The organism is Sporosarcina sp. P16b (assembly GCF_002743065.1).
GTDB lineage: Bacteria > Bacillota > Bacilli > Bacillales_A > Planococcaceae > Sporosarcina.
In genome coordinates this window covers 1-57,233 of the sequence record NZ_PDYO01000012.1, presented here as the reverse complement: position 1 = coordinate 57,233, position 57,233 = coordinate 1, and the positions used below count along the sequence as shown (strand labels likewise).

64 protein-coding genes and 2 riboswitches (1 of these 66 running past the window's edge) are annotated in these 57,233 nt (G+C 42.6%); of the genes, 46 read left to right on the top strand and 18 right to left on the bottom strand.

Annotated elements, in window-relative coordinates; all coding sequences use genetic code 11:
* The 14 genes from CSV77_RS12730 to sufB form a co-directional block, all read left to right on the top strand.
* On the top strand, positions 1–627 hold the end of the coding sequence (locus tag CSV77_RS12730; protein ID WP_369802769.1) for an acyl-CoA dehydrogenase family protein. 1,173 nt of this gene lie to the left of the window's left edge; only the last 627 of its 1,800 coding nucleotides appear in the window; its start codon lies off the left edge, out of view; the stop codon is at positions 625–627.
* Between the two features lie 608 nt (positions 628–1,235).
* Positions 1,236–1,595 carry an arsenate reductase family protein gene (locus CSV77_RS12725; protein WP_099673700.1) on the top strand — a complete coding sequence of 120 codons (360 nt, stop codon included), beginning with the start codon at positions 1,236–1,238 and terminating at the stop codon, positions 1,593–1,595.
* Between the two features lie 76 nt (positions 1,596–1,671).
* Positions 1,672–2,052 carry a glycine cleavage system protein GcvH gene (gene gcvH, locus CSV77_RS12720; protein ID WP_085131467.1) on the top strand — a complete coding sequence of 127 codons (381 nt, stop codon included), beginning with the start codon at positions 1,672–1,674 and terminating at the stop codon, positions 2,050–2,052.
* Positions 2,053–2,114: 62 nt separating this feature from the next.
* Positions 2,115–2,480 carry a toprim domain-containing protein gene (locus CSV77_RS12715; protein ID WP_099673699.1) on the top strand — a complete coding sequence of 122 codons (366 nt, stop codon included), beginning with the start codon at positions 2,115–2,117 and terminating at the stop codon, positions 2,478–2,480.
* Complete coding sequence (locus tag CSV77_RS12710) at positions 2,461–2,760, top strand: thioredoxin family protein (RefSeq protein WP_099673698.1); 300 nt, start codon at positions 2,461–2,463, stop codon at positions 2,758–2,760. The genes CSV77_RS12715 and CSV77_RS12710 overlap by 20 nt, the downstream gene beginning before the upstream one ends.
* A gap of 49 nt (positions 2,761–2,809) precedes the next feature.
* A riboswitch (SAM riboswitch) is annotated at positions 2,810–2,915 on the top strand.
* 272 nt (positions 2,916–3,187) lie between these two features.
* Complete coding sequence (locus CSV77_RS12705; RefSeq protein WP_099673697.1) at positions 3,188–4,213, top strand: methionine ABC transporter ATP-binding protein; 1,026 nt, start codon at positions 3,188–3,190, stop codon at positions 4,211–4,213.
* Positions 4,206–4,874 (top strand): methionine ABC transporter permease, encoded by a 669-nt coding sequence (locus CSV77_RS12700; protein WP_099630783.1) that lies wholly within the window; start codon positions 4,206–4,208, stop codon positions 4,872–4,874. The genes CSV77_RS12705 and CSV77_RS12700 overlap by 8 nt, the downstream gene beginning before the upstream one ends.
* Before the next feature lie 65 nt (positions 4,875–4,939).
* Positions 4,940–5,797: a MetQ/NlpA family ABC transporter substrate-binding protein gene (locus CSV77_RS12695; RefSeq protein ID WP_099630784.1), complete on the top strand. Its 858-nt coding sequence runs from the start codon at positions 4,940–4,942 to the stop codon at positions 5,795–5,797.
* Between the two features lie 456 nt (positions 5,798–6,253).
* Positions 6,254–7,435: a dicarboxylate/amino acid:cation symporter gene (locus tag CSV77_RS12690; RefSeq protein ID WP_099673696.1), complete on the top strand. Its 1,182-nt coding sequence runs from the start codon at positions 6,254–6,256 to the stop codon at positions 7,433–7,435.
* Between the two features lie 267 nt (positions 7,436–7,702).
* A complete protein-coding gene (gene sufC, locus CSV77_RS12685) occupies positions 7,703–8,482 on the top strand; it encodes a Fe-S cluster assembly ATPase SufC (RefSeq protein ID WP_099630786.1) in 780 nt (259 codons plus the stop codon).
* 18 nt (positions 8,483–8,500) lie between these two features.
* Complete coding sequence (gene sufD, locus CSV77_RS12680) at positions 8,501–9,808, top strand: Fe-S cluster assembly protein SufD (protein ID WP_099673695.1); 1,308 nt, start codon at positions 8,501–8,503, stop codon at positions 9,806–9,808.
* Positions 9,808–11,037: a cysteine desulfurase gene (locus CSV77_RS12675; RefSeq protein ID WP_099630788.1), complete on the top strand. Its 1,230-nt coding sequence runs from the start codon at positions 9,808–9,810 to the stop codon at positions 11,035–11,037. Before sufD ends, CSV77_RS12675 begins: the two co-directional genes overlap by 1 nt.
* Positions 11,027–11,464, top strand: a complete 438-nt coding sequence (gene sufU / locus CSV77_RS12670) for a Fe-S cluster assembly sulfur transfer protein SufU (RefSeq protein WP_099630789.1) — start codon at positions 11,027–11,029, stop codon at positions 11,462–11,464. The genes CSV77_RS12675 and sufU overlap by 11 nt, the downstream gene beginning before the upstream one ends.
* Positions 11,465–11,506: 42 nt before the next feature.
* Entirely contained in the window at positions 11,507–12,904 is a 1,398-nt protein-coding gene (sufB, locus tag CSV77_RS12665; RefSeq protein ID WP_099630790.1) for a Fe-S cluster assembly protein SufB, read from the top strand.
* Positions 12,905–13,006: 102 nt separating this feature from the next.
* Here the strand turns inward: sufB and CSV77_RS12660 are convergent, their stop codons facing one another.
* Positions 13,007–13,423, bottom strand: coding sequence for a PaaI family thioesterase (locus CSV77_RS12660; protein ID WP_199171363.1), 417 nt, complete (start codon positions 13,421–13,423; stop codon positions 13,007–13,009).
* Between the two features lie 183 nt (positions 13,424–13,606).
* Here CSV77_RS12660 and CSV77_RS12655 point away from each other — a divergent pair, with 183 nt between their 5' ends.
* A complete protein-coding gene (locus tag CSV77_RS12655; protein ID WP_099673694.1) occupies positions 13,607–14,071 on the top strand; it encodes a MarR family winged helix-turn-helix transcriptional regulator in 465 nt (154 codons plus the stop codon).
* A 178-nt stretch (positions 14,072–14,249) separates the two neighbouring features.
* Positions 14,250–15,227, top strand: coding sequence for an NAD(P)H-dependent flavin oxidoreductase (locus CSV77_RS12650; RefSeq protein WP_099673693.1), 978 nt, complete (start codon positions 14,250–14,252; stop codon positions 15,225–15,227).
* 68 nt (positions 15,228–15,295) lie between these two features.
* Here the strand turns inward: CSV77_RS12650 and CSV77_RS12645 are convergent, their stop codons facing one another.
* Positions 15,296–15,643, bottom strand: coding sequence for a hypothetical protein (locus tag CSV77_RS12645; RefSeq protein WP_144034677.1), 348 nt, complete (start codon positions 15,641–15,643; stop codon positions 15,296–15,298).
* Between the two features lie 154 nt (positions 15,644–15,797).
* Between CSV77_RS12645 and CSV77_RS12640 the strand changes: the two genes are divergently transcribed.
* The 13 genes from CSV77_RS12640 to CSV77_RS12585 all read left to right on the top strand — a co-directional run bounded on the left by CSV77_RS12640 (position 15,798) and on the right by CSV77_RS12585 (position 27,341).
* Positions 15,798–16,034 carry a glutaredoxin family protein gene (locus CSV77_RS12640; protein ID WP_099630793.1) on the top strand — a complete coding sequence of 79 codons (237 nt, stop codon included), beginning with the start codon at positions 15,798–15,800 and terminating at the stop codon, positions 16,032–16,034.
* Between the two features lie 164 nt (positions 16,035–16,198).
* The gene (locus CSV77_RS12635) at positions 16,199–16,552 is read left to right on the top strand and encodes a rhodanese-like domain-containing protein (RefSeq protein WP_099673691.1); all 354 of its coding nucleotides are present in this window, start codon (positions 16,199–16,201) and stop codon (positions 16,550–16,552) included.
* A 173-nt stretch (positions 16,553–16,725) separates the two neighbouring features.
* Entirely contained in the window at positions 16,726–17,586 is an 861-nt protein-coding gene (locus CSV77_RS12630; protein ID WP_099630795.1) for a DUF72 domain-containing protein, read from the top strand.
* Positions 17,586–18,410: a sulfite exporter TauE/SafE family protein gene (locus CSV77_RS12625; RefSeq protein ID WP_099673690.1), complete on the top strand. Its 825-nt coding sequence runs from the start codon at positions 17,586–17,588 to the stop codon at positions 18,408–18,410. Before CSV77_RS12630 ends, CSV77_RS12625 begins: the two co-directional genes overlap by 1 nt.
* A 5-nt stretch (positions 18,411–18,415) precedes the next feature.
* The gene (locus CSV77_RS12620; RefSeq protein WP_233212245.1) at positions 18,416–19,795 is read left to right on the top strand and encodes a bifunctional metallophosphatase/5'-nucleotidase; all 1,380 of its coding nucleotides are present in this window, start codon (positions 18,416–18,418) and stop codon (positions 19,793–19,795) included.
* Positions 19,796–19,842: 47 nt separating this feature from the next.
* Complete coding sequence (gene yunB, locus CSV77_RS12615; protein WP_099637048.1) at positions 19,843–20,610, top strand: sporulation protein YunB; 768 nt, start codon at positions 19,843–19,845, stop codon at positions 20,608–20,610.
* 55 nt (positions 20,611–20,665) lie between these two features.
* A riboswitch (Lysine riboswitch) is annotated at positions 20,666–20,841 on the top strand.
* Positions 20,842–21,032: 191 nt separating this feature from the next.
* Entirely contained in the window at positions 21,033–22,601 is a 1,569-nt protein-coding gene (locus CSV77_RS12610; protein ID WP_099673688.1) for a Na+/H+ antiporter NhaC family protein, read from the top strand.
* Positions 22,602–22,761: 160 nt separating this feature from the next.
* Entirely contained in the window at positions 22,762–24,282 is a 1,521-nt protein-coding gene (locus CSV77_RS12605; RefSeq protein WP_099673687.1) for a sodium-dependent transporter, read from the top strand.
* The gene (locus CSV77_RS16795) at positions 24,283–24,417 is read left to right on the top strand and encodes a methionine/alanine import family NSS transporter small subunit (protein ID WP_232319208.1); all 135 of its coding nucleotides are present in this window, start codon (positions 24,283–24,285) and stop codon (positions 24,415–24,417) included.
* A gap of 278 nt (positions 24,418–24,695) precedes the next feature.
* Positions 24,696–25,661 (top strand): lipoyl synthase, encoded by a 966-nt coding sequence (gene lipA, locus CSV77_RS12600; RefSeq protein WP_199203751.1) that lies wholly within the window; start codon positions 24,696–24,698, stop codon positions 25,659–25,661.
* 18 nt (positions 25,662–25,679) lie between these two features.
* Complete coding sequence (locus tag CSV77_RS12595; protein ID WP_233212244.1) at positions 25,680–26,030, top strand: YutD family protein; 351 nt, start codon at positions 25,680–25,682, stop codon at positions 26,028–26,030.
* Positions 26,031–26,130: 100 nt separating this feature from the next.
* Positions 26,131–26,577, top strand: a complete 447-nt coding sequence (locus tag CSV77_RS12590; protein WP_099673685.1) for a DUF86 domain-containing protein — start codon at positions 26,131–26,133, stop codon at positions 26,575–26,577.
* Positions 26,574–27,341 carry a TIGR01457 family HAD-type hydrolase gene (locus CSV77_RS12585; protein WP_233189605.1) on the top strand — a complete coding sequence of 256 codons (768 nt, stop codon included), beginning with the start codon at positions 26,574–26,576 and terminating at the stop codon, positions 27,339–27,341. Before CSV77_RS12590 ends, CSV77_RS12585 begins: the two co-directional genes overlap by 4 nt.
* A 163-nt stretch (positions 27,342–27,504) precedes the next feature.
* Here CSV77_RS12585 and CSV77_RS12580 read toward each other — a convergent pair whose 3' ends face one another.
* Positions 27,505–27,741, bottom strand: coding sequence for a YuzB family protein (locus tag CSV77_RS12580; protein ID WP_085131442.1), 237 nt, complete (start codon positions 27,739–27,741; stop codon positions 27,505–27,507).
* A 138-nt stretch (positions 27,742–27,879) separates the two neighbouring features.
* Here CSV77_RS12580 and CSV77_RS12575 point away from each other — a divergent pair, with 138 nt between their 5' ends.
* Positions 27,880–28,947 carry an NAD(P)/FAD-dependent oxidoreductase gene (locus CSV77_RS12575; RefSeq protein ID WP_099673684.1) on the top strand — a complete coding sequence of 356 codons (1,068 nt, stop codon included), beginning with the start codon at positions 27,880–27,882 and terminating at the stop codon, positions 28,945–28,947.
* Positions 28,948–29,111: 164 nt separating this feature from the next.
* Here the strand turns inward: CSV77_RS12575 and CSV77_RS12570 are convergent, their stop codons facing one another.
* Entirely contained in the window at positions 29,112–29,438 is a 327-nt protein-coding gene (locus tag CSV77_RS12570) for a YuzD family protein (protein ID WP_099637055.1), read from the bottom strand.
* Between the two features lie 83 nt (positions 29,439–29,521).
* On the opposite strand from CSV77_RS12570, the gene CSV77_RS12565 reads away from it, so the two are divergent.
* Positions 29,522–29,761, top strand: coding sequence for a NifU family protein (locus CSV77_RS12565; RefSeq protein ID WP_085131439.1), 240 nt, complete (start codon positions 29,522–29,524; stop codon positions 29,759–29,761).
* A gap of 61 nt (positions 29,762–29,822) precedes the next feature.
* Here CSV77_RS12565 and CSV77_RS12560 read toward each other — a convergent pair whose 3' ends face one another.
* Positions 29,823–30,527 (bottom strand): DUF2225 domain-containing protein, encoded by a 705-nt coding sequence (locus CSV77_RS12560; protein ID WP_199203750.1) that lies wholly within the window; start codon positions 30,525–30,527, stop codon positions 29,823–29,825.
* Between the two features lie 119 nt (positions 30,528–30,646).
* Here CSV77_RS12560 and CSV77_RS12555 point away from each other — a divergent pair, with 119 nt between their 5' ends.
* The 3 genes from CSV77_RS12555 to CSV77_RS12545 all read left to right on the top strand — a co-directional run bounded on the left by CSV77_RS12555 (position 30,647) and on the right by CSV77_RS12545 (position 33,009).
* Complete coding sequence (locus tag CSV77_RS12555) at positions 30,647–31,012, top strand: HesB/IscA family protein (protein ID WP_099630806.1); 366 nt, start codon at positions 30,647–30,649, stop codon at positions 31,010–31,012.
* 236 nt (positions 31,013–31,248) lie between these two features.
* Positions 31,249–32,463: an NAD(P)/FAD-dependent oxidoreductase gene (locus tag CSV77_RS12550; RefSeq protein ID WP_099673683.1), complete on the top strand. Its 1,215-nt coding sequence runs from the start codon at positions 31,249–31,251 to the stop codon at positions 32,461–32,463.
* A gap of 219 nt (positions 32,464–32,682) precedes the next feature.
* The gene (locus tag CSV77_RS12545; RefSeq protein WP_099630808.1) at positions 32,683–33,009 is read left to right on the top strand and encodes a YuiB family protein; all 327 of its coding nucleotides are present in this window, start codon (positions 32,683–32,685) and stop codon (positions 33,007–33,009) included.
* Between the two features lie 361 nt (positions 33,010–33,370).
* Here CSV77_RS12545 and CSV77_RS12540 read toward each other — a convergent pair whose 3' ends face one another.
* Complete coding sequence (locus CSV77_RS12540) at positions 33,371–33,847, bottom strand: divergent PAP2 family protein (RefSeq protein WP_099630809.1); 477 nt, start codon at positions 33,845–33,847, stop codon at positions 33,371–33,373.
* 158 nt (positions 33,848–34,005) lie between these two features.
* Between CSV77_RS12540 and CSV77_RS12535 the strand changes: the two genes are divergently transcribed.
* Together CSV77_RS12535 and CSV77_RS12530 are read left to right on the top strand one after the other, a co-directional pair.
* On the top strand, positions 34,006–35,520 hold the full coding sequence (locus CSV77_RS12535) for a leucyl aminopeptidase (protein WP_099673682.1): 1,515 nt from the start codon (positions 34,006–34,008) through the stop codon (positions 35,518–35,520).
* A 70-nt stretch (positions 35,521–35,590) separates the two neighbouring features.
* A complete protein-coding gene (locus tag CSV77_RS12530; RefSeq protein ID WP_099673681.1) occupies positions 35,591–35,836 on the top strand; it encodes a hypothetical protein in 246 nt (81 codons plus the stop codon).
* Between the two features lie 17 nt (positions 35,837–35,853).
* Here the strand turns inward: CSV77_RS12530 and mnhG are convergent, their stop codons facing one another.
* From mnhG to CSV77_RS12495, 7 genes are read right to left on the bottom strand one after another with little or no spacing between them, the layout of a single operon-like run.
* Positions 35,854–36,237, bottom strand: a complete 384-nt coding sequence (gene mnhG, locus CSV77_RS12525) for a monovalent cation/H(+) antiporter subunit G (protein ID WP_099637058.1) — start codon at positions 36,235–36,237, stop codon at positions 35,854–35,856.
* Positions 36,221–36,502, bottom strand: coding sequence for a Na(+)/H(+) antiporter subunit F1 (locus tag CSV77_RS12520; protein ID WP_099630813.1), 282 nt, complete (start codon positions 36,500–36,502; stop codon positions 36,221–36,223). Before CSV77_RS12520 ends, mnhG begins: the two co-directional genes overlap by 17 nt.
* Positions 36,499–36,981 carry a Na+/H+ antiporter subunit E gene (locus CSV77_RS12515; RefSeq protein WP_099673680.1) on the bottom strand — a complete coding sequence of 161 codons (483 nt, stop codon included), beginning with the start codon at positions 36,979–36,981 and terminating at the stop codon, positions 36,499–36,501. Before CSV77_RS12515 ends, CSV77_RS12520 begins: the two co-directional genes overlap by 4 nt.
* Before the next feature lie 6 nt (positions 36,982–36,987).
* Positions 36,988–38,472: a Na+/H+ antiporter subunit D gene (locus CSV77_RS12510; RefSeq protein ID WP_099673679.1), complete on the bottom strand. Its 1,485-nt coding sequence runs from the start codon at positions 38,470–38,472 to the stop codon at positions 36,988–36,990.
* Positions 38,465–38,806: a Na(+)/H(+) antiporter subunit C gene (locus CSV77_RS12505; RefSeq protein WP_085131429.1), complete on the bottom strand. Its 342-nt coding sequence runs from the start codon at positions 38,804–38,806 to the stop codon at positions 38,465–38,467. The genes CSV77_RS12510 and CSV77_RS12505 overlap by 8 nt, the downstream gene beginning before the upstream one ends.
* Positions 38,806–39,228: a Na(+)/H(+) antiporter subunit B gene (locus CSV77_RS12500; RefSeq protein WP_085131428.1), complete on the bottom strand. Its 423-nt coding sequence runs from the start codon at positions 39,226–39,228 to the stop codon at positions 38,806–38,808. The genes CSV77_RS12505 and CSV77_RS12500 overlap by 1 nt, the downstream gene beginning before the upstream one ends.
* On the bottom strand, positions 39,215–41,644 hold the full coding sequence (locus CSV77_RS12495; protein WP_199203752.1) for a Na+/H+ antiporter subunit A: 2,430 nt from the start codon (positions 41,642–41,644) through the stop codon (positions 39,215–39,217). Before CSV77_RS12495 ends, CSV77_RS12500 begins: the two co-directional genes overlap by 14 nt.
* Before the next feature lie 160 nt (positions 41,645–41,804).
* On the opposite strand from CSV77_RS12495, the gene CSV77_RS12490 reads away from it, so the two are divergent.
* Positions 41,805–42,377, top strand: coding sequence for a DUF5366 family protein (locus CSV77_RS12490; RefSeq protein WP_099673677.1), 573 nt, complete (start codon positions 41,805–41,807; stop codon positions 42,375–42,377).
* A gap of 44 nt (positions 42,378–42,421) precedes the next feature.
* Here CSV77_RS12490 and CSV77_RS12485 read toward each other — a convergent pair whose 3' ends face one another.
* Both CSV77_RS12485 and CSV77_RS12480 read right to left on the bottom strand, forming a co-directional pair.
* A complete protein-coding gene (locus tag CSV77_RS12485) occupies positions 42,422–44,275 on the bottom strand; it encodes a transglycosylase domain-containing protein (RefSeq protein WP_099673676.1) in 1,854 nt (617 codons plus the stop codon).
* A 118-nt stretch (positions 44,276–44,393) separates the two neighbouring features.
* Entirely contained in the window at positions 44,394–45,635 is a 1,242-nt protein-coding gene (locus tag CSV77_RS12480; RefSeq protein WP_099630818.1) for an MFS transporter, read from the bottom strand.
* A 418-nt stretch (positions 45,636–46,053) separates the two neighbouring features.
* Between CSV77_RS12480 and CSV77_RS12475 the strand changes: the two genes are divergently transcribed.
* From CSV77_RS12475 to yugI, 4 genes are all read left to right on the top strand, one after another.
* Positions 46,054–46,641: a peptidylprolyl isomerase gene (locus CSV77_RS12475; RefSeq protein WP_099673675.1), complete on the top strand. Its 588-nt coding sequence runs from the start codon at positions 46,054–46,056 to the stop codon at positions 46,639–46,641.
* Between the two features lie 29 nt (positions 46,642–46,670).
* Positions 46,671–46,892: a hypothetical protein gene (locus CSV77_RS12470; RefSeq protein ID WP_099632630.1), complete on the top strand. Its 222-nt coding sequence runs from the start codon at positions 46,671–46,673 to the stop codon at positions 46,890–46,892.
* Between the two features lie 115 nt (positions 46,893–47,007).
* Positions 47,008–47,274, top strand: a complete 267-nt coding sequence (locus tag CSV77_RS12465; protein WP_099632631.1) for a DUF1871 family protein — start codon at positions 47,008–47,010, stop codon at positions 47,272–47,274.
* 118 nt (positions 47,275–47,392) lie between these two features.
* Positions 47,393–47,767 (top strand): S1 domain-containing post-transcriptional regulator GSP13, encoded by a 375-nt coding sequence (yugI, locus tag CSV77_RS12460; RefSeq protein ID WP_029054404.1) that lies wholly within the window; start codon positions 47,393–47,395, stop codon positions 47,765–47,767.
* Between the two features lie 79 nt (positions 47,768–47,846).
* Here the strand turns inward: yugI and CSV77_RS12455 are convergent, their stop codons facing one another.
* On the bottom strand, positions 47,847–49,148 hold the full coding sequence (locus CSV77_RS12455; RefSeq protein ID WP_233192645.1) for a sigma 54-interacting transcriptional regulator: 1,302 nt from the start codon (positions 49,146–49,148) through the stop codon (positions 47,847–47,849).
* A gap of 179 nt (positions 49,149–49,327) precedes the next feature.
* On the opposite strand from CSV77_RS12455, the gene pruA reads away from it, so the two are divergent.
* The 3 genes from pruA (at position 49,328) to CSV77_RS12440 (ending at position 53,480) form a co-directional block, all read left to right on the top strand.
* Positions 49,328–50,872 carry an L-glutamate gamma-semialdehyde dehydrogenase gene (pruA, locus tag CSV77_RS12450; protein WP_099673674.1) on the top strand — a complete coding sequence of 515 codons (1,545 nt, stop codon included), beginning with the start codon at positions 49,328–49,330 and terminating at the stop codon, positions 50,870–50,872.
* Between the two features lie 33 nt (positions 50,873–50,905).
* Positions 50,906–52,099, top strand: coding sequence for an ornithine--oxo-acid transaminase (locus CSV77_RS12445; RefSeq protein ID WP_099673673.1), 1,194 nt, complete (start codon positions 50,906–50,908; stop codon positions 52,097–52,099).
* Positions 52,100–52,235: 136 nt separating this feature from the next.
* Positions 52,236–53,480: a Glu/Leu/Phe/Val family dehydrogenase gene (locus CSV77_RS12440; protein WP_099632634.1), complete on the top strand. Its 1,245-nt coding sequence runs from the start codon at positions 52,236–52,238 to the stop codon at positions 53,478–53,480.
* A 41-nt stretch (positions 53,481–53,521) separates the two neighbouring features.
* On the opposite strand, the gene CSV77_RS12435 is transcribed toward CSV77_RS12440, so the two are convergent.
* On the bottom strand, positions 53,522–53,779 hold the full coding sequence (locus CSV77_RS12435) for a DUF378 domain-containing protein (protein ID WP_099632635.1): 258 nt from the start codon (positions 53,777–53,779) through the stop codon (positions 53,522–53,524).
* A gap of 104 nt (positions 53,780–53,883) precedes the next feature.
* On the opposite strand from CSV77_RS12435, the gene CSV77_RS12430 reads away from it, so the two are divergent.
* Complete coding sequence (locus tag CSV77_RS12430; protein ID WP_099673672.1) at positions 53,884–55,047, top strand: iron-containing alcohol dehydrogenase; 1,164 nt, start codon at positions 53,884–53,886, stop codon at positions 55,045–55,047.
* 102 nt (positions 55,048–55,149) lie between these two features.
* On the opposite strand, the gene CSV77_RS12425 is transcribed toward CSV77_RS12430, so the two are convergent.
* Complete coding sequence (locus tag CSV77_RS12425) at positions 55,150–55,872, bottom strand: MgtC/SapB family protein (protein ID WP_099632637.1); 723 nt, start codon at positions 55,870–55,872, stop codon at positions 55,150–55,152.
* A gap of 125 nt (positions 55,873–55,997) precedes the next feature.
* Here CSV77_RS12425 and CSV77_RS12420 point away from each other — a divergent pair, with 125 nt between their 5' ends.
* Complete coding sequence (locus CSV77_RS12420; protein ID WP_099673671.1) at positions 55,998–56,900, top strand: DMT family transporter; 903 nt, start codon at positions 55,998–56,000, stop codon at positions 56,898–56,900.
* Positions 56,901–57,233 lie beyond the last annotated feature (333 nt).

The following is a 57,233-nucleotide window of genomic DNA, read 5'->3' as shown; positions in this document are numbered from 1 at the left end:
GCAGAGTATGAAGTAGAGCGCATCTACCGTGACTCCCGTATTAACCGTATCTTCGAAGGAACGAATGAAATCAACCGTATGATCGTTCCAGGCACGTTCTTGAAGAAAGCAATGAAAGGCGAATTGCCATTGCTTCAACAAGCACAAGCATTGCAAGAAGAGTTGTTAATGCTGATGCCGGAAGAAGTGGGCGACGAAGCGTTGGCTCAAGAGAAAATGCTTGTGAAGAATGCGAAGAAGATCGGTATCTTGGTTGCGGGACTTGCAGCACAGCGTTACGGTGCGAAGCTCGATCAGGAGCAAGAGATTCTTGTGAACATCGCAGATATTGCGAATGATTTATTCGGTATGGAGTCTGCAGTGCTTCGTACGGAGAAGGCCATCAACAAGAATGGTGAAGAGAAAGAGAAGCAAAAGCTTCTATATACACAGATTTTCTGTCAGGAAGCGTTCGGACGTATCGAAGCGGCAGCAAAAGAGACATTGCTGGCAGCGGTCGACGGCGACAACCAGCGTATGATGATTTCGGCTTTGCGCAAGTTGACTCGTAATAATCCGTATAATTTGATTGCGAAGAAGCGTGAGGCTTCAGTGAAGCTGATCGAAGCAGAGAAGTATGTCGTTTGAGTATAGTTTAGACAGAACGCCTCCTATGTGGGGCGTTTTTTGGTTTGGTTGGTATTTGTTTAAGTTCAAGTTCAGTGAGTGAAGAGTGATGTCATGGGATTTCCACTGCAGCTGGGGGACGCTTTCCCGAGGGCCCGCGGTGAGCCAACTGTTCGCTTCGCTCTCTTAGTTGTCTCACCTGATCGGGCTGATCCTCCGGGAGTCGCCCCCAGCTTCCGTTACAATCCTTACGTTGAAAGTGGACAGACTTAGATCACTTACTGTCGTTTGTATGTGAAGTATTATTATGTCTTTACTTATTTAAATTCAAATGTTGAAATTAAAGTTCAAAATTGTTTACAACCCTAACTTCGATGCGCAATAAAGAGTATCACCCGCACACATTGCAAGGGATTGGAGCGGCAGGCGGCGACTCGGGGAGGATCAGTGGGACAGGTGAAACACCCAGCGAGCGAAGCGAAGGGGTGTGGTTCACCGCCCACCCTCCCGAACGCGTCCGCCTAGAGCGCAAATCCCCACCCCTATCCTCATGCAAGCTTCTCCCTGCACTTAGCTAGTACCCAACCCCCTTTATTTGCTATACTGAAAAAAAGGAAGGATTGATTATTATGACTATGACATACTACGGCTATCCAAAATGTACCACGTGCCGCAAAGCGAAGAAATGGCTTACGGACGAGGGGATTACATTCGAAGAAAAGAACATCGCCGAACAACCTCCAAGCGAAGACGAACTGCGCAACATGATCGCGAATTCCGGACTTGAAATGAAAAAGTTCTTCAACACGAGCGGCATGAAATATCGTGAGCTCAATTTGAAAGACAAACTGCCAACTATGACGGATGATGAAAAGATCGCGCTCCTCGCTTCAGACGGAATGCTTATCAAACGCCCAATCGTTTCCGACGACCAAAAAGTGACCGTTGGATTTAATGAAACCACGTTCACGGAAACATGGAAGAAGTGATCTAGGTTCTTGTCTTTACAGGGGAACTATGGCAAACTAAAGGAAGTTAAACTATTATATTTTTGGAGGTAACGACATGAGCACACCAAAAGATTTGCGTTATTCAGAAGAGCATGAGTGGGTAAAAGAAGAAGACGGTAAATACCGTATCGGCATCACACATTTCGCACAGTCTGAACTAGGGGATATCGTATTCGTTGAACTGCCACAGGTTGGCGATCAATTGAAATCAGACGAGCCTTTCGGAAGCGTTGAATCAGTGAAGACGGTTTCTGAATTGTACGCTCCATTAACTGGTAAAGTTGTAGAAGTGAACGAAAACCTTGAAGATAGCCCTGAATTGGTTAACGAATCTCCATATGAAGACGCATGGATGGTAGTAGTTGAAATCGATAACAAAGCTGAACTGGATGAGTTAATGACAGCTGAGCAGTACGAAGAAATGACAGCTGAATAATATTCCAATAGAAAAAGCGCTGGAACTTCTCAGCGCTTTTTTACACGCTAGGAGGAAACTGGATGGACCCGAAAGTTCTCATTGTAGAAGGCGGTTCGGATCGTAAGCGGCTAGTACCGATCCTTGCAGAGCCTGTAGAGATTCTTTGTACGAATGGCACAATCAGTGCGTATCATATTGAAGAACTGCTTGAACCGTACGAGCAGCAAGATCTGTTCGTCTTTATGGATGCGGACGTCTCCGGTGAGTCCATTCGTAAGCTGTTCAAACAACTGTATCCAGAAGCGAGACATTTATACACGGATCGTCTCTACCGTCAAGTGGAAACGACTCCCGTTAAGCTATTGGCAAGCATTTTAGCTGCTGCTAATTTTAAAGTACATTCCAAGTATTTGGCAGGTGGACCACATGAATCATTGGACAATTGAAGACTGGCAACGCACACAGGCGACAGAGCAAGTAGCCGCTTTTTATTTATATACACCAATGTGTGGAACGTGTGCAGTCGCTTCAAAAATGCTTACGGTGATCGAGACAATGCGCCCGAAACTACCGATTGGAAAGGCGGACTTAAACTATGTCCAAGAAATCGCAATAGAATATGAGGTGGAAAGCGTTCCTTGTTTACTCATTCAGCGCAAAGGACAACCTTTAGAAAAGATTTATGCCTTTCACTCCGTCCCGTATCTGCTAGAGAAGCTCAGTTGACAATCGAAATCAAAGTATGGTATAAGTAGTTAATCAATTGAATATGTAACTCTTATAAAGAGCGGCGGAGGGAAGTGCCCTATGAAGCCCGGCAACCGTCACATATGTGAAATGGTGCCAAATCACTCAATGCGTAATGCTTTGGTAGATGAGAGAAGTGGTAACGTACATAACTACATACGTTCGGCCTTTCTGCTTATCTGCAGGAAGGCTTTTTTTATTAACAAAAGCGGAAACGACCCGAGAGCCTGGCGCTTGTAGCTGGATGATACAAAAGCGGAAAGCGCCGTGTAGGCTCGACAGGCGTTGGAGGACTTACCACAAAGGCGCTCTTTGCCTTTTTGGTACGTCTGAAACGACCCGGGGGCCTAGTGCTTGTAGTTTTCTAAAAAACAGATTAAAAAGACTTAATAAGGTGGTGCGGAAAATGATTCAACTAACAAACGTTCATAAAAAGTTCCAATTGAACCGTTCAGAAATTGTCGCGGTAGATGACGTGACATTAGCCATCAAAGAGGGAGAAATTTTCGGCGTCATCGGGTACAGTGGGGCAGGAAAAAGTACATTAATTCGACTATTGAACGGTCTTGAAACGCCTACGTCCGGCAGTATCATGATTCACGGACAAGAAATGACTTCATTACAAGGTGCTGGCCTTCGGAATGCGCGTCAGAAAATCAGCATGATCTTCCAGCACTTTAACTTACTGTGGTCTAGAACAGTAGAAGAGAATATCATGTTTCCTCTCGAAATTGCTGGCGTAAAGAAATCGGCACGAAAGCAAAAAGTGAAGGAATTGATCGATCTCGTTGGATTGACAGGTCGAGAACAGGCGTATCCATCGCAATTATCAGGTGGTCAGAAGCAACGTGTCGGCATTGCGCGCGCGCTTGCAAATGATCCTGAAGTCCTGCTCTGTGATGAAGCGACATCCGCACTAGATCCAGAGACGACGAATGCGATTCTTGATTTACTAACAGATATTAATGAGCGTCTTGGACTAACGATTGTGTTGATTACGCATGAAATGCACGTCATCCGGAAGATCTGTCATCGTGTAGCGGTCATGGAGGCGGGGAAAGTCGTGGAAATGGGCAATGTACTGGATGTCTTCCAATCCCCACAAGCGGATATTACAAAGCGTTTCATTTCACAAGTAACCGATACCGGCGATACGGACGCAGCGATGGCACATTTACAGCAAGAGTCGCCTCATGGCAAGTTGATCAAGCTAGCTTTCATTGGCGAACGTACTGAGCAGCCGGTGCTTGCTGAATTAATCCGCAAATTCCCAATTGATGTCAACATCGTGCAAGGAAATATTTCGACAACACGTGACGGCGCATACGGCACACTCGTCTTGCAACTAGTAGGGGACGTGGCGGTTATAGAGGAAGCAATTGCTTTCCTAGATGCCAATGAAGTGAAGACGGAGGTGCTGATTCATGATTGAGCAATGGTTCCCGAACGTGAATTGGGATAAAATGTGGGAAGCAACAGGTGAGACGCTTTATATGTCGGCTTACTCCACGTTCTTTACATTTGTCTTGGGTATCGCACTTGGTTTGTTGTTGTTTTTAACAAGTCCAGGGCAGTTATGGGCGAATAAAATCACCAATGTCTTTACAGGCGCCTTCGTGAATATTTTCCGATCGATTCCGTTTATCATTTTGATTATTTTATTGATTCCATTTACAAAATTATTATTCGACAGTATGCGTGGACCGAATGCCGCGTTACCCGCATTAATTATCGGTGCCGCTCCATTTTATGGCCGAATGGTGTTGATTGCATTGCAGGAAATCGATAAAGGGGTTATCGAAGCAGCGCGTTCCATGGGGGCTAAAACGTCCACAATCATTTTCAAAGTTTTGTTGCCAGAATCCATGCCAGCACTAGTCTCCGGAATTACGGTAACTTCGATTGCGCTCGTCGGATATACCGCGATGGCGGGAGTGATCGGCGCAGGCGGTCTAGGTACGCTTGCGTATTTGGAAGGGTTCCAGCGTAGTCGCGAAGATGTCACGTTAATGGCAACGATTCTAGTATTGATTATCGTATTTATCATTCAATTTATTGGTGATTTCATTACAAAACGTTTGGACAAGCGATAATAGGATTTTCAGGGAAACCTGTTAACCATAGAAATATTCTATAATAGAAAGGGAGAAATGTGGATATGAAGAAATTTTTATTCGGTCTATTCGCAGCAGTACTAGTGCTTGCATTGGCTGCTTGCGGATCGAAAGACGAAGGTAGCAAAGATAATGCAGCGCCAGATGTAGATGAAGCAGGGAAAGGCGAGAAAACGTCTTTGGTAGTCGGTGCATCTAACACACCACACGCAATCATTTTGGAAGAAGCTAAGCCATTATTAGCTGAAAAAGGCTATGATTTAACAATCGAGACTTACACAGATTATGTACTGCCAAACAAAGATTTGGACGAAGGTACACTGGATGCGAACTATTTCCAACACATCCCTTATCTTGAGAGCCAAATTGCCGATTTCGGTTATGACTTCGTCAATGCAGGCGCCATTCACATCGAGCCGATCGGTGTATATTCTAAGAAATATAAGTCGTTGGAAGAACTTCCCGACGGAGCGACAATCTTAATCAGTAACTCCGTTGCGGATCACGGTCGAGTACTTTCTATGCTTGAAGAAAAAGGATTGATCAAGCTAGCGGATGACGTGGAAAAAGTAAAAGCTGAAGTAGGCGATATCGTAGAAAATCCAAAGAACTTGGAGTTTGATGCGAACTACGAAGCAGCGTTAATGCCTCAGTTGTATAATAACGATGAAGGCGACGCATTATTAATCAACTCCAACTTCGCTATCGATGCGGGGTTGAATCCAATGGAAGATGCGATCGCATTGGAAGACAAAGAGTCTCCATATGTTAACGTAATTGCTGTGAAGAGCGGCAACGAAGACAGCGATGCTATCAAAGCATTGGTAGAAGTATTGACTTCAGAGCAAATTCAAGATTTCATTTTGAATGAGTGGTCTGGATCAGTTGTTCCTGTAAAATAATACAATGAATGCCGGTAGCTATCGTAGCTGCCGGTTTTTTTAATTGTATGCTTGGTGGGTGTGTTGGTGTGGTGGTTGCATGTTGGCGGAAATTCGCTCAATGTGTTGGTCTATCCGCTCTATCTGGCGCGTGACCCGCTCAATGCGCTGGTCTATCTGCTCTATCCGGCCTGAGACTCGCTCAATGTTCTGGTCTATCCGCTCTATCCCGCCCAGGCCCCGCTCAATAGTCAGTCTAATCTATCTGCCCAACCCCACGCGCTACCCGCTCAATGAGCTCTCGTGTTCACACAATCCACCCTATCCAACTTCCAAACTACACCACCAAATCCACTTCCTAACAACCCACAAGAAAAACATCACATAAATCTAAATAAAATCTTCTTTATTCAATCGACTTGTGATAAAGTTGATTTTGTTTGAGTAATACATATGTGTATTTGAGGAGGACGTATTGTGAAGTTTAAATTAGGGCTCATTTGGCGAATTCTCATCGCCATTGGGCTGGCGATCGGACTGGGTTTAGTATTGCCGTTGATCCATGAAGGATTTGCGCATTGGTTCGTTCGTTTAGCAGCTACTTTTAATATGTTATTCGGTGGATTCTTGAACTTTATCGTTCCGCTGATTATCATTGCGTTTATCGCACCAAGTATTGCAAAGCTTGGCGCAGGTTCCGGAAAATTACTTGGTATGTCTGCTGCATTTGCGTATGGATCTACGGTAATTGCGGGATTGCTTGCGTATGTTGTAGCAATAAATATTTTGCCGAACTTTATTCGGCCAGCGACGAAGACGGACGTTGCAGAAGGCGCACGTGAAGCGGGAGTAGCGTTCTTCGAGATGGAAATGGATCCGGTGATGGGGATCATGACTGCTTTGCTATTGGCATTCGTGCTTGGTATTGGAATGGCGGCGATTAAAGGGAAGACGATGATGTCATTCTTCGATGAATTTAATTTGATTATCGATAAAGTCATATCTGTCGTCATCATTCCATTATTACCTTTCCATATTTTCGGGATTTTCCTGAATATGACGTATACAGGTGAAGTGGCAAATGTACTTTCAGTCTTTGTATTTGTTTTCGTTATGATTATTATTCTTCATTTGACCATGCTGACATTCCAGTACACAGTGGCGGGTACGTTAAACAAACGGAATCCTTTCGTGTTAATGAAAACGATGCTACCAGCGTATTTGACAGCGATCGGAACGCAGTCTTCTGCTGCAACGATTCCGGTTACGCTGCGTCAAGCGAAAAAAACAGGTGCTTCCGAGCGTGTAACGGACTTCGCGGTTCCGTTGTTCGCAACTATCCACTTGTCAGGTAGTACGATTACGATTGTTTCATGTTCGATCGGTGTTATGCTGATGAACGGTTTTGATGTAAGTTTTGGTTCGTATTTACAATTTATCTTTATGTTAGGTGTTACGATGATCGCCGCTCCAGGAGTACCGGGTGGCGCAGTTGTCGCGGCAACTGGACTTCTAACGACTATGCTTGGATTCAGTGATGGCATGGTAGCATTGATGATTGCGCTCTATTTAGCGCAAGATAGTTTCGGAACAGCAACGAACGTTACAGGTGACGGCGCGCTTGCGATGATCGTCGACCGTTTCACTAAAAAAGTATAGAGTAGTAGAAAAGTCGGTTACTTGACCGGCTTTTTTTCTTTCTAATTCTTATGTACTAAGAACTGGGTGATTCTCATTCACTAGTTGTCAAATGAAAAATACATATCGTGAAAAATATAGCCATCCGCGTAGTTGTAATGAAATTAGCCAATATGTGTAATGTTTCTTAAAGATTTGCAACCCAATCGAATATGGGTTAAGATTAGAATGATACTAAATAGAGAATGGATCATAACCATTCAACGCGATCATACTGGAGGTATTGGAATGGCAATTTTGGAAATTAAAGATCTTCATGTCCGAATTGAGGACAAAGAAATCTTAAAAGGTGTTACCTTAACAATAAATACAAATGAGATCCATGCAATCATGGGTCCAAATGGTACGGGGAAATCCACGCTTGCATCAGCAATCATGGGTCACCCGAAATATGAAGTTACTTCCGGATCCATTATGCTTGATGGTGAAGACGTATTAGCAATGGAAGTAGATGAGCGTGCGAGAGCCGGTCTATTCCTAGCTATGCAATATCCAAGTGAAATTACTGGCGTAACGAATGCAGATTTCCTCCGTTCTGGAGTGAACGCACGTCGTGAAGAAGGCGATGAGATTTCTTTGATGAAATTTATTCGTGAAATGGATAGCAAGATGGAAGTTCTTGAAATGGAAGAAGATATGGCCACTCGTTATTTGAATGAAGGTTTCTCAGGCGGAGAGAAAAAGCGTAATGAAATTCTCCAACTTATGATGTTGAAGCCAAAGTTCGCAGTACTTGACGAGATTGACTCAGGTCTGGATATCGACGCATTGAAAATTGTTTCTAACGGAATCAACCAAATGCGCGGCGAAGGTTTCGGTTGCTTAATTATCACTCACTACCAACGTTTGTTGGATTACATCGAGCCAGATAAAGTGCATATCATTATGCAAGGTAAAATCGTTAAAACGGGTGGTTCAGAACTAGCTAAGAAACTTGAAGTTGAAGGATACGACTGGATTAAAGAAGAACTAGGTATCGAAGACGAAACTGTTGGACAAGAAGCATAAGAAAGGGGACGACTCAAAATGACGGTTGAAACAACATTGGCATTGACCGAACAAGACGTCCGCTCTTATTCCGCAAAAGTGGAGGAAGCTGCTTGGATGGCAGATTTTCGTTCGAACGCTCTAGCGAAAGCTGAAGTGCTCGAAATGCCAAAACCAGATAAAACTAAAATTACCAATTGGAATTTCACGGAATTCCCTTCACATACAGTTGAGAGCTCGATCTTCGCAGGATTGGAAGAATTACCAACTGAAGCGAAAGCATTGATCGATGACAAACAACAACAAAATATTTACGTGCAACACAATAACACACCTGCATATCTTTCACTGTCTGAAGATTTAAAATCACAAGGCGTTATTATGACGGATATCTTTACGGCTTCACGCGAACACAGTGAGTTGTTACAGAAATACTTGATGACTGACGGTGTCAAAGTGGATGAGCATAAGTTAACGGCTCTTCACGCGGCATTGATCAACGGTGGAGTATTTGTCTACGTACCTAAAAACGTAGTAATCGAAGATCCACTGCAAGTACTCTTCATTCACGATAACGAAAAAGCCTCACTGTTCAACCACGTAGTCATCGTTGCAGAAGAAAACAGTCAAGTAACCTATGTAGAAAGCTATCTTTCTACTATGGAGCATGCGGCAACACAAGCGAACATTGTAGCGGAAGTATTTGCTATGGCCAATGCGAAAATTGTCTACGGATCAGTCGACGTATTAGCGGAAGGGATGACAACGTATGTCAACCGTCGCGGTGTTACTGGGCCACGTGCACGCATTGAGTGGGCACTTGGATTAATGAACGACGGCAATACGATTTCTGAAAACATCACGCATCTAGTCGGTGACGGCTCATCTAGTGATATGAAATCCGTTGTAGTTGGACGCGGTAGCCAGAAACAAAACTTCACATCTGAAATCGTACACTGGGGACTTGATACAGATGCTTTCATCTTGAAGCACGGTGTAATGAAAGAAAACTCATCCGCTATCTTTAACGGAATTGGACGTATCGCTAAAGGCGCAACTCGCTCGAACGCAGTGCAAGAGTCCCGTATTCTTATGTTAGGTGAAAGAGGACGTGGAGACGCGAACCCGATTTTGCTTATCGATGAAAATGATGTAACAGCAGGTCACGCCGCTTCAGTAGGACGCGTGGACCCACTGCAAATGTTCTATCTAATGAGCCGTGGTATTACACAAGAAGAAGCAGAACGCCTCATCATTCATGGTTTCTTAGCTCCAGTTGTTAGCAAATTGCCGATCGCGGGAGTTAGAAAACAATTGACGGAGGTTATTGAAAGGAAAGTGCGCTAATGCTCAGCAAAGACATCCGCAATCATTTCCCTATATTAGACCAAGAAATCAATGGACATCCACTTGTTTACTTGGATAGCGCTGCGACTTCACAAAAGCCTGTGCAAGTAATTGAGGCACTGGATCGCTATTATCGCTTCGATAACTCCAATGTTCACCGTGGAGTGCATACACTTGGAAATCGCGCGACAGATGGTTATGAAGGCGCTCGTGAGAAAGTCCGTAAATTCATTAATGCTAAATCCACGCAAGAAGTCATCTTTATGCGCGGTACAACAACAGCGATTAACACAGTTGCGCAAAGCTATGGCCGTGCCAATGTCTCGGAAGGTGACGAAATCGTCATTACACATATGGAGCACCACTCCAATATCATTCCGTGGCAGCAGCTCGCCAAAGAAACTGGCGCAGTGTTAAAATATATTGATTTAGAAGAAGACGGTACGTTATCACTTGATAAAGTACGGGAAACCATTACAGATAAAACGAAAATTGTTTCCATCATGTATGTTTCCAACGTTCTCGGCACGATGAATCCGATTGAAGAAATCACGAAAATTGCCCATCAACACGGTGCGGTGATGTGTGTGGATGCTGCGCAAGCAGCTCCACATGTTAAAATTGATGTACAGAAACTAGATTGCGACTTCCTTGCATTTTCCGGACACAAAATGTGTGGACCTACCGGCATCGGTGTCCTCTACGGTAAAAAGGATTTACTCAATAATATGGAACCCATCGAATTCGGCGGCGAGATGATTGATTTTGTCGGACTATACGAATCTACGTGGAAAGAATTACCTTGGAAGTTTGAAGGTGGTACGCCTATTATTGCAGGAGCTATTGGACTCGGTGCAGCTATCGACTTCTTGGAAGAAATCGGTTTGGACGCTATCGAACAGCATGAACACGAATTAGCTGGTTATGCTATGGATAAAATGTCTGAAATCGACGGCTTGACCATTTATGGACCAAGAGATCCCGATCAGCGTGCAGGATTGGTCACATTCAACTTGGATGACGTCCATCCTCATGATGTCGCAACTGTACTCGATATGAATGGTATAGCTGTTCGTGCAGGTCATCACTGTGCACAACCATTGATGAAATGGTTGGATGTTTCTTCAACAGCACGTGCCAGCTTCTATCTTTATAACACCACTGATGACGTAGATCGCCTCGTGGAAGGACTTCGCACAACAAAGGAGTATTTTAACGATGTCTACTAATAAACTAGATCAACTTTATCGATCTGTAATCATGGAGCATTATAAACATCCGAAAAACAAAGGCGTTCTAGAGAACGGTAATGTCACAATTGACATGAATAATCCGACTTGTGGCGACGTCATCCGTTTAACAATGAACGTGGAAGATGACATCGTCAAAGACGTCAAGTTTGAAGGGGAAGGATGTTCCATTTCAATGGCATCCGCATCTATGATGACACAGATGATCAAAGGTAAAACGACTGAAGAAGCAGTTAAGTTAGCACATACTTTTTCAGATATGATGTTAGGCAAAGAGTTGGACGAGTCGATTGATCTTGACGACCTAGAAGCATTATCGGGTGTCGCGCAGTTCCCTGCCCGCATTAAATGTGCAACATTGAGCTGGAAGGCGATGGAAGAGGGAGTCTCTGGCGAGTCGCAATGACCTTGGCCATAGTACGAGCAATTATGGAACGGAGGAATAATAATGGCAAAACAAATGCCGGAAATCGGCGATTACAAATACGGTTTCCATGACAAAGACGTTTCTGTGTTCCGTTCAGAGCGTGGATTGACACGTGAGATAGTGGAAGAAATTTCGGCAATGAAAGAAGAACCACAGTGGATGTTGGATTACCGTTTGAAATCTCTTGAGATTTTTTACAATAAGCCAATGCCACAATGGGGCGGAGACTTGAATTCATTGAAGTTTGATGAAATCACGTACTACGTAAAACCATCTGAAGGTGCAGAAACTTCTTGGGATGAAGTACCTGAAGAAATCAAGCGTACGTTTGATAAACTAGGTATTCCTGAAGCAGAACAAAAATACTTGGCAGGTGTCTCTGCACAGTATGAATCTGAAGTTGTTTACCACAATATGAAAGAAGAACTAACAGATCTAGGAATTGTCTTTAAAGACACGGATTCTGCACTTCGTGAAAACGAAGAGTTGTTCAAACAATATTGGGGTACGGTTATACCAAACTCAGATAATAAATTCTCAGCGTTAAACTCTGCTGTATGGTCTGGTGGATCATTTATCTATGTACCACCTGGCGTAAAAGTAGAAACACCGCTACAAGCTTATTTCCGTATTAACTCGGAAAACATGGGTCAGTTCGAGCGTACGATGATCATCGTAGACGAAGGCGCAAGCGTTCACTACGTAGAAGGTTGTACAGCACCTGTTTACACAACAAACTCACTACACAGTGCGGTTGTTGAAATCATCATCAAAAAAGATGCATATTGCCGTTATACAACAATCCAAAACTGGGCGAACAACGTCTACAACTTGGTAACGAAGCGTGCAGTATGTGAAGAGAATGCGACAATGGAATGGATTGATGGCAACATTGGTTCTAAATTGACGATGAAATACCCAGCAGTCATCCTAAAGGGTGAAGGCTCACGCGGTTTGACACTATCTATCGCATTAGCAGGTAAAGGACAGCACCAGGATGCCGGCGCGAAAATGATGCACTTGGCACCTAACACGTCTTCTACTATTGTTTCGAAATCTATCTCTCAACACGGCGGAAAAGTAACGTATCGCGGAGTTGTCCACTTCGGACGCAATGCGGACGGAGCTCGTGCCAACATTGAGTGTGATACGTTGATCATGGATAAACTATCTACTTCAGATACGATTCCATACAATGAAATCTTGAATAACAATATTTCATTGGAACACGAAGCAAAAGTTTCAAAAGTTTCCGAAGAGCAGCTCTTCTATTTGATGAGCCGTGGTATTCCTGAATTGGAAGCAACAGAAATGATCGTTATGGGCTTCATCGAGCCATTTACAAAAGAACTACCGATGGAATATGCGGTAGAGATGAACCGTTTGATCAAGTTCGAGATGGAAGGTAGTATTGGGTAAGCGTTGAAATATCAGCGTTTATGCGATATTCCTGACAGTTGAATAAAGCAACGTGCCGATTTCATGCCGATTCAATTCGGATGGTCGGCACGTTTTGTTTATTTAGCGAACCTTTTTTTCCACAACCGCAATCGTGCATCTCGAAACACTTATTAATTTACCTATCTCATCCGTGATTTGGATATCCCAGACCATCGATGTGCGCCCTTTATGGAATGGAACGGCAGTAGCAGTGACCACACCATCTTTTTTACCCCGTATATGATTCGCATTGATTTCTAGTCCTACTGGATAATGCGTCTCGGGATTTAGGTTTAAAGCGGCTGCAATGCTGGCCGCAGTTTCAGCGAGTGCTACTGAAGCGCCTCCATGTAACAACCCCATAGGTTGAACAGTTTTCGGTCCAACTGGCATTTCACAGACGACTTTGTCAGGATCGAGTTGTGTAAAGGTAATTCCTAAAGCACCTATCAATGTCTGTTCCAGATCAATACTATCCAATAAATTAAGTTCTTTCATCCTTTTCTTTACCTCCATTTCACTGATATGCTTCTATTACATGTATATACATGTAATAGAAGCATACTACTAAGTGTAGCGGGAAATCCAGCTTTAAAATTTATCCCGGTACATGTACAATAGAATGAATTATCGAAGCGGCTGTAACAGTACGATCATCATTTTAAGGAAAGAGTGGACATCATGAGAAAAAAATTGGATCAAGAGCAAGCAAATTATATTATTGACGTGTGTGCCAGTGCGAATCTCCGTACGGTATCCGGATCACTTACACAACTGTACAATCATCTCTTGAAACCTACTGGATTAAAAATCACCCAATATTATATGCTCGGCAATATTTATACGTCGCCGGATATTTCGATTAGTAAATTAGGTGAGATGATGTTGCTCGATCAAACGACCGTTACGCGTAATTTGAACATTCTAAACGATTCCGGATATGTACAGATCAAGAGAGCAAAACAGGACTCGCGAACCAAAGTGGTCACGATCACAGAATTAGGGTACGACAAATTAAATGAGGCTACACCGATCTGGGCACAAGTACAGGAACAAATTGAAGGATCTATCGGCAAAGCAGAATACATGGACTTACTGAAGAAGTTGAAGGCATTACAGAAAGCGATTAATGAATTCAAAAGTTAAATAACATAAAAATGAATATCCATTCATAAATTGATTGACAACTCGAAAAAATCTAGTAAAATACATGTATATACATGTATCGAAAATGTAAAGTTTTTGAAACGTCTTAGTGTATGTTCGTTACAGGAATACATTTATACGCTTTGAAAGCGCTTACGCTAAAAGGAGAGTGTTTCTAATGAGTTTAGTAGAATGGAAAAAGAGTATGAGTCTTCCAGTGATCGCAGCCCCGATGTTCATTATTAGTAATCCTAAGACTGTGATTGAGCAATGTAAAGCAGGAGTAATCGGTTCTATGCCTTCTCTAAATGCAAGGCCCGTTGCACAATTCGAAGAGTGGTTGATCGAGATTACAGAAGAATTAGCCGACTATAATGCGAAAAATCCCAATAAACCAGCCGCGCCATTTGCGATCAACCAAATTGTCCACCGATCCAATGAAAGATTGCAAGAAGATATGGAGCTGTGTGTAAAGTATAAAGTTCCGATCATTATTACATCGCTAGGCGCCAGAGAAGATGTCTATGAGGCTGCACACAGTTACGGCGGAATTGTATTGCATGATGTGATCAATAATATGTTCGCGAAGAAAGCAATTGAAAAAGGTGCAGATGGTTTAATTGCGGTAGCTGCAGGAGCGGGAGGGCACGCGGGTCCGAAAAGCCCGTTCGCGCTCGTTCAAGAAATTCGGGAATGGTTTGATGGACCACTGGCACTTGGCGGATCTATCGCAACCGGCAGAAGCGTATTGGCAGCCGAAGCCATGGGGGCGGACTTTGCCTACATCGGATCGCCATTCATCGCTACTGAAGAAGCGAGAGCCGTTGAAGAGTATAAACAAGCCATCATAGACGCCACTTCCGATGATATCGTGTACAGTAATTATTTCACAGGGGTACACGGAAATTATTTAGCTACGTCCATCCGGGCTTCAGGTTTAGATCCTGATAACTTACCAGAAAGTGATCCAAGTAAAATGAATTTCGGCGGAGAAGCAGGTCAAAAAGCTTGGAAAGATATTTGGGGCTGTGGTCAAGGAATTGGCATCATCGATAAAGTTCAACCTACGAAAGAATACGTCGCACAATTAGCACAGCAGTACCATGAGGCAAAGGATAAGTTGGTAGGAGATAGAGTGAATACAGCGAGCACATAATAAAGAAAAAGAATCACGTTAAAAACAAGTATGTCCATCCAGACACGCTTGTTTTTTTATTTGCCTGCTTAGTGTTTGTGAGTGGAGTTTGTTTCAATACGGTTGATTTTTAAATCATTCATTGCGGTCTTTTGATAGGTGAATTCTACATCAGTTTGGAGTTGTTCGAGTAAGGAGAGGGTTTTAGTTTGTATTTCAGTTAAAGAAACATAGTTCATGTAAATTGTATCCTGTTTAGTTTCAATAGAAGACAACCGTTTATTTGTCAGTTGCCGTTCTATTTTCACTTCTGACATGTCTGTATTGAGAACTTCGACATGTAATTTTAGTGCACTAACATCTGACTTAATCAAAGAGATGTCAGTTTTAATGCCTTTCATTTCACTTAAAATTTGTTGTAAAAGTACGTCGCTCATGTTCATCCATCTTTTCTTATTTATTTGGTTACCTCTATATAATAGAATGCTTTGCACTAAAGAAAATTCCTTCATACATACAAATCAATTCATTGATTATATACCGTGCGGGGTATATAATAGATACAAATACAAATGAAAAGGAGTTTTTCACATGTCTGAAAAAGCAACCGTATATGTATCATCTACTTGTCCTTATTGTACGATGATGACGAATTATCTGGATGAAATCCATGTGCCTTATGAGACGATCAATGTCTCTACAAATCCTGCAGAAGGGGAGCGTCTGATGGAACTAACCGGACAGATGGGCGTTCCACAAACACAGTTGAATGGAAAATGGATTATCGGCTTTGATCCAGCAAGTATTCACGCTGCACTAGACGCATGAATACATGTAAACGGTTTTTATTCAATCGAAACTGTACAATTCAATCGGCCGAAGAAATGGAAAAGAACGTATTTCCGCGCTTTTGTCTTGGCCATATAGCATTTGCGGTGATGGGAGTCATTCTCGTCATCATCGAATGGACTCACTAATAGGAGGCATTAATTATGGAATGGATCATCATAGCACTCTTCGTCGGCTTCGTAGTTTGGCGTATGAAGCCTGCAAAAGGCGTGCGTTCAATCTCGACTGCACAATTAAAAGATAGAGTGAACGATCAAAACGTCCAATGTATCGATGTGCGGACACCAGCTGAATATTCAGGACGCCATATAAAGAAATTTAAAAATATTCCTTTGAATTTGCTTTCAAAACAGATGGGAACATTGAAGAAAGATCAAGAAGTCATCGTCATCTGTCAAAGCGGCATGCGTAGTGCCAATGCAGCAAGCCAACTGAAAAAAGCAGGATTCGTGAATGTAACGAATGTACGCGGGGGAATGAGCGCGTGGCAAGATTAATACTAAAGAAGTGTCTCGGAGATCCTATCTCGGGACGCTTTTTTGCGTGAAAGTAAAATCGGTTGACTAGGCGAATTATAGAAAATCATACTACCAAATCAGGAAGTATGATTTTTCCGAAAATACATGAGATATGATACACTAAGCTAAAGATCATAAGAGGAGGGCTTTCCATGATACATGTTGGTCTGACAGGGTGGGGAGACCATCCAAGTCTATACAATGAGAATACAGTCGCGAATAAAAAACTACTAGATTATAGTAAACACTTTCCAATCGTTGAGCTAGATTCGACGTTTTATGCTATACAATCGAAGAAAGTTATGGATAAATGGACAGAGGAAACGCCCGCTAATTTTCAATTTGTCGTGAAGGCGTATCAGGGTATTACAGGTCATCAGCGCGGAAAGTTACCATATGAATCTGAAGAGGAGATGTTCTCGCTGTTTAAGCTGTCCCTGACGTCATTTGTTGAAGCGGGGAAGCTTGCGATGGTACTGGTACAGTTTCCACCTTGGTTCGATTGTAAGAAGGAAAATGTGGATCGCATTCGCTATGTGCATGAACAATTACAGCCGTTGCCGATTGCTGTAGAGTTTCGCAATCAAACGTGGTATTCTCCAGCTTATCGAGAGAAAACACTCGACTTTCTGAAAGACTTGAACATCATCCATGTCGTTTGTGATGAGCCGCAAGTAGGGGACGGAAGTGTGCCGCTAGTCCCAGTTGCAACGGATCCGAAAGTTTTGTTACGTCTTCACGGTCGCAATGATAAAGGGTGGGTAAATACTACGGGAGATAGTAAAGCATGGCGTAAAGTCCGCTATCTTTATGATTATAATGAAAAAGAGTTAGAGAGTATGCGTGACATCGTGAAACATCTTCAGAAGCAGACTGAAGACGTATTTGTCATCTTTAATAATAACTCCGGCCAGCATGCAGCGAAGAACGCCAAACAATTTGCACGATTACTTAACATAGAATACGGTCAGCCTCTCACCAAGCAACTGGATTTATTTGAGGGGGATCACTGATGGAATTTGTAGTACTCGCCTTAATAGGTTTAGCATCGGGTATTATCGGTTCGATTGCGGGCCTCGGTGGAGGAACCATCTTGGTTCCTGTCACATTGTTTGTCGGATTAAATTTAGGAATGATTCCTGATATTACACCGCAAAGTGTAGTGGGCTTATCGGTCATCATGATGATTGCGAATGGACTTGGATCGACACTGTCTTATATGAAAGTAAAGACGATTGATTATCGCAGTGCATGGTTATTTTTCGCCGCGAGTATACCGGGTATCATCCTCGGAGCGCTAGTCAATAAAAGCGTAAGTTTGTCCTCATTTAATTTATATTTTGGCATATTGCTCATCATTTTATCTACACTGTTAGTAACGAGAAAATATTTGAAACCGATTAGATGGTTTGTAGACAATGGAAAAAAGATTAAGTTTACTGATCCTCAAGGTAAAACACATATCTATGGCTACCCCATTTGGTTTGCCATCTTATTGGCATTGTTCATTGGATTTACGTCGGGCTTATTCGGAATAGGTGGCGGTACGATGATTGTGCCGGCAATGATTTTACTATTCTTGTTCCCGCCACACGTCGCTGTTGCGACATCTATGCTTATGGTGTTTTTATCAGCAATCGTTAACTCGGTATCTCATATTTCACTCGGTCATGTGCCATGGCTGTATACGATACCTGTCGTGCCGGGCGCTTATTTTGGTGGCATGCTCGGCGCCTATTTAAACAGCAAAATGAAATCAGATACATTGGTTTTAGTCATACGCATCATTTTACTCGTCTTTGGACTTCGTTCCATCTATGAGGGGATTTGGGGTTGACACATATGAAGGAGACGGTAGCAACGATCCATATTTACCACACAAATGACGTCCATAGTCATTTCGAGAATTGGCCGCAAATTCATCACTTTCTTACTAAGCGGAAGCAACAAGCTGAAGAGAATGGGGAGCATTGTTTTCTATTTGATATTGGAGACCATATTGATCGGTCTCATCCGTTTACCGAAGGAACAGAAGGGAAAGGAAATATTGAATTATTAAACAAAGCAGGATACGACGCAGTAACGATAGGCAATAATGAAGGAATCACCATGTCAAAGGAAGCCTTAAATAGATTATATGAAGATGCGCACTTTGATGTAGTGCTCTGCAACTTGACTGAACAGGGTGGTAAGTTACCATACTGGGCGAAGACGTCCACAATACTCGAGACCTCTGAAGGTGTGCGCGTCGGTGTCATCGGTGCCACAGCGCCATACTATGATTTTTATGAACAACTAGGCTGGTGCGTAAGCGAACCGCACGCGGCGTTGCGGGAAATGGCCCGCAACTTGCGCCCTAAATGCGATGTCATCGTCTGTCTCTCGCATTTAGGAATCAATGAAGATCGTATTTTAGCTGCGCAATGCCCCGAGATCGATGTGATTTTAGGAGCACACACGCACCATTTATTACAAAATGGTGAATGGATTGACGACACGCTACTTGCGGCAGCAGAAAAATTCGGTCAGTATGTCGGTCACGTCCAGATCAATATAGACCGTATGACAGGTCAAGTCGTTCATATGAAAGCAGAGGTTTTTCCAACACAGATGATGGAAATGTCAGAAGAGGATATGGAACAGGTGAATACCTTATTTGCTAAAGGGGAAGAGACACTAGAAGTGCCCGTGTTTTATAATCCATCTCCATTATCACAGCGTCTTACAGGAGACAGTCCATTATCCTCGCTGTTTGGTCGCGCGTTACTTACGTATCTTGATGCCGACTGTGCGCTTTTCAACGCGGGTATTTTCCTTGGTAGTTTAGATAAAGGCTGGGTGACAAAAGGGGATTTGCACTCTTTATTGCCACACCCTATCAATCCTTGCCTCATTCATTTAGATGGCATGGATTTGCTGACAGTCTATGAGCAATCACTTGATCCGAAGTGGACGGAACTTCCGATAAAAGGTTTAGGATTTCGTGGGACGCTGATGGGTAGTATGATACATGAACACTTATACCGTAACACGGACGGACAATTATTTGCAGGCAACCGTTTGGTAGAACCCGGTAAAATGTACACGTTGGCAACACTTGATATGTTCACGTTTGGCTTTTTCTATCCAGTATTAAAAGAAGCGAAGAAAGAATATATCATGCCGGAAATGCTTCGCGATATCCTCGGTTGGTATGGAAGGAAATATTTCAATGAGCGTTAGTTATGTCCGCCTCCTATTTCGCATAATGTGAAGTAGGAGGCGTTTTCATGCGGTTTTATACGAATCAAAAACGACCAAAGAAGTTTAATTATGGAAAAACCATACTGCGCTTTGTCATCCCGACCATCATGGTGGGAGTGGCGATATTTTTCTATACGGTCAATAAACAGCTAACGCCAATCTATACACAATATGCCGAAGTGCAAACGCAGAAAATAGCCAGTTACGTGATCAGTCAAGCCATTAACAATCGATCCACCAGCGTCTACGATGTCAATGAAATTATAGAAAATGTTCCCGATGATACAACAGATACGGTGACAACGAAGTTTAACGCTGAAATCATCAGCCAGGTCATGTCAGAAATTCATCAGCTTGTTGAAAATCATCTGGAGCGCGCAGAAGGCGGAGATCTCGATATGCTACCGCCACTCGGAGATCTTGAGTACAATCCTGATCGTATGGAAAAAGAACAAGGTATTGTATTTTTCGTTCCGATTGGGCAAGCCGCGAATATTCCATTGCTCGGTAATTTGGGGCCGAAAATCCCGATCCGCTTCCACGTCATTGGAGATGTACATGCAACAGTAGAAACCGATATTCGTGAATTTGGTATTAATAATGCCTATGTGGAAGTGTATCTGATGTTACAAGTCAATGTGCAGATTATCGTTCCGCTAGCAACTAGCAGAAGTGTAGTGGAGCAGAAAATACCGATTGCAATTGGCTTGATCAGAGGAAAGGTACCACAAATTTATTCAAAAGGAGAGCAAACGCCAGCACAAATCGAAGTTCCGCTAGAGAAGACGGAGTAAAAGGCTATTGTGAACAAAGTCGATTATTGCTACACTAAGAACAGAAGAATATCGAGACTTACGTAGAGGCTGCATTGTTTATAAGTACCTGGCGAGAGAGTGACATCTATGACCGCGAGCGAAAGGAGACAATGCCGAAGTTTGAGAAGAGTCAACTTCTCAAGTTGGGGTCATTTCAAAGAGGAATGACACTGTCATACAGCGATAAATGTATGGAGAGCTACAGTTGCCAATTGTACTGCGATTTATGAATGTATTGCTTGATCAATTGACTGGCCGACTCCTACACGTATGCTATTGCCTGTGGGGTTGGCTTTTTTTATCGGTAAATTAAGGAATTACAGGATAGTATTTGCTTTCCACTCTTCGATAGATCTTCTGCATTTCGATATCATCTAGCAACTAGAAAGAGGGGAATTACAATGATCGGAACATGGGTCTCTATTTTGCCTCCTATTATCGCCATCGTGATGGTGTTGGCGACGAGGAGAGTATTATTATCATTAGGAGCGGGAATTGTTACAGCGGCTTTACTTTTAGCGAACTTTGCTCCGTTTGAGACACTAAAAGGTGTATGGAGGGCCATGACAGTTTCGTTTTGGGATGGCGGGCTCAATACATACAATATATTTATTATGTTATTTCTATTATTACTAGGTGTCATTACGGCATTCGTCAGTTTATCAGGAGGGAGCGCCGCATTTGCACGCTGGGCAGTTAAACGCATCCGTACAAAACGTGGTGCGAAGCTGTTGACGATGGGGCTAGGGATTGCAATTTTTGTGGATGACTACTTCAATGCCTTGGCAGTTGGACAGATTGCAAGACCCATTACAGATCAGCACAAAATCTCTCGTGCGAAATTGGCATACTTCATTGACTCAACGTCAGCACCTATTTGTGTCGTGTCACCCATCTCGAGTTGGGGCGCATTCTTGATTGGACAACTTGCACTTATTTTAGGTACGACAGCAGCGGTGAGCTATTCGCCATTAACGGCATTTATTTTGATGGCGCCGATGAACTTCTATGTCATTGCGACATTGTCCATGGTCTTCTTCTTTGCTTGGACGAATAATGACTTCTTTGAAATGAAGAAACATGAAGACCGTGCCATGAATGAAGGCGAACTTTATGATCAAGATAAAGAAATTCCAGGTCAGCTAAAGGAAGAATTCCCTGAGCATACGCACGGCAAAGTTCGCGATTTGGTTGCCCCGATCGTGACGTTGATTGTGGTAACGCTCGGCATGATGATTGTTACTGGCTATAAAGAAGCGGGCGTTTTCGATATCTGGGCAATATTTGAAAACACTGATGTACCGTTCTCTTTGGTAATTGGTGGTGTTACGGCTACTTTGCTAGCTATGTTGTTATATATTCTACAAATGAAAAAGAACGAAACAGCAAGTGTATCATGGATGTGGCGTGCATTGATTAGCGGAGTGAAAGCGATGATGCCTGCCATTCTCATCTTAATTTTCGCTTGGGGATTGACTGAGCTAATCGCTTCCTTAGATACAGGTCTATTCCTTTCTACCATGGTAGAGCAATTGAATATTCCTGTCACGTTCCTTCCGGTATTGATCTTCATATTAGCGGGATTAATGGCATTCTCGACAGGTACCTCATGGGGTTCTTTCGGTATCTTAATGCCAATTGCGGGTACTATTATGGTCAATGCAGCACCTGATTTATTATTACCGGCATTGGCGGCAGTACTTGCAGGCGCAGTATTTGGAGATCACTGTTCACCGATTTCTGATACGACTATTCTTTCCTCTACTGGAGCAGGTTGTAACCATATGGATCACGTGTCCACACAATTACCTTACGCGCTTGTCGCAGCTGCTGTAGCAGCAATTGGGTATGTTGTGCTCGGGCTGACGGGTTCTGTGTGGATCGGTTTAGCGGCTGTTATTATTACTCTAATAGTTTTATTCGCGTATTTAAGCGCCAAAGGTAAGAAACACCCAGAACAAATAGCATAGTTTACCGTTTAGACTAAGAGTGATAATTACTTCATTCTTAGTCTAAATTTGTTTTGACATCTCTAATTAGGCTGTTTATACTAAATATACAGAACTAGAGTTGTCAGAATAAATCAAATGGTAAAAGTTTTGTAAAATAACAAAAAAGAGGTGAAGTTGTATGGAAAATCGTTCACAGTGGGGAACGAGAGCTGGTTTTATACTGGCTGCAGTGGGTTCGGCTGTAGGACTCGGAAACATTTGGCGCTTTCCTTATGTTGCCTATGAAAATGGCGGCGGCGCATTTTTTATCCCGTACTTATTTGCACTATTAACAGCAGGTATTCCGATCCTGATCATGGAATTCACGATTGGACATAAATATCGTGGATCAGCCCCTCTTTCATTCTTCCGATTGAATGGAAAAAAAGCCGAGTTTCTAGGCTGGTGGGGGATCTTTGTATCCTTCGTTATTTCTACCTATTATGCCGTAATCATTGCATGGGCTATGAAATATACCGTCTACTCATTTAGTTTATCGTGGGGGAAAGATCCGGAAGCATTCTTCTTCGGAGATGTTCTGAGCCTAGCGGATAAACCAGGAGAAGTCGGAGGACTCGTTGGAGGTGTAGTATTACCCTTATTACTTGTCTGGGTGATTTGTTACATCATCCTAATCGGTGGTGTCAAGAAAGGGATTGAATTAGCGAATCGGATATTTATTCCTGTTCTTTTCTTACTCTTCTTATTTGTCGTCATCCGCGCCATCACACTTGATGGGGCTATGGTTGGGCTGGATGCGTTCTTTAAACCGGATGTCGATAAGTTACTGAACCCTCGTGTATGGGTTGCAGCGTATGGACATATCTTCTTCAGTTTATCGATCGCATTTGCCATTATGATCACGTATTCTAGTTATTTACCAAAGAAATCCGATATTACAAATAACGCCTTTATTACAGGTTTTGCAAACTCTTCTGTCGAGTTACTGGCAGGTATCGGAGTATTCGCGGTACTAGGATTCATGGCAACGAATCAAGGTGTAGACGTAGCAGACGTAGCTACGGCAGGTGTAGGGCTTGCGTTCGTCGTATTCCCTGAAATCATTAATCAAATGCCTGGATTAAATGGCCTGTTCGGTGCATTCTTCTTCCTGTCGCTGACACTTGCTGGTATCACATCACTCATCTCGATTTGTGAAACGTACATCGCAGGTATGGCAGATAAATTCAACATTTCAAGAAGTCGTTCGGTGACGATCGGTGTCGGATTATCAGCCGTCATCTCCCTGCTGTATGCAACGAACGGTGGTTTATACTTCTTAGACGTAGCGGATTACTTTATCAACCAATTTGGTATCGCAGTCATCGGTCTAATTGAAGTGGTCTTACTGGCTTGGGTGTTCAGAAAACTTGGCCTGTTCGAACAGCATGCTAACGCAGTATCAGATATTCGTCTTGGCTGGTGGTGGAAAGTATCTTTATCATTCATCACACCAATAGTATTGGGTACGATGTTATTCTTCCTCATCAAAGATAACATTGCAGAAAACTATGAAGGATATCCTACATCGTTCTTATGGACGATTGGCTGGCCGGTAGCAATTGGCGCATTTGTGATGTCGATCGTTTTCACGTCATTAAAGTGGAAAGACAACACACGAATTACAACAGATTATGAAGAAGATAAAGGGGGGCTATAAATGGATACAGGAATGAGCGGCTCTGCAATTCTCATGATGCTACTTGGTGTGACAATCATCTGGGGCGGTCTATTTATTAGCATCTTTTACGCTACAATCCTCAGTAAGTTTCGAAAGAAATTCAAAATCGAATAGTAAACGATGGACACCTGTAACCGGAAATATGGTTGCAGGTGTTTTTTTGTAAGTTGGTGAGTGCACCGTTGATCGACGCTGCAGGAGGATGCTTAAGTAATGGAAGGGGTCAAAGCCACGCGTATAAGAAATCATCCACCACAACAGCGGAAATCCAAAATCAGTCATCCTATTCCAAATTTCTACTCGCTTACCTTATTGCTTGCAATTTGTGTCATCTATAATTGAAGGTTATCTGAATTTATGTTACATTGACATGAGAAGAATCTATCAACAGAATGGAGTCGGTAGTGTTGTCATGCAAACCTGAAACTGGAAGAAAATCTGAGCATGTTAGAAAGCCGGATTGGCTGAAAATTAAGCTGAACACCAATGAGAACTATACAGGTTTAAAGAAATTAATGCGCGAAAAAAACTTGAATACCGTTTGTGAAGAAGCGCGTTGTCCGAACATTCATGAGTGTTGGGGAGAGCGACGTACAGCTACCTTTATGATCTTAGGGGCTGTGTGTACACGGGCATGTCGTTTCTGTGCAGTTAAAACAGGTTTACCTAATGAACTTGACACCGCTGAACCGGAACGCGTAGCGGAATCAGTTGAATTGATGAATTTGAAACATGCCGTTGTTACTGCCGTAGCACGCGATGATCTAAAAGATGGAGGCTCTGCAATTTTCGCGGAAACCATTCGTGCGATACGCAGGAAGAATCCATTTACGTCTATTGAAGTATTACCATCGGATATGGGTGGAGATATAGAGAACTTGCAACGTTTGATGGATGCAAAACCAGATATCCTCAATCATAATATTGAAACAGTACGCCGTTTAACACCGAGAATTCGTGCGCGTGCAACATATGATCGTTCACTTGAATTACTTCAACGTGCCAAAAACATGTATCCCGAGATCCCGACAAAGTCTTCACTAATGGTAGGACTTGGAGAAACAATGGAAGAAATTATTGAGACAATGGATGATCTGCGTGCACACAACGTAGATATCATGACAATTGGTCAATACTTGCAACCAACAAAAAAACACGCTAAAGTCGTAAAATACTATTCGCCTGACGAGTTTGGTGAGTTGCGGAAAATCGCAATGACTAAAGGATTCTCTCATTGTGAGGCGGGGCCGCTTGTGCGTTCAAGTTACCACGCAGACGAGCAAGTTAATGCTTCGGCCAGAGAAAAACAGCGCCAAGGTGACGAACTGCTGAAACTTGAAGGACAAGCGAGCAGTTAAATGGAAGTGAAGCAGAGAATGGTTATTGTAGAGAATATGCAATATGAAATTGCAGAAGAGTTTCGCGATGGGTTTGATGAAGAAGCCTTGAACGAACGCTTTAGCGAAGTACTGTTAAAGTATGACTTTATCTTGGGTGACTGGGGATATGGTCAATTACGATTAAAAGGCTTTTTTGATGACCGTAATTCCAAATCCACATATGAAACGAAAATTAGTACTGTCCAAGATTATATTTATGAATACTGTAATTTCGGTTGTGCTTATTTTATCTTGAAAAAGATTGGAAAAGTAAAAGCGGAACTAACGGAAGTCGAAGCGGTGGACGAAGTACATTCTGAAACGCCATCTACTTCAAAAACAGACTAATAAAAATGAAAGCTTCGGGCAAATTAGCTCGGAGCCTTCATTCGTTTCGCAATAAATATGGTAAGATAGAAGTATGAGGTATATGAGGAGGAAGAACAGTATGTATTTTGTAGATCAAAACCAAATCAATAAAACATTAGTGTATATGGAACAGTTGATCGATATTTTCAAAAAGGAAACGAACTGGCTACAAAGCGATGTAAATAAGCTGGCTTTAGAGCGAATTGCACACGGTTTGATTGAAGGAATCATTGACGTAGGTAATTCTATGATCGACGGATTCATCATGCGTGATCCTGGAAGTTACGACGATATAATCGATATTCTTGAAGATGAAAAAGTGATCCTATCCGAGCAAGCCACTCCATTAAAGGCATTCATTTCATTACGCCCAATGATTGTCCGCCAATTCGTGGAAGTCGATGCGGATAAAGTAGTACAATCCATTCGCGAGACGCTTAACGAACTACAACAATTCCCAGGACAAGTTCGAGACTACTTAACGAATGAATTAGGTCCAGTCTCGGCGTTTCTTCCGACAGAATGATGAGACAATATAAAGCGTATTGTTTCGATTTGGATGGCACGATGTATCGTGGTAGTGAACCTATCCAAGAAGCGGTAGATTTCGTTGCGGCGTGCCAAGCTGAGGGTAGGGGAACATATTTCATTACGAATAACGCTGCCTTGACACGTACTGCGCAACAGAAGAAACTAGCAAGTTTTGGTGTGAGTACAGAAACTGATTTCATCATGAATTCAGCCACCACACTGGCTCGTTATTGCAAACAACATTATGACGGTGCAAATGTCATGATGATTGGTGAAGAAGGATTGCGTGAGGCATTGGAACTCGAAAATATTACGATCACCACAACGAATCCAGATGTGGTGGTAATGGGACTCGATCGTCAGGTTACTTACGACAAACTCGCGAATGCTTGTCTGGCGATACGTAACGGTGCTCATTTCTTAGGCACCAATCAAGATATTAAATTCCCGACTGAAAAAGGACTAGTACCAGCTAACGGTTCTTTCCTTAAGTTGATGGAGGCGGCGACTGATACAAAGCCACTCATTGTTGGAAAACCAGAGCCGCATATGCTGGAGTTCATCCGGCAGCAAGGAATGTACGAGAAGGAAGACATGATCTTGATCGGAGATAATTACGATACGGATATCATGGCGGGTATTCGCTATGGTATAGATACGGCGTATGTCGCGACAGGAGTCACGCGTAGAGAAGATGTGCTAAAGAAAGCGCAACAACCTACTTATATGCTGAATTCGCTTGCGGAATGGCTGAAGTAATAAGAAGCTATCGAAGAAGTCGTTACACACCGGCTTCTTGCGATAGCTTTTTTGTTTAACAGGGTAGCTATTAGGGAATAGTGGGCAATGATAGTGGACTATAGCAAAAAAGGATGTCTCTAGAAGCGTAATCGCTAGAAGACATCCTGTTGACGGTATTTTATTAAAAAAGTGGATTTTCTTCAATGAACTGATAAATTTGCTTCGTCAATTCATCCGCTGTATCCGCTTCGACAAGTTCACCATTAACAATCGCGTACAATGTGTCGCTACATTTCGTACAATAGCTCAAACAGCCGTATTCGAGTACGTCAATGTTTGGGTCCCGTTCCAACGTTTCGAATACAGGGTAGGCACCGTTAGCCAAATTACTCATACAAAACTCCACGATGGGATTCATCTTTCTCACCTCGCCTACTAGAAATGGTACTCTTTTTTTACAAAAGCGTCAATGAACATGACATATTGTGAAAGTTGTCACATACTGTTATACTAGCAAATGAGATGCACGAGAAAATGGACATAGAAGGAGGACATTATGAGAAAATTACTTTTACTAGGTGCCGGCTATGGTAACATGAGAATTTTATTGCGTTTACTAAATAAAGATTTGCCAAGCGATATTGAAATTACACTTGTCGACAGAACCTTATTTCATAGTTTGAAAACAGAATTTTATGCATTGGCAGCGGGAACTGTGTCGGATGCCGATGTGCGCGTCGCGATCCCTGTTCATGACCAATTGAAAGTGATAGAAGGCGAGATTCAAGAAATCAAGCCAGAAGAAAAAGAAGTGTTGTTGGCAGACGGACAAGCACTTGCATACGACGAATTGGTCATCGGACTAGGTAGTGAAGATAATTACCACAACGTACCTGGAGCAGCTGAACATACGCTGAGTATCCAAACGATTGGGAAATCCCGCCGGACGTATCAGACGTTACTTGGACTAGGCGATGGCGCAACAGTGGGAATCGTAGGTGCGGGACTTAGCGGTATCGAATTAGCGAGTGAGTTGCGTGAGAGTCGTCCGGATTTGAAGATTAAATTATTCGATCGAAGCCCGCGTATTTTACGTGACTTCCCTGAACGATTGAGTAACTTCGTAAAAGGTTGGTTTGATCAAAACGATGTAGAAGTCGTAGCGAATTCGAACATTACCAAAGTAGGCGAACATATTCTGTATAATCATGAAGATACAATTGATGTAGATGCAGTAGTTTGGACAGCTGGTATTAAGCCAGGCAAGGTTGTGGACGATTTAGTCATTCAGAAAGATCGTTCAGGCCGTATCGTACTCAATCAATACCACCAAGTTCCAAGTTACCGAAACATTTACGTTGTCGGGGACATTGCTGCGCTTCCACATGCACCAAGCGCTCAGTTGGCAGAAGTTCAAGGCGAGCAAATCGTTCAAGTATTACGCTCCACTTGGAAAGGTGAGCCGCTAATGCTTGAAATGCCGGAGCTGAAACTAAAAGGTTTCATGGGTTCGTTAGGGAAGAAGCAAGGATTTGCGTACTTAGCGGATCGTACCGTTACAGGAAGAATCGCCCGTTTAATGAAATCCGGCTTGCTATGGATGTATAAATGGCATAACGGGTAAATTCAACTATTTGCGAGTCGCTTCCATGAAGTGGCTTTTTCTTTAGCTATGGTGTTGCCTATCGTTAATTGGATACAAAAAAGAAGCGGTCAGTTCAGCATAGAACGACCGCTCCAATGAATATATTGTTCTCAATTAATCCATCAAATTATCAATTTCTCCATTTATTCGGCTTGAAAACCTTGTGCTTCTAATGCGTTAAAAACAGGCTTTAGTTGAATATGGCCTTCTCCGATCATTTCATCATTAATCATGACGAGTGGATAAAAATACTCATCATCACGAATTTTTTCGACGATTTCTCGCTGTCGTGATTCGGTTAATTCTTGATCGATATCAATATACGTAATAGAAAACGGTTGTTCAGGGTACTTTCTTGATATTGCTGCTTGAAGCCATTCATACGTATCTTTGGAAGAAGGTGCATTTACACAACTGGCACAGATGACTTCTGCTCCATATACTTCAATTGTTACAGGGGATTGCGACATATTAATCAAACCTCCGATTCATTATTGGATTTTTTCTGCTGGGCAGTTTATAATAAGTATAAGGAAAGGAGAGTGTGTTTACAATGACAACAGATATTAAATTATATGAGCCGGTAAAAGAAGTGCTAGATAAATTGCGCCCATTCCTCTTGCGAGACGGAGGGGACTGCGAACTAGTGGATATTGACGAAGGAATAGTAAAGCTGCGCCTATTAGGAGCATGCGGAACTTGCCCTAGTTCAACGATTACATTAAAAGCTGGTATTGAACGTGCATTACTTGAAGAAGTACCAGGTGTAGTAGAAGTAGAACAAGTATTTTAATTTCATTAAATAAAAAAGCCGTGCAAATGAAGTATAACCTTCTTTGCACGGTTTTCCTTATTCAACTGGTTTTATGAGCGGTTTCCTCATTACGGATTTCTTGCCATCGATCTTTAGCCATTTTGATGATTGTAGGTTCGGTTGATCTGTTTTGCGCTTCAATTACACGTGAGAAGTTTCGTATGGCTTCTGCACGATCATGAATGCGCCAAGATAATTCCGCAATGATATATTGCACACGGGTTTCAGACATTTGTGTTCCGATATAATCACCTTCAGAAAATGCCTTTATGTAGAGGTCACGAGATATTTCAAGATAACGCATTTCTTTCTGACGGTTTCCCTCATTACGATAAATCCAAGCGATACGTAACATGATTCCTGCTATCGTTAAATACTTTTCTTTTTTAAAATTGGCATTTAAATACGCTAATTTATAGGCTTCAATTGCTTGCTCTTTCGTCCGTACGCCACCAAATGAGCGGCTATGCCATTTAGCTGTTATGTTTTTAGCGATCATTTCTTTTGTGCCGGGCGCAAAGTAGGGAGCGAAATCATCAGTAAATGCAAAACCGCAATTCGGACATACGGCAACATTATAAAAAATAGGATTAACTTCCTTGTCCAAGTAAATAGGTCTAAAATCGCTATCGTGATCAACTACTCGTACTTGGCGAGAACGAACTTTAGTAGTAGGGAAATGCTCTTTACACAGTAAGCACTGCATTTTTTTCTCGTAAAACGGGCTAATTTCCACTAGTATCATCCCTTTCTGTCCTAAGTCTTATTGTACATTATAATAGACCTAGTGGGGGGCTGTTTGTTTGCATTGTGATGAAAAAGATTGATATGATAAAAAGAAAACGTGGAAAGTGAGTGGTATTCATGACGAACACAGTAGAGATAACAGAAGCAGCGGCATTTCACGTAAAAAAAATGATGACACATAATGAAGAAGAAGGATCTTTCTTGCGCGTTTCCGTTAATGGCGGAGGTTGTAGCGGGTTGACATACGGTCTTGGTTTTGCCCAGGAAAAAGAAGAGGATGATATTTCGTATACTGCACATGGAATTCCTGTAGTTATTAAAGAAGAGGATGCAGCGATTCTTGTAGGGACAAAAGTGGATTATAAAGAATCTTTAATGGGTGGCGGCTTCACCATCGACAATCCGAATGCCATTGCAAATTGTGGTTGCGGTACTTCATTTAGAACAGCTAACAAAGCTGGCGCTCCGGCAGATTGCGAGTAAATGAAGAAGAGATTAGTCGAGCGGAATGTGAGGGAATTATAAGGACGCTACATTACTAGTCTAAATTGATTATTTGCACAATTATAATTCTGTTGAAATACGTTCGCAAAAGGTCTACTATAGGAAATGAAAGTAAGATTCTATTCATATCAAACTAAATGCCGGCACTGCAAAATAAGTAAGATTGATTTTACACGTACTCGGCGTTTAAGAAACTAAAAGGTGGTTCGATTTACGTGAAAAGACCAACAATCTTAGTATTGGGTGCAGGTTATGGCGGTTTGATGACGGTTGTGAATTTACAAAAGTCATTAGGTGCAGATGAAGCAGATATCGTTCTAATCAACAAAAATGACTATCACTATGAATCTACATGGTTGCATGAAGCGGCAGCTGGAACGTTAACTCCAGAACAAGTTCGCTACGATATATCCAGTGTAATCAATAGCAATAAAGTAAAGTTCATCGAAGCTGAAGTTACGGGCATCGATGTCGCAACGAAAAACGTCAAAACGAACCTCGGTTCTCACACATATGATTATTTAGTAATTGGTCTTGGTTTCGAAGGAGAAACTTTCGGAATCCCAGGTTTGGACAAGTACGCATTATCCATTGCCAATGTGAATGCAGCTCGTCACATTCGTGATCACATGGAATATCAATTCGCTACATGGTCTACTGAAGAAGTTAAAGATGATAGCCGTTTGACTATCATCGTAGGTGGGGCTGGATTCACAGGAATCGAGTACCTTGGTGAACTGGGAGACCGTGTACCAGAACTATGTAAAGAATATGATGTACCAGCCAAAAAAGTGCGCATTCTTTGTGTAGAAGCAGCGCCAATGGTCTTGCCTGGTTTCGATCCGGAACTGGTGGAATACGCGGTGCGTCAATTGGGTGCAAAAGGCATAGAATTCTCTATCGGCACGCCGGTTGTTGAAGCGACTCCTGAAGGCGTGAAGATTAAAAAAGGCGAAGATGATTTTGAATTCATCAAAGCGGGTACAGTCGTATGGGCTGCTGGCGTTCGCGGTAACCACTTGATCGAAGAATCGGGTATAGAAAACATGCGCGCTCGTGTTAAAGTTGAAAAAGATATGCGTGCACCAGGATTCGATGATGTATTTATTGTAGGTGATTGTGCATTGATGATCAACGAAGCAATCAATCGTCCGTACCCACCAACTGCACAAATCGCTATGCAACAAGGCGAGATGATTGCTAACAATATTATTGCATTGATGAAAGGGAACCCAACGAAAGAATTCGTACCGGATTTAAAAGGTAGCGTTTGTTCTCTAGGTGATTCCGATGCGATTGGTGTGGTATTCGATAAAAAAGTGACAGGTGCGAAGGCATCCTTCATGAAGAAAATGATCGATAACCGTGCTCTATTCATGATCGGTGGTCTTGGATTAACGATTAAAAAAGGTAAATTCAACGTATTATAATGAATATAGAAAAGCACTCGCCTCTGCGAGTGCTTTTTGCGTGCATCAAAATAAGCAATAAGTCAACTGTAGAAGTAGTTGAATTAGGAAAGATCGTCTGTCAGATTTTAAGAATTCATGACATCTGAAAAGAACGTTCTGTGTACACTGTCTCATTCTATTGAAAGCCGTCGCATCATCCTGTAAAATGTTGAAGTGATGAATTGGGGGTTAGCAAGCATGCAAACTATATCCATAGCACAAGTGATGCTATCAATCTTGATATTTATTGTCATGTTTTTCGGTATCGGTTTTTTAATAAATATGTTGTTACGTATGACGTGGCTTATGGCTATCATTTATCCGATTATTGTAATTTTTATTATTGATGATGTGCCGATGTATGAGTACATTACGAAGCCTAGTTTTGCTTTTAGTGAGCTGGGGGCGAATCTTATGTCGCTGCACGCCGTGGATATCGTGATTCTGGCGAGTGGTATGGTGGGAGCGATTATCGCAGGTTTTGTAATGAAAGCTTTACGCAAGATGGGTTATCAGATGTTTTGATGTTTTTCCATACGTGATATGAAAAAACGGAGCTGGACAGGAAGTCGTGAATTACGACATCTTGTGACAGTTCCGTTTTTTACGTTGCTTTAGAGATAAAAAGATTAGAGGAGGTGAGGGCACCGTTGATCGACGTTCCAGGCGGACGCTTTCCCATGGGCGTGGCCTTAAGCCTCCTCGTGCGCTTCGCTTCTGCGGGGTCTCAAGGCGCACGCTAATCCATCGGGAGTCGCCGCCTTCCACTTACGATCAACTAGTGTATGTTTCTAAATATACTGACGTGTAAAAATCTTTCCAACTATAAAACGTAAGCCATCCGCAAGCTCCGGAGTGGATGCAATGATTTTCTCTAACTGCAACGTTACAATATAACGGTATACGTAAAGATCGAGATGAGAATACCTGTTAGAGCTCCGAAAAATACTTCGTTTGGTTTGTGGCCGAGTAGGGTTTTCAGTTCTTGAATTTTTGCGTCATTGTCTTTCTTCGGCCAATCTTTCAAATCGTTGACGAATATTTGGAAGTCGGAACGCATTTGGTTGATGATGACGGCTTGTTGTCCGGCTTGGTAGCGGATGCCAGTTGCGTCGAACATGACAATGACTGCGAATATAGCAGATATGGCGAATAATGGTGAATCTAGGCCCGCTTCGAATGCGATAGCAGTTGTGAGTGCAGTGACAGCCGCCGAGTGGGAACTCGGCATGCCACCTGTAGACGTCATGAGTCCGAAATCGAGTTTACGTGTCAATAAAAAATGAATAGGAATTTTTACAAATTGGGCAAAAAAGATGGCGAATAGCGCTACGAGGAGCGGTATGTTTTCAAAAATAGCCAAGAGGTTCCACTCCCTTACTGTCAGTAGTTTAGAAATTAGTATAACATAATCTGGATCTACTCGTTGTCTCCAATCCAGAATACTGCTCGTTGCTTGTGCTAATCCGACTAGTCTATACTAGTATGGGGAAAGCGTAAAGAAAAGGGGAGGAACCATTCATGATAAACGTAGAAACAGCATCCGCAATCGATCAGACAGAAGTAGAAGTACTTATTGTAGGAATACCAGATCATCCAGAGAACGTAGAAGGTTTCGATTTGTTCGTTGAATCTTTCCATCCTTTATTGCCAGACTGGATTAAATCACAGGACGTTCAACAGAAGTGTAAGGCGATTACCAAAATGCCTGCGCTATCCAAGCAAAGTTACGACCGGGTGTACTTTGTGGGCGTTGGCAATCAGAAGCGACTGACAGAACAGCTATTGCGTGAATTATTCGCTGACGTAGGTAAACAACTACACAAGGACCGTGTGCGCACTGTAGGCGTCTGGACAGCGCCGTTCTCTAACGAGGAGATAGATAGTGAGGACGTAGCGTTCCTGTCCTCTGAGGGTATCGGAATGGGCTCCTACACATATGAAGGATTCAAGACTTCATCCAATGAAGTGGATGTCTCCTTAACTACTGTGACATTCATTACGACGGAGGATGAAGACCGTGTGACTACTGCAGGAGAAGTGGGCATGATCTCCGCACACGCAGTGAACGAAGCGAGGACGCTAGTCAATGTACCCCCTAATTTATTGACGCCAACCAAGATGGCGGAATACGCACAAGAATTGGCGGAAAGCTATGACTTAGAAATAGATATTCTGGGTAAAGCCGAAATGGAAGAGCTTGGTATGGGAGCCATTCTTGCGGTCAATCAAGGTTCAGTTGAAGAACCGAAACTCATTGTTCTTAAGTATCAAGCGACGGAACAGTGGGAAGATGTCATTGGTTTAGTCGGTAAAGGAATTACTTATGATACGGGCGGCTATTCATTGAAGCCTAAGGACGGCATGGTTGGCATGAAAGGGGATATGGGTGGCGCAGCAGCTGTACTTGGCGCTATGGCGATCATAGGGGAATCACGACCGAAGAAAAATGTGATTGCGGTCATTGCTTCTTCCGATAACATGATCTCCGGTGAAGCGTTCAAGCCGGATGATGTGATCACATCCTTAAGCGGAAAGACCATTGAAGTGTTGAATACAGACGCGGAAGGTCGTTTAGTATTAGCTGATGCAGTGACGTATGCGAAGCAAGCGGGCGCTGAGTATTTGATTGATGTGGCCACGCTGACAGGCGGTGTCATTGTGGCGCTCGGTCATGATAAAACGGGTACACTGACCAACCATGACGCATTCTATAAAAAATTTCAGGAAGCGGCGGAGGAAACAGGGGAATTCATTTGGCAACTGCCCTTAACGGAGAGCGATCGTCGCCGGATTCGCAAAAGTGATGTCGCAGATGTAAATAACTCACCGGGACGAGATGGCCATATGATCTTCGGAGGCGGCTTCGTCGGAGAATTTGTTGGGGATACACCGTGGATTCATTTAGATATTGCAGGTACGTCTGATGCAGCGACACCACATGCGCTCGGTCCGAAAGGTGCGACGGGCGTTATGGTGCGTACATTGGCGACCTTTGTGGAGCGCTTGGCTGCTGAAGCAGAACCACAAGAATAATTCAGTATAGGCGCTTTCCCCATTCCTTCTTTCCGGTTAGTCATAGGATAGAGGGAAAGGGGGAGCTTGGATGACAAGACATAATTATAGAGGTGGATACGGTGGCGGTCGTCATCATGGTGGAGGGTATGGCGGTGGATTTGGTGGTTTCGGTGGATTCGGAGGTCCTTTTCTAGGTGGCTTAGTTGGCGGATTTTTAGGTAATGCTATTTCTCCAGGCTATGGTTACGGCTACGGTGGAGGAAATTATCCACCTTACTACAACAGCTATCCATACTATCCACAACCATATTATCCTTATTATCCATACTATTAAAAAACACGCCGTGATGACTATTCGTCATCCGGCGTGTTTTTATCTGATTCTATGCGTATTTCTATTACAGCTTCTTTTAGATCATCTCCAACCGTTAATTCGGTAGGCTTTACACCCGACATATACGCAGCGCGAGTCATTAAGTGACCGCCAATCGGAGAAGTGATGAACAAGAAGACGATCCCAAGTAATAATGCCACACTGAAATGGCCTTCATTCCACCAAAAGTGGAGAAATACGCCAAGCAGTAAACTCATAACGCCAAGCGTAGCGCTCTTCGAAGCAGCATGTGCACGTGTATAGACATCTGGGAGCCGTAAAATTCCAATGACTGTGACGATCGTAAAAATGATCCCCACCGTAACGAGTAACACAATCATAATGTCAGCGATTAGGTCCACGTTCGATAATCTCTCCTCTCTCAATGAATTTGGAGAAGGACACTGTGCCAATAAACGACATAATGGCGATCAATAGAATCGCATCGATGAAGAAAGGTGTGTCGAACAAGATGGAAAACAGTGCGATTGCTGATATGAGCATGACACCGATCGCGTCAAGAGCTACTAAACGATCCGGCACGGAAGGTCCTTTCCATACACGGTATAGTAATCCGAGCATAGACAGGATGACTAGCACGAGACAGACAGAATAAAATACATTCATCCTCGGCTCACCTCCATAATGGCTTTCTCGAATGTGTTTTTAATAGAATCGATTGCTTCATCCACATCGTCTACATCAATCGCATGGATATACAAAGTACGCTGATCATCTGAAACATGAACGACGACCGTACCAGGCGTTAACGTAATTAAACTAGATAACAACGTGATTTCCCAATCTTTTTCGAGCTCAGTCGGCAAAGCGAAGAACATCGGCTGCAGTGTCGATAAATCCGGCTTGATTACTAGTAGCAACACGGAAATATTCGACATGATCAGTTCTTTCAGGAAAATCGCTGTCAGTTTCACTGCAGACCAGATTCGCCAAATGTACAAGCGTCCACTGAAATAGCGGCGTGTCATGATGATCATCAACAGCCCGATAAGATATCCTATGATGAACGTAGAAGGTGTCAATGAACTTGACATGAACATCCAAACGACTGCAATGAAGAAATTTAATAGTATCTGAAAAGCCATTGACCTCTACTCCTTTAACACCGCATTTATATAGATGGATGGATCAGCCAGTACATTCGCTGCATCCGTCATATATGGCATAAGCCACTCCGTACCTACACCGTACGCTACCGAAATGAGTACCAACATAACAGCTGGGAACATCATTTGGCGATACGTTCGTGAATCGCGAACAGGTAGCTCGTTCTTTTGAGCACCCCAAAATGCATAAATGAAAATCCGAATGACAGATAGTAGTACTACTAGGCTTGAAGCCAAAATAATGATACTGCCGATCACGTGATCCGCTTCAAATGCCCCTTTTGTGATCAGCACTTTCCCGATAAATCCACTCAATGGAGGGATGCCAGCCAGACCGAACGCAGCGATTAAATACGTCCAACCAAGCGTGCCATGCGTTTTAATTAAACCGCCCATCTGCCGCAAGTTCGAAGTGCCGGTTACGTAAACTATGATACCGATCAGGACAAACAATGCCCCTTTGATCAACATATCATGAATTAAATAGTAAACCGCGCCCTCGAGTCCAGACGTGTTCATTTGAGTTACGCCGAACAAGATGACACCTACTGCAATGATGATATTGTAAATGATGATTTGTTTTACATCGAAATACGCAAGAGCGCCGATACAGCCTGCGATGATAGTTAGTAACGATAGAACCATCAAAAACTGATGCGTAAATCCAATGTCGTGCACGAAAAACAACGTATAGGTACGCGTAATCGCATATACACCGACTTTAGTCAGTAAGGCACCGAATAATGCGAGAACGGGTATCGGTGGTGCAGCATACGAATTGGGTAACCAGAAATACAAGGGAAAGATTGCGCCTTTAATGCCAAAGACGATCAAAAACAAAATCGCAATAACCGAAATAATTCCTGGTTGATTGATCTCTGCAATCTTCACTGAGATATCCGCCATATTCAATGTACCGACGATAGAGTACAAATACGCTACCGTAATGACAAAGATGGCAGATGAAATAACGTTTACCAATATGTATTTGATAGATTCACGAAGCTGCCGTTTCTCGCCGCCAAGCACAATAAGCAAATAGGATGCGATCAGTAGCACTTCGAAGAATACGAACATATTGAAAATATCGCCTGTTGTGAAAGCGCCATTGATTCCTGTAATCATGAACAGGATCGCAGGATAGTAGAAAAATCTCTCTCTTTCTACACCGATGGATGAAAAGCTATAGATGACGACAAAAAATGTAATGATAATCGTCGTCGTGACGAGCATGGCGGAGAACATGTCCGACACCATCGTAATTCCAAATGGTGCAGGCCAACTCCCGAGTGTCACGGTTTGGATTCCTTCTGTCTTCACTGTCGCGATAAGCCAAAAAGAAGCAACTAGACTGAGAGCCAATCCGATCAGTGTCAAAACTCTCTGGACGACCACCTGCTCTTTAAAAAACAATAAGATCATCGCGAAAAAGAAAGGAATAATGATCGGAAATAAAAGAAGATTAATCATGTTCATCATTCCCTCTCAATTCATTCATATTATCTGTTTGGTGTACAGCATACATACGATATGCCATGACAAGCATGACCGCCGTCACACCAAAACTGATGACGATCGCAGTTAAGATCAATGCTTGAGGCAGGGGATCTGCAAAATCAGTCACACCGTCGATTAGGACGGGAGGCGCTGAGCCTCCGAGTCCACCCATCGTAAGAATGAGTAAGTGTGCTCCATGACTGAGCAAACCAGTACCTAAAATCACTTTCAGTAAACTTCTCGATAGAATTAAATAGACAGCTGCCGTAAATAATATCCCGATGAGAATCGCAAGAATAAACTCCATCAGTCATCGCCTCCAATCGATTGAATAATCGTGATGGCGGAACCGACGACAACTAAATAAACACCACTATCGAACAACATCGCTGTGTGAAGGGACGTGTGTCCGAACAGCGGTAAGTCAAAATCACTGAATGCATGCGTGAAGAATGGCACATTAAAGAAAATCGAGCCCGCTGCTGTACCTAACGCAAGCAATAATCCGATCGCCGTCATGACCGTAAAGTTGAACGGTAGAATCTGTTGAATCGTCCGTAAATCGAATGCCAACAACAACAGGACAATCGCACCTGTCGTCAACAAGCCACCTACGAATCCTCCACCTGGTGCATAGTGACCCGCGAAAAAGATGTGTATGGAGAACAAGAAGATGATGAAAAACACTACTTTAGCTGTGGTTTGTAAAATAACATCATTTGTTTTCATCGGTCGGCTCCTTTCTCGATACACGCAAACGAATCATACCAAGTACCGCGATCCCTGCAATAGCGAGTACTGCGATCTCAAATAATGTATCAAATCCACGGTAATCTACAAGAATGACGTTGACGATATTTCCGCCAGCTGCTTCTGTCTTGACCGTATCTTTATAGTATTGAGAAATTGAAGGAATCATTTTTTGTGAGTGGCTGGATAGGGCGACCAATGTCACCATTACGCCTACACTCAATGAAACAATCAAATTAACCATTTTATTGCGTTTCGTTTCCCCGTGCGTACTGAGTGCCGGCAAATGTTTGAATGCCAGCAAGAACAACGCAACGGATACTGTCTCGATGACAAGTTGTGTTAGTGCTAAGTCAGGCGCTTTGAAAATAACGAAGAATAGCGCGACAGAATACCCGACACCGCCAAGCGCGATGATCGCAGCAAGACGAGACTTCGCAAACACCACAAATCCGACAGATAAAATCAACACGATAGCATTGAGTGAGCCATATAAAGTAATCGCTGCAAAACTGTTCATATCAAGAACGAATGCGTCTTTGATGAACAACAGCGCGATGATCGTAACAGACATAAATGCGAACATATACAATAAGTAGGTCCGGATCTTACCTGTCATATAAAGACGGGAAACCCGATTCAATCCTTTTTCACTTCCGCGCATCATCGCATCATAGCCGTTATTCAGCGATAGACTGTCAGGCTGCATACGATAAAGCGGTTGCCATTTCGGAATGGTTAGATAGAGTAACGTACCGAATGCGATGACGCCAACTGTCAGCCATAAACCAGCAGCCCCAAAACCATGCCATGCTTTGACATGAATATCGATAGCGGACGGATTTGCGTACAAAGTTGGTTGAATCGCCATAACGGCCGGTTTAATTATCCACTTACCGACGACATTCGGGATGAAGAACACTAGAATGACGATGGATGCCAAAATCATAGGCGAAATTAACATACCAATCGGTGCTTCATGCGGCTGTTTCGGCAATTGATCCAATTTCTTCTGTCCCATAAATGTTTTTAAAACAAAATACATACTGTACGTAAACGTAAACACGCTGGCAATCCAAGCGACGATCGGGAACAGTATCCCCCATGTATCAAAGTTGAATAATTCAAAGTGTCGAAGTGCTACCATAGATTCCAAAAACATCTCTTTACTCAAGAATCCACTGAATGGTGGCAAACCAGCCATAGATAATGAACCAATCGCGGCAACAGTAAAGCTGATCGGCATAACGCTCATTAATCCACCGAGCTTACGTATATCTCTGGTACCGGTTTCATGATCAATAATCCCAGCGATCATGAATAGCCCGCCTTTAAATGCGGCGTGGTTAATCAAGTGGAAGATTGCCGCATACGTCGCGAAGCCAAACACGGCTGCGGTCGCATGATACGAGATAGCACCTGCTCCAAGTAAAGACATGATTAAACCAAGTTGACTGACTGTTGAAAATGCTAAAATCGCTTTCAAATCCGTTTGCTTTACTGCGAAGAATGAACCCCAGAACAACGTCAGCAATCCAATTCCTGTAACTAGCCAAATCCAAGTGGACGCTGAGCCGAAAATCGGCGTAAATCGTGCGACCAAATAAATACCCGCCTTCACCATCGTCGCAGAGTGTAAATACGCACTAACTGGTGTGGGCGCTTCCATTGCATCCGGTAGCCAGATATAGAATGGAAATTGTGCGGACTTCGTAAAGGCACCGAGCAAGAGTAAAACTAATGCCAGAGTAAAGTACGGTTGACTCACGAGTTCAGGAGCTTCTGCGATCAATTCCCTAACAGAGAACGTTTCTCCCATGATACTGAGTAAAATGAATGCCCCGAGCATCATTAATCCACCAAACACCGTAATCATCATCGATTTTAATGCGCCAAAACGTGACTTGTCCTTGGTGTACCAGAAGCCAATCAATAAGAAGGACGAAATGGACGTTAACTCCCAGAACAAATAGAGTGTCATCGTGTTGTCAGATTGCACGACTCCGAGCATAGCGGTCATGAAAATCAGTAAGTAGACATAAAAACTACCAAGATCCTCTTTTTCCCTATCCATATAAAATACGGAGTACAATACTACTAACGAACCGATTCCGGTGATCAATAGCGTGAATAATAAACTAAGACCATCTATGTATGAAGTAAACGCAATTCCAAGTGAAGGAATCCATTTCATTTCAGAAATAGCATGACCACCATCCATGACTAACGGCAAAAAACTTGCGTAATAGCCAAACAACACGAGAGGTACAAGTAAAACAAACCAACCTGTATGTATTCCTTTAATTTTCTTATAAACAAAAGGAACGAGTATTGCGAAGATTACAGGTAAAAAAATCAATAACACGAATTCCAAGAGAATCCTCCTTCCAACCATGTTCTTCACTTATTCACATTCCCGAGGCGTAAGCGTGGGCGTATTTGTTAGTATAGCGTAAAACATTTCAAATTGCATAGACGACAGTTGACCATTTATTGCTTTATTCGACTTCCTTCTTATATTATTAGAAGGGGAAAAAATATTTTTTGGGGGTATTATGAAAAATCCATATTTGTTCAGCTATTTACCATTTGTCTCCATCTTGTTATTCAGTTTGACTTTTGGCGTTTATAGCGTAGGGGAGACACTGATCCTTTTTAAGGAAATTGGTCTCTATCAAGGCATGAGGGAGTTCTTAACCGACCTTCAATTACGCCTCTTTTTACTGACAATGTATGCTTTAGTATTCTTCATGCTATTTGCAGCTTTAAAACTGATTGCCGTCACCATTCATGAAACGGCTTTATTATTTTTCCTAAAAGAAGAAGCAGATGCATCGTATAGCGCTTCAAAATCCGGTGTGATCATTTACTTTATTGGTGCACTCGCTTCGGTAATCGGTATTCAATCTTGGAAGATGCTAGCACTGATTTTCTTCCTCACGTCTTTCGTTTACTTTATTTACGTAGTGTACAAATTAAGTCCCTTTATGCCATTGACGCACACAGTCGGTTTGATATTCTTTCAAATTATCATTTGGAGCGTCTTGGTGGCGGGACTTGTGTATATCATTTTCCGTCTATACAACGGAGTACTCGCCAGTATCCCGTTAGCCAATCCAGTGAAATAAATGAAAAAGCCTTGCAGATCCAACTAACGGACCTGGCAAGGCTTTTATGGTCGCAACGTTGAGGAGAATGCCCGCAAATGAATTTTTTGATCACGCAGACGCGGGATGGGTGTAGGTCTGTCATACCCAATCCAGACTGCCGACGTATAACGATCATTCATGCCGATTGTCCACAAGTCTTTAAACGAATCGGTCGTTCCTGTTTTCGCTCCGGTATAGCTCGTTGTGTAAGCTATTCCTTCGCCTGTACCGTTCACAACGACTTCTTTCATCAAGGAACGAATGCTATTGACCGTGGAAGGGGACCAAACCGCTTTTGATCTATCTTTCCATTTATACAATACCTCACCTTTACTATCCTTTACCGAGCGAATGGCATGCGGGGTCACGTACGTCCCGTCGATAAAACTCGTAGTGGCTCCGGCAAGCTCCAGTGGCGTGACACCTTTAGAAAATCCACCAAGCGCTGCAGGGTAGGAACGGTCAGCCGCAACGATGTGTCGGAAATGAAAAGGTGCTAGATGAGAGAATGCCTCGTCGATTCCTACACGTTGCAATAAACGTACAGCTGTTGTGTTATAACTATTCCGGAATGCTTCCCGTACGGTAGTCGTACCAAACTGATAGTGGCCGAAGTTTTTCGGACAATAACTGGCAATACAAATATTACTACTGTTGACGGGCGTATCCGCATGATACGGCCCACTTTCGAAAAACGGTGCATAGACAAGCAATGGCTTGATTGCTGACCCTGGTTGTCGAACAGCTTGAAAAGCCCGGTTGAAGTCGGTTTTTTTATAGCCCGATCCTGCATATAAGCTGATGATCTCACGCATCTCATTGTCGATGACAGCAGCTCCAGCCTGCACACCGCCTGTTCCAATCAGTGCATTCAATCGATTTTCATCATGCTGTTGCTTGTTTGGATCAAGTGCCGTATCGATTGTCACGCCTTTGCTGGCCACTTCTTGCGTACGCCGATTGATTTCACTCTGCCAGCGTTGTCGTTCTTCTGGCGTTTTGGCTTTAGCCATCGACACATCCAGCCCTTCCGCTTGCGCGATAAGGTCTTTCAATTCTTCTAATACATATGAACTGTACATTGGATAAAACTGTTCTTTATTCTTAACGTTCAATTGAATGGGCAACTTACTATACTCTTCAAATTGCTCTTGTGTAATGACTTGCTGGTCGAGCATGACTCGAAGAAGTCGTAGTTGACGTTCTTTCGTTTGATCAAAATGCTTGATCGGGTTATAAAGAGAAGGATTATTTGGAATGGCCGCCAAAAATGCAATTTCTGCCTCATGCAGTTTTTCAAGAGGCCGGCTGAAGTAGTAGCTAGCCGCACCACCGATTCCGTATACTTGATTGCCGAAGTACATTTCGTTCAAATACATTTCCAGGATTTCATCTTTTGTCGATTGTTTTTCCAACTCTGCTGCAAAGAAGAGCTCTTTGAACTTTCGTTCGTACGTTTTCTCGGTCGTTAGATGACGCATTCGCACGACTTGCTGTGTAATGGTAGAAGCGCCTTGTTGCTTAGCGTCTGCCGCTGCATTGATCTTGAAAGCTCGAATAATCGCTGCTATATCATAACCTCGGTGCTCATAAAATGTCCGGTCTTCACTTTTTAAAAATAACTGGCGCGTGAAAAACGTCACATCTTGCAAATGAATGGGTTGCCGCCATTCGGTATATTCTTCCGCAAACAATTTCCCGTTACGGTCTTTCATTTGAATAGGGGAGACCATTACAGGCGCTTCCAACTGCACTGCCTTACGAATAGAAGCATGCAAGGTTTCCGTCTGCGCGGTTTCTGCGTAGATTTGATTTTGGATAAATAATAATAGCGGAACGCAAGCAAGCGTAATCACTAATCCAACCGTTTGTTTCAACTAACTAGCCCCCTGTACTATCATATCGCTATAGAAAAATATAACATAACACGACACCTGTCGTCTGAATCAATAGGAAATAAAAAAACGCGCTACTGAAAAGCGCGCGTGGCTAAATTTATGTGTGTTCATTCGCTTCATCTTGCCGGTCTTCTAGGAAATGTTCGAAATCCTGTGTAGGCCGTCGTACTGCCATTGACAGGAACAAATACCCGACGACGAATAATATGCCTGTCACGATGAATACGGCAGGAATCCCGATATATCCACTGACAATTCCACCAAACATCGGTCCGATAATATTACCGAGGAAACGGAAGCTGGTGTTATACCCCATGACCTCGCCTTGAACTTCCAGTGGCGCTTCACGACGAACAAGCGCTGTCGTAAGTGGAATCATCCCGCCAGTTGAGATTCCAAATAAGAACCGCAATAAAACAAGTTGCCAAAGTGACGTAGCGAAAGCCTGTGGGATAATGAAGATGAACGACATGATCAGCAGTAGTCCAAGGATTTTTTCATATCCTACATTGTCGCCCACTTTCCCCCAATACCTAGCGAATAGTAAATTACCGAGACCTGTTGCACTGAACGTCAATCCAGCGAGAAACGCTACGTTGGACGCAGCATGGGTCAAATCCGCTACGTAGAGTGACAACAATGGCTGAATGCTGAAATTCCCGATTTGGATCAACGTCGTGACGACCATTACGTTAAACATCAGACGGTGCTTGAACAATCCACCCAAAATAACTTTCCGCGAATACTTTGCAACTTTCCGCACCTGTACCCGCGCTTGCTCTTTAATTCCAAATAACACGAGCAACGTGGCAATCATAACGGAAATAGATGTGATGATGAAAGCATACTCAAACCCAAACGTATCAGCCATTAGACCACCGAGAACGGGGCCGAATAACATTCCCGCAACACCGCCCATTTGCAACGTGCCAAGCATCTTGCCGGCTTCCTCACGTGGCGTTTGAGAAGAAATGAAAGCTAATGAAGTCGGTAAGAAACCTGTAACCAACCCCATTAGTAGTCTCAACACGAAAAAAGTTTCTACGGAATTAACAAAGCCCATTAAAAAAACTGAAATCGTAATTCCAAAACCATTAATGAGCAATATAGGTTTAAAACCGAAACGATCTGCAAAACGCCCCCAAATAGGTGACATGATCAGTGCGGTAATAAACGTAGCACCAAAAATTAACCCAGCCCACTTCTGGACATATGCGTCAGAATAATCCCCGAATGTTTCAATATATAACGACAGGAACGGCATAATCATCGTCATCGTACCTGCTACAAGAAAGTTCGTGACCCAGATGATAATGAAATTTTTCTTATGTCGACTCAACGTTGAACCGCCTTCCTCCTGTAATGCTTAGATAATATTCAGTATAAAACAATTCGGCATTCGAAGGAAACATAGTGCTTACATTAAACGTGGATAGAGCGGATAGCGCGGGCCATTGAGCGGGTGAGGTAATACATAGAGCGCTCGCGGACATGGATAGAGCGGTTGGCGGTAAACATTGAGCGGTTACACATGAACTATGAGCAGTTACACGAAATAATGAGCGATACTCGCATTGTTCGATAAGTGGATCAATGTTGTCCTTTCTCCAGGTTGCGCGTTTTCACGCCACACTAAACATTGTCAACTAACTGTCACAGTTACAATGATCGAATTTTGCCATCATCTATGATAGACTGTTTTCATATACAAAACATGCACCAAAATGAACAAGCACGCAAATTTGAGGAGGAATATCATGTATCCACAACTATCAACTGAAGTAGCAGAAAACGAAGCACTCGTAACGATGAACACAACAATGGGACCAATCAAAATAAAACTTTTTAAAGAGCGCGTTCCAAAAACAGTTGAAAACTTCTTGACTCACGCAGAGAATGGCTACTACGACGGTATTATTTTCCACCGCGTTATTCCTGAATTCATGATCCAAGGTGGAGATCCAACTGGAACTGGAATGGGCGGAGAGAGCATCTACGGCAACACATTCCAAGATGAGTTTACTATGGATCTATTCAACTTGCGCGGCGCTTTATCTATGGCGAACGCTGGACCCAACACAAACGGTAGCCAGTTCTTCATCGTACAGGCTTCTTCAGCAAACGCTTCAGCCTCACAATTGAAACAGGGTGGATGGCCTGAAGAAATTGCAGCTGCATATGAAGAAAACGGTGGAACACCACACTTAGATCAGAAGCACACTGTATTTGGTCAAGTGTTAGAAGGAATGGACGTTGTCGACAACATTGCAACTGCAAAAACTAACCGCGATAATAAGCCAAACGAAGAAATTAAAATTGAATCAATCGAAATTATCCAAAAGTAATCGTATTTGATTCGTAGGGGGAAACTAGCATGGACTTCGTTCTATTAATGCCGTTTCTTTATTTTCCTGAAGATAAATCAGAATACATCCCAGCAGCAATCTCTTTCGTCATCTTCATGACGCTAATGCTGTTCGTATTTCGTTGGATTATCAAGAAATCCAAACAGCAGGAAGAAGAAACGAAAGAGCTGGAACAACGTATTTTAAAAGAACGACAACAACATAACAACTCAGGACATCCCATCGATTGATCGGGATGTTCTTTTTTTAATCAGCCAGTCTCGTAAATTACCAAAATACCTCCAACTGTTCTCTTACTAGCTGTTATGCTATCATTAAAAGAAAACACAAATCAGGTGACGAATCATGCAAACCATTGAAATGAATAAAAAAGCAGTCTCACTTCTTAAGCAATGGGATCCATTCCAAGAGGGGGAATATGCATATGGTACTGAAATCACTGAAATAGTGACGAAACTCCATCATGTAGATCATCCAGCAGACTTAGCTAAGTATATTCGCGATATCTATGAGCACGCCCATGAAATTTGGATACCATTAGAGAACTGTATGGACATATCCTATAAACTGATTGCTGTTAAATATGAAGCCAAATCAATCGTTACATATTAACTACTCCACGCCATCTATTCAGATGGCTCTTTTTTTGTTCAAAACATCAAAATATGGTATACTATGAAGCGGCCTTAGTGGCAGACTAGATACTACTTTAGATTGGGAGCTGTTTGGCATGTCTCACAAATTTGCAGTAGGAGATGAGCTGACCGGAAAAGTTACCGGCATACAGCCGTACGGTGCGTTTGTAGCGCTGGATGCCTCAACGCAAGGCTTAGTGCACATCTCTGAAATCACGTATGGATTCGTAAAGGATATTCATGAGTTTTTGGAAGTTGGACAAGAAGTTCACGTCAAAGTATTGGATGTGGATGAAGGGGCTAGTAAAATCAGCTTGTCGATCCGTGCATTACAGGAACCACCAAGTTCTTACCTGAATCACTCTCGTTCTCGTCAATCATTGCAAGAACGCGTGGATCAGCAAGACGCTGATGGTTTTAATTCACTGAAAGATAAACTACAAGGCTGGATTGAACAATCCGGACGTTAATAAAAGGACAGACGTAGAAGTGGTAAGTGCTTCTACGTCTGTCCTTTTTGTCTTTGAAATTGCAATCGTTACTACTTATCTAGTCCTTCAGTTTCCTCAATCGATACTGCAAGTTCTGTCTACTCATACCGAGAGAGCTCGCAGTTTTTGTAATGTTATGATCATGTAGCTCCATTGCTTTTTGAAGATAATACTTCTCGGCTTCACGTAAATACTGATCAAACGGTACTAGCTTTGAATCGCTTTGAACGATAAAATCTCTTGGTTGTGAAGCGTCATTCGCTGTAGATTCTATCTTTATCTTAAATTGCAGAGGTAACATGTCAAAAGTGAGCGTGTTTTCTGTTGTGCGCATGGATGAGACTTCATCGAGAAGCAGCTCGAGCTCTCGCAAATTCCCCGGCCATCCGTATGCGATAAGTGATTCTCTTACCTTTTCATCGATTTTCGTCAATCCTGTCCCTAGCGATTCTATTCTACTCTTTAAATACGATTCAGCAAAAGGGATAATATCTTCCGGACGCTTTCGAAGAGGGGGAATCCTAATGGTGAAAGAGGCGAAAAAGTAGTAAAGCTCTTTTAGCAATGTGCCCGATGCGATAAGCTCGACTGGATCATCCCCGATACTTGCAATAAATTGATGACTGGATGTTTTCTGTAAGACAAACAGCAATGCCTGTTGCAAAGAGATCGATAAACTATCGATACGTTCGCAAAATAACGTCATAGACGGTTGCTGCTGCAACGTTTCTTCAAGTTGTTGAATGATATCTGTATCCGCATGTAGACAATGGAAAGTATGGAAAACCCTCTCGTTTTCAACTGATCCATAGTGGATAGCCTCAGCAAGATTATCCTTCCCTACACCTGTTTCTCCAATTAATAAAACTGGTAATCCAGCCTCCGCTGCTTTCTCGGCGGTGGAAATGACCGATTTCATGACAGCTGAATGGGCAGTAATTTGAGTGAATGTAATCGGCCCGCGATTTTTACGCAATGGTTGTAAAACAAATCTTTCCAATGCGGTAATATCTTGAGCGAACTCAATCGCACCGATTAACTCTTGTTGTTCATAAATAGGGTACGTGTCATTCATCGTCGTGATTTCTACTTTATTCGTATTCCAATATCTCTGCTTCACACGCAATTGAGGCTCTCCACTTTGTAATACTTTCAATAACGTACTTTCATTTTTATCAAAGTTAAATAACTCCAAAATGGAATGATCTTTTATATCTTCAAGATTTAATCCTTCAATGTCCTTCATTTTACGGTTATAGACAATGGTTCGTCCTGAATGATCCACAGCGTGTATACCGATATTTGCATGGTCTACTGCAAACTGATTGCATATATTCAATAATTTTTCGTATGTTTTCAATTGAAACACCTTCCTACTGTATGTACTATCGTATTTCAGTCGCCAAGTTAATAGAATTTAAAAATAATTACAATAAAAAGCTTGCAATGTGCAACGTTTTCTTGCATCATTATAAATGTAAACGCTACCAAACGCAAATAATTTTTGCGTTCCAATTATAAAGGAGGATTTGATTCCAAATGATTCCATACAAACACGAACCGTTCACTGATTTTACAGTTAAAGAAAATCGCCAAGCGTATGAAGAAGGCTTAACAGTTGTAGAAAGTTATCTAGGACAAGATTATCCGCTAATTATCGGTGGCGAACGCATAATGACAGACAAGAAGTTAGCATCCACTAACCCTTCTAATAAAAAAGAGATCATCGGCAATGTCTCGCAAGCTAGTCGTGATCTAGCAGAACAAGCGATGAATACTGCGAGAGAAACATTCAAAACGTGGAGAAAAGTCAAGCCGGAATTTCGTGCGGATGTATTATTTAAAGCGGCTGCAATCGTTAGGCGTCGTAAGTTTGAGTTTTCTGCACTGCTTACAAAGGAGGCGGGAAAGCCTTGGAATGAAGCGGATGCAGATGTCGCTGAAGGTATCGACTTTATGGAATATTACGCCCGTCAGATGCTTAGACTAAAAGAAGGTATGCATGTGGAGAGTAGACCAGGTGAATATAACCGATTCGATTATGTACCACTTGGTGTAGGGGTAGTGATTTCACCATGGAATTTCGCATTTGCGATCATGGCGGGTACAACAGTAGGTGCACTTGTAACAGGAAACACCGTCCTGTTGAAGCCGGCTTCCACAACAACGGTCGTTGCCTATAAATTTATTGAAGTACTGGAAGAGGCGGGAATGCCAGCTGGTGTCGTCAACTTCATCCCAGGATCAGGTTCTGAGATTGGTGACTACTTGGTCGACCACAAGGACACTCGTTTCGTTTCATTCACAGGTTCACGTGAAGTAGGTACACGTATTTTTGAACGTGCGGCCAAAGTACATGACGGTCAAATTTGGTTGAAACGTGTGATTGCGGAGATGGGCGGTAAAGATACGATTGTTGTCGACAATGAAGCGGATTTAGAATTGGCTGCGCAATCTATCGTATCTTCATCATTCGGATTCAGTGGCCAAAAGTGTTCAGCGTGTTCCCGTGCGATCATTCATGAAGATGTTTACGATGAAGTAGTAAAGCGCGTAGAAGAAATCACGAAGTCATATAACTGGGGTGATCCAATCGATGGCAACAACACAGCGGGTCCAGTTATTGACCAGGCAGCTTTTGATAAAATCATGGATTATATTGAAATAGGCAAGCAAGAGGGACGTCTCATTGCGGGTGGTACTGGTGACGATTCGAAAGGATACTTCATTGCGCCAACCGTATTCGCAGATGTGGATCCAAATGCACGAATTTCCCAAGAAGAAATCTTCGGTCCAGTCGTGGCGCTTTCAAAAGCTTCATCGTTTACAGAAGCGATTGAATTTGCAAACGATACAGACTACGGTCTAACAGGTGCGGTCATTACGAAGAACCGACACCATATTGAGCAAGCTCGAGAAGACTTCCATGTAGGTAATCTATATTTCAACAGAGGTTGTACAGGCGCTATCGTTGGATACCAGCCTTTTGGCGGTTTCAACATGTCCGGTACTGATTCAAAAGCCGGCGGACCTGATTACTTGCAACTGCATATGCAAGGGAAAACGACATCCGAGATGCTGTAAATCGTTGAGGTGAATTTGAAGGAGTGAACGAATATGACGAAAACGACGAAAGTGATTGAGAAAACAAAAAAATATGGTGCAAATAACTATAATCCGCTACCCATCGTTATTTCTGAAGCGAAAGGTGTTTGGGTAACAGATCCTGAAGGTACTAAGTATTTGGATATGTTAGCTGCTTATTCTGCGCTCAACCAAGGACATCGCCATCCGAAAATCATTCAAGCGCTGAAGGACCAAGCGGATCGTGTAACGCTAACTTCCCGTGCATTCCATAATGATCAATTAGGTCCGTGGTATGAAAAAATGGCAGAGCTTTCGGGCAAAAACATGGTTTTACCTATGAACACTGGCGCAGAGGCAGTGGAGACAGCTTTAAAAGCCGCGAGACGCTGGGCGTATGATGTGAAAGGCGTGGCAGGCAACCACGCAGAAATTATTGCATGTGTAGGAAATTTCCACGGCCGTACACTGGGGGCGGTTTCCTTGTCATCCGATCCTGAATATAAAAAAGGATTCGGTCCATTGCTACCCGGAATCAAGTTAGTAGAGTACGGGGATATTGATGCATTGAAAGCAGCTATTACTTCCAATACAGCTGCTTTCCTAATTGAGCCGATCCAAGGAGAGGCTGGAATCATTATTCCGCCTGAAGGATTCATGAAGGAAGCTTCGGAATTATGTAAAGAGGAAAACATTCTCTTTATAGCGGATGAAATTCAAGCAGGACTCTGTCGTACAGGCGAAATGTTTGCTTGTAACTACGAAGGCGTGACGCCAGATATGTATATCCTTGGTAAGGCGCTCGGCGGAGGAGTATACCCAATTTCCTGTGTACTTGCGAATGATAACGTCCTAGGTGTATTCAATCCGGGATCTCATGGATCAACATTTGGTGGAAATCCAATGGCGTGCGCAGTATCATTAGCGGCAATTGAAGTGTTGGAAGACGAGGAGCTTGCGAAACAATCCAAGGAATTAGGAAATTATTTCATGAATGAACTGAAAAAAATATCACATCCTGCAATTAAAGAGGTGCGTGGACGTGGATTGTTTATTGGAATGGAATTAACCGAATCGGCACGCCCGTATTGTGAAGAGCTAAAAAAGTTAGGTTTATTATGTAAAGAAACACACGATACAGTGATTCGTTTCGCTCCACCATTGATTATTACGAAAGATGAGTTGGATTGGGCATTGGAAAAGATTCGCACAGTATTTAACAAGTAAGTAATACACTACCACCAAGATTTTACATCACAAAAAAATTCGAAAAAGATTTGGAATCGATGAGTGGATGTTTGACTATGCCCGTGTTATAATGTGTCCGTGAAAGACAAAAACAAACAAAGAGGCGAGCCATACAATGACAGAAAACCTGAATCTATTTACGTCTACACAAGTTGTTATAAAAGATGCACTTGAAAAGCTAGGCTATGATGAAGGAATGTATGAACTATTGAAAGAACCACTTCTAATGGTAGAAGTACGTATTCCTATCCGTATGGACGATGGAAAAGTGAAAGTATTTACTGGATACCGCGGTCAACACAATGATGCTGTGGGACCGACAAAAGGTGGAATTCGTTACCATCCTAACGTTAGTGCGGAGGAAGTAAAGGCACTTTCTATGTGGATGACCCTTAAAGCAGGAATTGTAGACTTACCATATGGTGGTGCTAAGGGCGGCATCATATGTGATCCGCGAGAAATGTCGATGGGCGAATTAGAACGTTTGAGCCGTGGCTATGTGCGTGCACTTAGTCAGGTAATGGGACCTGCAAAGGATATTCCTGCACCGGACGTCTTTACGAATTCGCAAATCATGGCATGGATGATGGATGAATATAGTAAAATTGATGAATTCAACTCACCTGGTTTCATTACAGGGAAGCCAGTCGTACTTGGCGGTTCACATGGCCGCGAGCGCGCAACAGCTGAAGGTGTAACGATCATTATTAATGAAGCGGCAAAACGTCGTAATATTGATATGAAGGGTGCACGTGTAATCATCCAAGGATTTGGTAACGCAGGCAGTTTCCTATCTAAGTTTTTACATGATTCAGGCGCGAAAGTAATCGGTATTTCCGATGCATACGGTGCATTGTATGATCCGGATGGTTTAGATATCGACTATCTACTTGATCGTCGTGACAGCTTTGGAACAGTCACTACATTATTCGACAATACGCTAACAAATGCGGAATTACTCGAAATGGAATGTGATATTCTAGTTCCAGCGGCAATCGAAAATCAAATCACAGAAAAAAATGCTCATAATATCAAAGCGAACATCGTAGTGGAAGCAGCTAACGGTCCAACTACTTCGGAAGCGACAAAAATCCTAACAGATCGCGGTATTCTACTAGTGCCTGACGTATTGGCTAGCGCTGGTGGTGTAACGGTATCGTATTTTGAATGGGTTCAGAATAATATGGGGTATTACTGGTCTGAAGAAGAAGTACGTGAAAAAATGACAGCGAAGATGGTTCAAGCGTTTGAAAATGTTTACAATATCGCAACTACACGTAATATCGATATGCGTTTAGCAGCATATATGATTGGTGTACGTAAAACAGCGGAAGCAAGCCGTTTTCGTGGTTGGGTATAAAAGTGATAAAAGGCATCTCCTCGAGTGTGAGGAGATGCCTTTTATATTTGTTTGATGGATGAAGTGGATTGGATCTCTTCGGTAGATTTCGGTTCCCCTTCTCTGCGCCAATACGTAAACAAAACTTGTAACGCCATGAGGCCAGATAATCCGATTACGATATAAAGGAAGCGTGCTAATGGCTGGTAAGCACCTTCTGTTAGTTGTGCGATGACATCAAAACGGAAAATCCCGACAACGCCCCAGTTTAATGCGCCAATTAACGCAATTGCTAACGTAACTTTTTGCAATGTTTCCATTTTATCTCCTCCTATGAAAAGTATATCCTGTTTTTAGAACACTATACTTGCATCGTTAATACATCTTTTTCATAATGGGAAGTAAGAAGAAGGAGGCGTACGATGTGGATAATTTTATTTTCAACAATCCGACTAAATTAATATTCGGCAAAGATCAACTGCAGCATTTACCTGAAGAACTTGAAAAATACGGTAAAAAGGTACTCTTAGTATACGGTGGAGGCAGCATTAAACGTAATGGCTTATATGATGAGATCATGACATTATTGAACGACAATGATTTTGAAATAGTAGAGATGCCGGGCGTTGAACCGAATCCCCGACTGTCAACAGCTAAAAGAGGCGCAGACCTGTGTAAAGAACATCATATTGATGTGATTATCGCAGCAGGTGGTGGTTCTGTTATAGACTGTACGAAGTTGATTGCTTCTGCGGCGAAATACGATGGTGATCCTTGGGACTTCGTAACAGGCAAAGCAACACCTAAAGAAGCATTGCCATTTGGAACGGTGCTGACGCTTACTGCGACTAGTTCAGAGATGAATGCGGGTTCTGTTATTACTAATGAAGAAACACAGGAGAAATATGGATGGGGCGGACCGTTAAACTATCCAAAGTTCTCTATATTGGATCCTGAATATACATTGTCAGTACCGCTAGATCAAACGGTCAATGGTATTGTTGATACGATGTCACACATGTTAGAGCAATACTTCCATACTGCAAATAATGCTTCGTTCCAAGATGAACTATGTGAAGCGGCATTGCGTTCCGTTATGAAGACTGGAGAGCAGCTCGTGAAAGATCCGGAGAACCTAGAGCTTCGCGAATCCATGATGTTTGCAGGAGTTTGGGGATTAAATGGTTTTCTATCGATGGGTACAAAAGGGGATTGGGGTACGCATACTATCGAACACGCTGTCTCTGCTGTCTACGACATTCCTCACGCTGGCGGTTTAGCGATTTTATTCCCGCACTGGATGAAGCAAACATTCCCGAAAAATCCTCAACGCTTTGTTCAGTTGGCGGTTCGTGTATTCGGAGTAGATCCAGCTGATAAGTCGGACGAGGAAATTGCGATTGAAGGAATCGACTCTTTAAGTGCTTATTGGAAGAAGATTGGCGCACCTGTTACGTTAGCTGATTATGATATTGATGACTCTAAATTGGAGTTAATGGTAGAAAAAGCAGTTGTGAATGGGCCGGTCGGTAGATTCGCTCAATTATCCAAAGATGAAGTTTTCACTGTATTGAAGGCTAGTTTGTGACCTCTGTAGTCATTTGTCAATTGAATAAAAAAACTGAAAGCGTAACCTGTAGAGGGTTTGCTTTCAGTTTATCACGTCAGGTCACGTCGACTTGGCGTTTTATTATGGATAAATAACAAGTTCTACTGATTCTACATAGGAAAGCGTAGTGAGTTCTATGTAGAGTGCGGAGGTAGACTTTTTAGGGTGTGCCATAAGTTTGAATTGCAATTCGTGGTGATATTGGCGTTCAGGTGTCTGAAATTGTTTGATACGCATATGGTCAATTTCCATATGTTCTTCATTCAAGTACCTGACGAGATCGTCAATTTTAGACTTTTGAGTAATGATGACCGTACAATTTGCTTCTTTAGTGCGCAAGCGTTTAGGGCCGAATCTGCCTAATAAAGGCGCTACTAGCTCGATGACGATCATTACACTCACTACAGTGAACAATGCCTCGATATAGAAGCCCGCACCTACCGCGATACCAATTCCCGCTGCCCCCCAAATCATGGCAGCTGTAGTAAGCCCGGTAATATTATCATTGTCCCTGCGCAATATAGCTCCGGCACCTAGGAACCCAACACCACTGACAATTTGTGCGGATAGTCGCAAAGGATCCATTGTAATATTAATATCATTACGAGCGGGGACTAAATAAGCGGCTTCCATTGAGATGATTGTCAATAGACAACTGAAGGTAGCGATGACTGCACTCGTTTTTAGTCCAATAGGTTTTTTTTTGATCTCACGCTCCACGCCCATAATGATACTTAGTACTAGGGCGATACTGATTTTTATTAATGCTTCTCCATTAAATGAATCGGCAAGGATCGTTAACATAAATTATCCCCCTTCACTTACAAAATAGGAAGATTACCTATATACTCTCTTTTATACGGCAATCGATTGGTACATGCCTCTTCTTCTATTGTAATGGGAAGAGAGATAGAAAGAGAAGTGATATTTTGAATAAACCGCTAATACATCCCTATATACCCATTGCGATTGGTGTCCTAACTATTGGACTATCCGCAATCTTTGTGAAAATGGCTACTGCAGATGCAGGAGTCATCGCCTTTTATCGTATGTTCTTTTCAGTTGTTATTATGCTTCCGTTATTTTTAATTTCTTATCGTAGCGAACTCATGTCGTTAACAAAAAAAGATTGGCTGTTTACTGCGAGTTCAGGAATCCTTCTAGCAGTTCATTTTATACTGTGGTTCGAATCCTTAAACTACACGTCAGTTGCCAGCTCGACTGTATTAGTGACGCTGCAACCAATTTTTGCTTTAGCAGGTACCGCATTGTTCTTTAAAGAAATCATTACAGGAAAGATGCTGACTGCTGTTTTCATTGCATTAACAGGAAGCTTCATTATTAGTTGGGGAGATTTTCAAGTAAGTGGAGCTGCGTTATTTGGAGATATACTGGCATTACTCGCTTGTGCATTCGTTACCGCATATTTATTGATAGGTCAAAATGTGCGTAAAAGAATATCACTCGTGACGTATACCTTTCTTATTTATTCCGTGAGTTCGGTTGCACTGTTTTTCTATGTGCTCATCACGCAAGAACCTTTCTTCGGATATCCCACTTCGGATTGGGGATGGTTTCTAGCTTTGGCTATCTTACCGAATCTGTTGGGGCATACGTTATTCAACTGGGCAGTCAAATGGGTGAGTACAAATGTCGTGTCGATCGCCGTTCTGTTTGAGCCGGTACTCGCTTCAATTGCTGCGTTTTTTGTGTTGCACGAAAAAATAACTTCTCTACAATTAAGAGGTGCAATCGTTGTCCTGATAGGGGTTTTGCTGTTTGTTATTGATATAAAAGCAATAAAGAAAAAACTATTTACGAAAAACACTTGATTTCTCTAGACGATCTATTGTATATTAGTTCTTGTCGCTTCGGACGTAATCGAAAACAACATAAAAAACTTTTTTAAAAAAGTTGTTGACTTCGACAAAAACCGAGTGTAAGATAGAGAAGTCGCTTTTATACGACTAACAAACACGAACCTTGAAAACTGAACAGCAAAACGTTAACGAAATACAGTTTGTGCACTTTACGGTGACACAAACAAAATGAGTATCTTAATTGATGCCAGCAAATGAAACTCGAGCTAATCGAATTTTCATTTTACTGACTGACAAGATGTAGTGAAGTACTAGGAGATGAAGGAGAGAAGGAGGGAGCGTACT

Coding starts and splice junctions, on each gene's coding strand:
- CSV77_RS12640 (WP_099630793.1), top strand. CDS start 15,798: ATGTCTGAAAAAGCAACCGTATATGTATCATCTACTTGTCCTTATTGT.
- CSV77_RS12660 (WP_199171363.1), bottom strand. CDS start 13,423: ATGAAAGAACTTAATTTATTGGATAGTATTGATCTGGAACAGACATTG.
- CSV77_RS12470 (WP_099632630.1), top strand. CDS start 46,671: ATGGACTTCGTTCTATTAATGCCGTTTCTTTATTTTCCTGAAGATAAA.
- CSV77_RS12630 (WP_099630795.1), top strand. CDS start 16,726: ATGATACATGTTGGTCTGACAGGGTGGGGAGACCATCCAAGTCTATAC.
- CSV77_RS12545 (WP_099630808.1), top strand. CDS start 32,683: ATGCAAACTATATCCATAGCACAAGTGATGCTATCAATCTTGATATTT.
- CSV77_RS12605 (WP_099673687.1), top strand. CDS start 22,762: ATGGAAAATCGTTCACAGTGGGGAACGAGAGCTGGTTTTATACTGGCT.
- CSV77_RS12575 (WP_099673684.1), top strand. CDS start 27,880: ATGAGAAAATTACTTTTACTAGGTGCCGGCTATGGTAACATGAGAATT.
- CSV77_RS12500 (WP_085131428.1), bottom strand. CDS start 39,228: ATGAAAACAAATGATGTTATTTTACAAACCACAGCTAAAGTAGTGTTT.
- CSV77_RS12655 (WP_099673694.1), top strand. CDS start 13,607: ATGAGAAAAAAATTGGATCAAGAGCAAGCAAATTATATTATTGACGTG.
- CSV77_RS12560 (WP_199203750.1), bottom strand. CDS start 30,527: ATGATACTAGTGGAAATTAGCCCGTTTTACGAGAAAAAAATGCAGTGC.
- lipA (WP_199203751.1), top strand. CDS start 24,696: ATGGAGTCGGTAGTGTTGTCATGCAAACCTGAAACTGGAAGAAAATCT.
- CSV77_RS12425 (WP_099632637.1), bottom strand. CDS start 55,872: ATGTTAACGATCCTTGCCGATTCATTTAATGGAGAAGCATTAATAAAA.
- pruA (WP_099673674.1), top strand. CDS start 49,328: ATGATTCCATACAAACACGAACCGTTCACTGATTTTACAGTTAAAGAA.
- CSV77_RS12495 (WP_199203752.1), bottom strand. CDS start 41,644: ATGGTTGGAAGGAGGATTCTCTTGGAATTCGTGTTATTGATTTTTTTA.
- sufB (WP_099630790.1), top strand. CDS start 11,507: ATGGCAAAACAAATGCCGGAAATCGGCGATTACAAATACGGTTTCCAT.
- CSV77_RS12635 (WP_099673691.1), top strand. CDS start 16,199: ATGGAATGGATCATCATAGCACTCTTCGTCGGCTTCGTAGTTTGGCGT.
- CSV77_RS12465 (WP_099632631.1), top strand. CDS start 47,008: ATGCAAACCATTGAAATGAATAAAAAAGCAGTCTCACTTCTTAAGCAA.
- CSV77_RS12555 (WP_099630806.1), top strand. CDS start 30,647: ATGACGAACACAGTAGAGATAACAGAAGCAGCGGCATTTCACGTAAAA.
- CSV77_RS12595 (WP_233212244.1), top strand. CDS start 25,680: ATGGTTATTGTAGAGAATATGCAATATGAAATTGCAGAAGAGTTTCGC.
- CSV77_RS12610 (WP_099673688.1), top strand. CDS start 21,033: ATGATCGGAACATGGGTCTCTATTTTGCCTCCTATTATCGCCATCGTG.
- CSV77_RS12710 (WP_099673698.1), top strand. CDS start 2,461: ATGAATCATTGGACAATTGAAGACTGGCAACGCACACAGGCGACAGAG.
- CSV77_RS12510 (WP_099673679.1), bottom strand. CDS start 38,472: ATGATTAATCTTCTTTTATTTCCGATCATTATTCCTTTCTTTTTCGCG.
- CSV77_RS12535 (WP_099673682.1), top strand. CDS start 34,006: ATGATAAACGTAGAAACAGCATCCGCAATCGATCAGACAGAAGTAGAA.
- CSV77_RS12445 (WP_099673673.1), top strand. CDS start 50,906: ATGACGAAAACGACGAAAGTGATTGAGAAAACAAAAAAATATGGTGCA.
- CSV77_RS16795 (WP_232319208.1), top strand. CDS start 24,283: ATGGATACAGGAATGAGCGGCTCTGCAATTCTCATGATGCTACTTGGT.
- CSV77_RS12505 (WP_085131429.1), bottom strand. CDS start 38,806: ATGGAGTTTATTCTTGCGATTCTCATCGGGATATTATTTACGGCAGCT.
- CSV77_RS12585 (WP_233189605.1), top strand. CDS start 26,574: ATGATGAGACAATATAAAGCGTATTGTTTCGATTTGGATGGCACGATG.
- CSV77_RS12705 (WP_099673697.1), top strand. CDS start 3,188: ATGATTCAACTAACAAACGTTCATAAAAAGTTCCAATTGAACCGTTCA.
- CSV77_RS12435 (WP_099632635.1), bottom strand. CDS start 53,779: ATGGAAACATTGCAAAAAGTTACGTTAGCAATTGCGTTAATTGGCGCA.
- CSV77_RS12520 (WP_099630813.1), bottom strand. CDS start 36,502: ATGAATGTATTTTATTCTGTCTGTCTCGTGCTAGTCATCCTGTCTATG.
- CSV77_RS12715 (WP_099673699.1), top strand. CDS start 2,115: ATGGACCCGAAAGTTCTCATTGTAGAAGGCGGTTCGGATCGTAAGCGG.
- CSV77_RS12515 (WP_099673680.1), bottom strand. CDS start 36,981: ATGGCTTTTCAGATACTATTAAATTTCTTCATTGCAGTCGTTTGGATG.
- CSV77_RS12580 (WP_085131442.1), bottom strand. CDS start 27,741: ATGAATCCCATCGTGGAGTTTTGTATGAGTAATTTGGCTAACGGTGCC.
- yugI (WP_029054404.1), top strand. CDS start 47,393: ATGTCTCACAAATTTGCAGTAGGAGATGAGCTGACCGGAAAAGTTACC.
- gcvH (WP_085131467.1), top strand. CDS start 1,672: ATGAGCACACCAAAAGATTTGCGTTATTCAGAAGAGCATGAGTGGGTA.
- CSV77_RS12725 (WP_099673700.1), top strand. CDS start 1,236: ATGACTATGACATACTACGGCTATCCAAAATGTACCACGTGCCGCAAA.
- CSV77_RS12625 (WP_099673690.1), top strand. CDS start 17,586: ATGGAATTTGTAGTACTCGCCTTAATAGGTTTAGCATCGGGTATTATC.
- CSV77_RS12440 (WP_099632634.1), top strand. CDS start 52,236: ATGACAGAAAACCTGAATCTATTTACGTCTACACAAGTTGTTATAAAA.
- CSV77_RS12645 (WP_144034677.1), bottom strand. CDS start 15,643: ATGAGCGACGTACTTTTACAACAAATTTTAAGTGAAATGAAAGGCATT.
- sufC (WP_099630786.1), top strand. CDS start 7,703: ATGGCAATTTTGGAAATTAAAGATCTTCATGTCCGAATTGAGGACAAA.
- CSV77_RS12530 (WP_099673681.1), top strand. CDS start 35,591: ATGACAAGACATAATTATAGAGGTGGATACGGTGGCGGTCGTCATCAT.
- CSV77_RS12700 (WP_099630783.1), top strand. CDS start 4,206: ATGATTGAGCAATGGTTCCCGAACGTGAATTGGGATAAAATGTGGGAA.
- CSV77_RS12620 (WP_233212245.1), top strand. CDS start 18,416: ATGAAGGAGACGGTAGCAACGATCCATATTTACCACACAAATGACGTC.
- CSV77_RS12475 (WP_099673675.1), top strand. CDS start 46,054: ATGTATCCACAACTATCAACTGAAGTAGCAGAAAACGAAGCACTCGTA.
- CSV77_RS12675 (WP_099630788.1), top strand. CDS start 9,808: ATGCTCAGCAAAGACATCCGCAATCATTTCCCTATATTAGACCAAGAA.
- CSV77_RS12590 (WP_099673685.1), top strand. CDS start 26,131: ATGTATTTTGTAGATCAAAACCAAATCAATAAAACATTAGTGTATATG.
- CSV77_RS12570 (WP_099637055.1), bottom strand. CDS start 29,438: ATGTCGCAATCCCCTGTAACAATTGAAGTATATGGAGCAGAAGTCATC.
- CSV77_RS12695 (WP_099630784.1), top strand. CDS start 4,940: ATGAAGAAATTTTTATTCGGTCTATTCGCAGCAGTACTAGTGCTTGCA.
- CSV77_RS12490 (WP_099673677.1), top strand. CDS start 41,805: ATGAAAAATCCATATTTGTTCAGCTATTTACCATTTGTCTCCATCTTG.
- sufU (WP_099630789.1), top strand. CDS start 11,027: ATGTCTACTAATAAACTAGATCAACTTTATCGATCTGTAATCATGGAG.
- sufD (WP_099673695.1), top strand. CDS start 8,501: ATGACGGTTGAAACAACATTGGCATTGACCGAACAAGACGTCCGCTCT.
- yunB (WP_099637048.1), top strand. CDS start 19,843: ATGCGGTTTTATACGAATCAAAAACGACCAAAGAAGTTTAATTATGGA.
- CSV77_RS12650 (WP_099673693.1), top strand. CDS start 14,250: ATGAGTTTAGTAGAATGGAAAAAGAGTATGAGTCTTCCAGTGATCGCA.
- CSV77_RS12565 (WP_085131439.1), top strand. CDS start 29,522: ATGACAACAGATATTAAATTATATGAGCCGGTAAAAGAAGTGCTAGAT.